This is a genomic window from Nocardia sp. NPDC049935 (assembly GCF_055586645.1).
This window is the reverse complement of sequence record NZ_JBVJHV010000002.1, coordinates 572,415-627,965: the sequence shown is the minus strand read 5'-3', so window position 1 is coordinate 627,965 and position 55,551 is coordinate 572,415. Positions and strand designations below refer to the sequence as shown.

Sequence of the window (55,551 nt, the reverse complement as noted above, 5' to 3'; positions counted from 1 at the left end):
ATGGCCTTGCGCCCGAAATGACCCATATCGGCATACAGCGCCTCGGCGCCGGTGACGGCCAGCACGATGGCGGCGAGAGCGAAGAACGCGATATGGAAATGACCGGTCAGGAAATTCAGCGCATGGATCGGCGAGAGGGCCTTCAGGATCTGCGGATGGCGCACGATCTCCACCGCGCCCAGTGCGCCGATGACGAGGAACCACACGATCATCACCGGCCCGAACCAGCGGCCCACCGCCGCGGTACCGAGGCGCTGCACGGAGAACAGGCAGCCGATGATCACCACCGTGATCGGGATGACCAGATCCTTCAAATCGGGCTCGACGATTTCCAGCCCCTCGACCGCGGAGAGCACCGAGATGGCGGGGGTGATCATGCTGTCGCCGAAGAACAGCGCCGCGCCGAAGATCCCCACCCCGGCCAGCGCCGCGGCGAGACGCCCGCCCCGGTCGCCGAGCCGTCGCAGCAGCGTTATCAGGGCCATGATCCCGCCCTCGCCCTCGTTGTCGGCGCGCATCACGAGGGTGATGTAAGTGAGCGTGACGATGGTCATCACCGACCAGAACAGCAGCGACACCACCCCGTACACATTGCCGGTGCTGATCGGCACCGGATGCGGATCGGTCGGGTCGAACACCGTCTGGATCGTGTAGATCGGGCTGGTGCCGATATCGCCGAACACCACCCCCAGCGCCCCCACCACCAGCGCGGCCCGCGCCGGCGGCACGCTCACATCTCGTTCGGCCGCCAGGCCGACACCGCCCAGATCACCACGATGTTCAACGCGATGACGACGATCGACCACCACGGGTAGTACGGAATCCACAGGAAGTTCCCGATGATGGACAACCCCGCGAGGAACACCGCCACGATGCGGGCCCACAGCGCGCCGGTCATCAGCGCGATGGCCGCGATCGCCAGCAGAATGCCGAGCACGATATGCACCCAGCCCCACGTCGTCGCGGAGAACTGCAGGATGTAGTCGGGCCCGGTGACGTAGAGCTCATCATCGGCCACGGCCGAGATACCGGCCAGAATCGACAGCACCGCCACCGTCAGCAGCAGAACCGCCGCCGCGATGGAGGTCACCGCGGCGACGCCCTGGCGCACCGGGGAGTGCTGGGGTCGTGTTCGGTAGGTCGTCATAGTCGGCCCTCCTGGAGTAGTGGGCCCATAACAACCGGGCGCGGGACGCGCCGCCTCACCCGCAGCGGATGAATTCGCCCGACCGGCCGTTCCGGAGCGGGACTCCTACCCGGCCGGAGGGCCGGTCACCCGTTACCCCGGGCGGCCGGCCACCGCCGCGGCGAGGGTCAGCTGTTCCATTCGCTCCACACCGGAGGCGGGCCCACGATGAACACGCCGTAGTCCTCCAGCACGCCGACGTGCTCGTCGTCGTGGCGTTCTTCGGCGGCTCCGACACCCGTGAAATACCCCTCCAGCGCACCGGGCGTGTTCCCGATGAGGACTTCCGCGGTTTCGGTGATCGTCTGGAAGGTGTGCACGACATTGCGGGGGCCGAAGACGAAAGCACCCGGTTCGGCCTCCTGCACGGCGCAGGTCTCGAGGGTGGCGCCGCCCAGCCAGAACCGCACCCGGCCCGACACCACCGTCCAGAACTCGTCCTCACGGGTGTGGAAATGCAGGGGTGGCGCGGACTCCTTGTTGAGGGTCATCCGCATCATGGTCAGCTGACCGGCGGTGTCCTGCTCGGCGAGCGTCTGCTCGAAACGGGTGTTGTAGTAACCGTAGTCCGGCTGGGTCCAGGGGTTGCGGACGCCGCCGCGGCCGATCGCGGTCATCATCAGGCCTCTTTCACGTTGTGACACCGGCGCTTTCGTGACATCCACAAGGTTAGTCGGGAACACCACTTCACGACGGGTGAACGTGTGTGATAGGTGCCGGGGGCGTTTCGTGCGCTCCGGGCTCAGGCGCCGGCGAGTTCCTCGCGCCAGACCGGGCTGTCGACGTAATGGTTGTCGTAGCGTTGCGAGTTCGCGCGGATCTCCTCGACGCTCGCCTCGCCGCGATGGACCCGCTCGAGCAGCCGGTAATAGTCGAACCGGTGCAGGCCCGGAGTGAAGACCACGAGCAGTTCGGCCTCGGCCTCGGCGGCCGGGGCGAACGCATGGGGCACCGTGGGCGGCACGGTCAGGAAGTCGCCCTGTTCGAGACGGAAGATCTCCTCGCCCACCAGGATCCGCGCGGAACCCGCCAGCACCAGGAACATTTCGGTCGCGGCGGTGTGGAAATGCGCCGGCGCACCGGGGGAACCCTTGCGCAGGGTCGCCTTGTTGGCGGTCAGTGCGCCCCCGGTCTGTCCGGCGTCGGCGAGCAGGGTGATCAGGCTCAGCGCGCCGTCCTGGAGGGTCTCGGCCTGATCGGCGCGAACGAGAACGGGGGCGGGCTGTGTGGCGGCGGTCATCGGAACTCCGGAGGTCTCGGCGGGTGCGGCACCCGTTGGCGTGTGCTGCAGAGTCGACGGAGTAGACCCGCCGACTGTGACATCGCGGTCGAACTATGTCCCGGCCGCCGTCCGGCCGGTGCCGGGAGAGCCCCGCTCTACCCTGAGACGTATGCCCATCATCGAGGTGACGTGCTCCGGCCGTGTCGATCCCGAGGCCAGGCGGGCGCTCGCCGAACGGCTCCCACACCTCGTATCCGTAGCCGTCGAATGCGAGGCGGAGCCATATGACGGGAACCTGCGGCCGGGCGATGTGATACTCCGCTTCCATGAGACCGGCCCCTGGGACAGCCGGGATCCGGACGTGCTCATCGAGGTGAAGTCGAAGTGGTTCGAGGACCGCGCCCGGAACCGGCAGGAGCGCGCCGACGCGATCCTCGACGGGATCCGTGATATCGCCGACGGCGGTCTTCTCGTCGGTGTCTATCTCACCCTGCCCGTGGCGGCCTGGGCCCAGAGCGACGAAACGGATAGGGCCCAACGGTGAAGTATGCGATTCCGTCGCCACCGCCCGTCGCGGACTCTTCCCACCACCAGGGAGGCCCTTCGAAGCGCCTAGCATTCGGCGAGTGGACGAGCTGGATCTGGGGAACGGCAGTAGCCTGCCGCTCTATCTCGACCCGGATTCGTTCGATTCGGCGGTATCAGGAGTGGTGTCGACCTACGACAGCCTGACGAAACAGCTGAGCAGTTCGAGGAACGCCACCACCGACGACTCCGGCCTCGGTGACAGCGCGGTGGCGTCGGCGTGCGAGAACTTCCGCCTCGCCTGGGTGACCGAAACCGAGCTGACCGCTCGAGCCGTCGGGATCATCGTGGAGTTGCTGCCGCGGGCCAAAGGTGAGTATCAGGAAACCGACCGCGCCGGCGGCACCGGTATCGAGGCCATAGAAGGTCAGGTGCCCTCGCTGGTACCGCCGGTCACCGAACCTTCGCGGCGCGCACCGGGCGAATGACCGGCGACCGACGCCACAACGCCGGGCCGCGCACCCCGGACGTCACATCCGCGGTAACCGCGGCGATGTCGATGTCGACCGACGATCAGACCACTGCGCTCGCCGACGCGGCGATAGCCGCCGCGGTGCAATTGGAGAGCGTCCGGGTGGGACCGAATCCGGTCGCCTTCCTCGCGGGTTGCGTGCGTGCCATGGGGCTGCCCGATGCCCGGCGGCTGCCCGAACCACTGGCCGGCGCCCAACCGTCGGCGCTGGTCCGCGCCTGGATGACGGCGGCATGCCCCGGCGCCGAACCCGATGTCGCCCGGGACGAGATATTCGCACGGTGGTTGGAGACCGTAGCCACCGTGCTGCGGGCGCGGCGCACCCGAGTTCGCGGCGTCAAGACGCCGTGGAGCCCCCCGTGATCAGCGATACCTGGCAACGGGTCGGCGCCGGGTTGCTCGGCGGGGCCATCTCCCTGGCCCCCGTTCCCGGCGCCGCACTCATCGGGGGCGCGGTCGGCGGCGTTCTCAACGGGATGATCGACGGACAGTCGGGTACCGACCTCTTGGTCTCCGCCGGTTTGGGTGCAGTGGGCGGGCAATTGGGCAAGGGCCTGCGCGGGACACCCGGCCTGCTGCGCCACCTCGGGAGCAAGTTGCCCGGAGTCGGCAAATATGTCCCGGGACTCGCGGCCCGACTACCCGCAAGCGTCGGATCGGTGGCGGGCAAGCTGGCTCAGGTGGGGGGCGTGGGCTTCAACAGTGCGGCCTTCGAGTACATATACGACAAGATCTCCCAGATCCCACCGGATCTCACGGTGCCCGGGAAAAGTGACCGGCTGAAGGCACTGGAATCGGCGTTGGAGTCGATGCAGCTGGGCCTCAACCGAAGTCATCTGCGGGAAGCCATCGACATCGCGCTCCGGGTACCGGCGTTACCCGGCTCCCCGACAGCCGTCGACGCCCAGGCCGAAGGTTTCGCCGGCACCGCTTCGGTGTACAAGCAGATGGACACCGATCTCGAGCATGTCGCGAAAAGCAAGCTGCCGCAATCGTGGCGCGGCGGCGCCGGCCAGACGGCAGCCGACGCGGTATCGAGCTTCCGCGGCGCTGCCCAGCATGCGCATGGTGCGTTCAGCTCGGCCGACGACGCGCTGCGCAGCTGGTCGGACGCCATGACCGAGACGCAACGGCAGGACAGCGCCGGAGTGAGCGGTCTCGACGACGCGCGCGCTCAGCTCGGCCGCAAGACCGACGGAGAGGTCCGCGTACATGCCATGAACAGCTGCCGAGATCGGATCAGCGCGACCAAGGCGTACGAAACAGCGGCGGCAACGTGCGCGTCGTCGGTCCGCGCGGCCACCCAGGCGGCACGGGGCCGCAACGTCAAGGCGCCCGGTATGGACCCGATCGATGCCCAAACCCTCGCCTACACCGGTCAGGCCGGCGGAGCGCCTTCCCCCTCTGACGACATCCTCACTCCGACGGCGTTGGCCCGCGCCTCCCAACGGCTCTCGGCGATGTCGTCCAGTGATCGGTCCGCGTTCGAAAAGCTGGTAGGCGACGCGAAGTCGCCGCAGGAGGCGGCCTACCTCTGGGAGGCGTTGGCGGCGGGATACTCGCTGCCCGATATCACCGCGTTCGGCGAACAAATACACGAACACGGCGACGACCGCTATTGGCTGTGGAAACATCTGCACGTCAACGATGTCGCCGACACCCGAACCGTGAAGGACGGGAGGCGAGAACTCGGCTACACCCCGGATGAGGTGGCCGCGGCCATCTCCTACGCCCAGGACAGGGGAAACTGCACCTCGGCTTCCACGGTGATTGCCCGGCTGGACGCCGATCCGGTGCTTATGCTGGGCGTCACCACAGGCACCGGCCCGGCGGCGGTGAGCGGCCCGGCGGCGGGCACCGACACCCCGAAAGCGTTCCGAGAACGGCTCGTTCGAGTATTCAACGACGACTTCGATCCCGATATCACCCCCGAGGCGCGCGGCAACCAGAAGATGGTGAACGCCCTGCTGAACCCCGTCACCGGCAGCAATTACCACATGGTCTCGGTGGACAACGAGGAGATGCGGCAAGCGGCCCTGCCGCAGATCGAGGACGCGGTGGCCGCGGGCAAGCCCGTACCGATAGGGCTCTCCCCGGAAGGAGAGGGAGAGGGTCATCAGGTGGTCGTGGTCGCCACCCGGCCGGGCGAACTGCAGATCTACAACCCGTGGGGCTTCACTCAATGGGTGACGACAGAGCAGTTCGTCAAGTCCGAGATGCCCGATATCGAGCGCCCGAGGACCGTCATCATCCCCAGTTAGATGTCTGGGTGCGGCGGTGGCCGCCCGTAGCCGAGAAACGAGTTCCGATATGCTCGACCGTGCCTTCGCAGATACCCGCCGATCTCATGCGGTATATGGCCACGCGGCTCCAGGACGCCGTCGGCACCTGGGCACGCACAGACTCCGGCAGTGTGAGGACCTCCGGCCGGCAAGGGCTCACGGGCGCGAATCGGATGACCGCGGCCGATAATCGACTCGGCATCGAGCTCGACTCCGCCACAGCGGGCGCTTTCCGGCCTGCGATCGGAAGTGGCGAACGTCCGGATACCGAGCTGAGCAGGCGAGAGATCCTCGCGCTCGAGAGCTACACCGGCACCGGATCTCCGGAGATCAACAGAGCCCTTCGTGAAGGACGGGGCTCTGATTTCGAGAATGATATCGCCGACCTACGGTCCGCCCTTCGGAAGCTACCGGACCAGCCGGGCACGGTATTTCGTCACCTCGACCTCCCGGAAGCGATTCTTTCCGGGTATCGAAGAGGATTCGTCGTCACCGAGCCGGGATTCATGAGCACTTCCACTCGGCCGTATGCGCTGAAGAAGGGGAACGTGCATCTGGCCATCGCCTCGTACACCGGTAAATCCGTGAAACCCTGGTCTCCCGACCCCGGCGAAGAAGAGGTCTTGTTCTCCGACGGCTCGTCGTACGAGATCGTCGAACGGATCGATCGGACCGAACAAGACCGTCTGCACAGCTATATCGCCGCTATCCAGATCAGAGGGGAACCCACCACATGACCTCCGGTGCGTTCTTCCAGCGGAATCGAACTTGTCACCGGGTAGGGACCGAACACCCCGTGCCCGAATGGTCGTCCGGCCGGCCGTGGGTCAGGATGCGGAGCGCGTCGGCCGACGCCGGATCGGAGGCGGTGTAGATCTCGAGCCGGTGATCGGGGCTGTCCGGCTGGAGCCACACCTGATACGCGATATCCAGTGCGCCGACGGTGGGATGCCGCAGGCGCATATCCCCGACCGTGCAGTCCGCGACCTCGCCTGTCGCCCACAGGGTCGCGAATTCGTCACTGCGCATCGTGAGCTCGCCGATCAATGCCGCCAGCCGCGCGTCCGCCGGGAAGCGCCCGGCGGTGAGGCGCAGGTAGGCGACGTGGATACGCGCGAGATCGGCCCAGTTGCGGTACAGGTCGCGGGTGAGGGGGTCGAGGAAGAACATCCGTGGAACCGACGGCCGGCGATCCGGAGAATCGGGAGCGTCGAAGGGCAGGTGTTCGGCGGTGAGCGCGTGCCCGGCCCGGCTCCAGGCCAGCACATCGCCGCGGCGGCCCAGCACCACCGCGGGCGTCGCCTCGCCGAGCGATGCCAGCAGCGCGATCACCCGGGGGTGCGGTGTTTCCGCGGGCGGCTCGCGCAGCCCGGTCTCGGGGGTGGCGCGCGCGAGATTGTGCAGATGCGTCACCTCCACCGCGTCGAGCCGCAGTACCCGCGCCAGGGCGTCGAGGACCTGCGCCGAGGCGGTGCCCGCCTGTTCCTGCTCCAACCGCGTGTAGTAACCCGCGCTGACCCCCGCGAGCTGGGCCAGCTCCTCCCGCCGCAATCCCGGAACCCGGCGCGCGGTGCCATAGGTGCGCAGGCCGATATCGGCGGGCGTTATCCGATCGCGCCGGCTTTTCAGGAACGCTCCGAGACTCTCCACCGCATCGAGCCTAGAGCGCCCGGACCTGCTGTGGGTGCACCTGTCAGGTGTACCCACAGCAGGGGGATGGTTGCCGCACGCACCACGCCGGAAGGTCGACGGCATGTCGCTACCGCACACGAAAGACTCCCCCGGGCTCCGCTCCTGGCTCGGTCTCCTGATCGTTCTCGGTCCCGTTCTGCTGGTATCCATGGACGGGTCGATCCTGTTCCTGGCGATGCCCCGGATCAGCCGGGCACTGACGCCGTCCGCGGATCAGGCGCTGTGGATCCTGGACGTCTACGGCTTCGCCGTCGGGTCGCTGCTCATCGCGTTCGGCAATATCGGCGACCGCTACGGCCGCCTGCGCCTGCTCATGATCGGGACGGCGCTGTTCGGGCTGGCGTCGGCGGCCGCGGCCTTCGCCCCCGGACCGGAACTGCTCATCGCGGCCCGGGCGCTCATGGGTATCGCGGGGGCCACCCTGCTGCCCTCGGCGCTGGCGGTGCTCCGCGAACTGTTCCCCGACGACCGGCGCCGGGCCCAGGCCATCGGCATCTTCGCCGCCGCGTTCGCCGCCGGGTTCGCGATCGGCCCGGTGGTCGGCGGCGTACTACTCGAGCGGTTCTGGTAGGGATCGGTGTTCTTGGTGAACCTCCCCGTGATCGCCGCCTTCCTGATCCTGGCGCCGAGCCTGCTGGGTGAAGTCCGGCCGGCCGGAACGGGCAGGGTGGATATCGTCGGCGTCGCGACCTCGGCGGGCGGCCTGCTGCTCACCATCTACGGCCTCAAACACATAGCGGCCGAGGGCTTTTCGGTCGCGTCCGTTGTCGCCGGGGCGGGCGGAGTCGCGTTGCTGTCCTGGTTCGCGCTGCGACAGCGGAAGTTGCCGCATCCACTGCTCGATTTCACCCTGTTCCGCGACCGGCTGTTCACGATCGCGATCATCACCGGCCTGCTCCCGCTGGCGGCCTGGTCGGCGACGGCCTACCTGGCCGGAATCTACCTGCAATCCGTGCTCGACCTCCCGATTCTGCGGGCCGCGCTCCTGGCGTTGCCCGGCGCGGTGGTACTCACCGCCACTGCCGTCGTGACGCCGATGGTGGTCGGGCGCGTCGGTGAACGCACCGCGCTGATCGCCGCGCACCTCTCGATCGCGGCCGGTCTGCTGCTCCTGCTTCCGGCGACGACCGCCGGTGGCATCGGCTGGTACGTGGCCTCCACGGCCATCGCCGGTATCGGCTACGGCATCTCCTTCGCCATCGTCGCCGATATCGCCGTGGGTGCTGTCCCGGCCGAACGCGCCGGTGCGGCGGGTGCGATCGCCGAGACCAGCAACGAGATCGGCAACGCTCTGGGGATCGCGCTGCTCGGCTCGCTCGCCGCGGTGATCTTCCGGGTCCACGGTCCCGAACTGGCGCCGACTCTCGATGCGACGCTGCGGCTTCCGAACCTGCTGCCCACGGCGGCGGAACAGGCTCGGCGGGCATTCGTCACCGGGTTGCATGTGGTGGCGATCGTGGCCGCGGTCCTGCACGCGGCGCTCGGCGGGTTCAGCGTTCGCCTGCTGCCGCGCCCGAGCCGGACGGCCGACGGCGCCGGGGAACTACAGCCCACAGCGTGACCCCGGCCGGTTGACCGGCCTGAGGGCCACCCGAGGTTCTCGATCCCGCGACTGATGACCGGCCGCGGGACCCTCATACATCCGGCACGACCTCCCCGGGCATCACAGTCGCACGACTCCGAGGCCCAAGTGGGCCCCGATCCCGCCGGGAACGCCGGTGTAGTGGAGAGTGCGCAGGCCGAGATCGGCCGCGGCGTGGCAGTTGTCGGCACGGTCGTCGATGAACAGGACACGGCCGGGGTCGCTCACGCCGGTGGCGGCCAGCGCGCTCCGGTAGGTGTCGAGGTGAGGTTTGTTCATACCGAGCCGGGCGGAGTACAGCGCGTCGGTCATCAGTGGGCGCCAGTCGGAATCGTCGAGCGCATCGCTGACCGGATGAGGTGCGTTGGAGAGCAACACCATCGGAAGCCCCAGCTGCCTGACCCGGCGCAGCAGGGCGACGACCCGATCGTCGGTCCGGGTCCACAGCGCCGTATCGGTGATACGTAATCGGGTGAGCAGCTCCGGTTCCGGACAGTGGCCGAGTACCGCGGTCCAGAACGCGGAATCGTCCGAATCACCGGAATCGTAGGGCTCGCGGGCATTCCAGAAGGCGTCCTGGAACGGCCCGTCGCGGTCCGCGTCCCAACCGGCGAGTGCGGCGAGTCCGTCCCAGCCCGCAGCGGTGGGTTGCAGGCCGATGACGCCGTTGTAGTCGAAGATGACCGCGTCCGGGAGGGTGGGCCGGTCGGTGAGTTCGATTGTCATTTGTTCTCCAGGGCTCGAGGGGACAGTCCGGCCACACCCGCGGCGAGCAGGGCGGGCAGTACGAGGGCGTAGGGCAGGGAGGTGACGGTGGCCAGGGCGCCGATGAGCGCCGGTCCCGCGAGGAGTCCGAGGTATCCGGTGACGGTCACCGCGGCGATTCCGCGTGGACCACCGGCCCCGGCCGCGCTGATCAGGGAGGGAATCGTGACGGACAGGCCGAGTCCGAAAACGGCCCAGCCCGCCAGCGCGAACGGCACGTCGGCCACGATCACGCCGGTGAGCAGGCCGATCGATGCCGCGACCGCGCCCGCCCGGACCACCGCCGCCGCGCCGAAGCGCGCGATCAACCGGTCGCCGACGAGGCGGCCGGCGGCCATCGCCGCGCTGTATCCGGCATAGGCCGCGGCGGCGACGGCCGCGGAGCCGTGCAGCTCGGTGAGGTGAACCGCCGCCCAATCCGCGGCGGTGCCCTCCCCCAGCAGACACCCGGCAGCCAGCAGGCCCAGCAGCCAGAGCCGCGCCCGCGACAGCCCGGGCCGCTGCGTTGCCGCGGATTCCACCGGATCCGGTGCGGCGTCCGGTGATCCGATATGGCGGGTGGCCGGCGCCACCGCGACCGCGGCCACGATGACCACCGCAGCGGTGACGCCGAAGACATAGGTATGCGAATAGTGCGCGCAGACGGCGGCGAATACCGCCCCACCCAGCGCCCCGAGGCTGTAGGCCGCGTGCAGGCCCGACATGATCGGGCGACCGAAGGCCTGCTGGCACCGGACGGCCGCGACATTCGCCGCGACATCCAGCACACCGTGCGCGGCGCCGAAAAGCAGTGCGGCAGCGACGAGTGCGGCCACCGGCCGGCACGCACCGAGCAGCGCCAGGCTCGCGGCGAGACAGATTCCGCCGCCGGTGAGCAGTCGCGGGAGCCGGGCGGGCTCGGCGATCCGGCCGCCCACGCGCAGACCGGCGACCATACCGACCGCGGCGGCGAGCAGAATCGCCGCCAGCCCCGCGGTGTCCAGCCCCGCGGCCTCCTGAACCGCCGGAATCCGGGTCCCCCAGACGGCCATCACCACGCCGAGGCCGGCGAAGTATCCGATCAACAGGCCGCGGCTGCGCACGACGGCCTCGGATAACTCTCGTGCGCGTTCCGATACCGGTGGCACGCTGATATGTGTCATGAAATCTCCATGAAGTGCCGTCGCCGAATAAACGTTCACCGGGTGAACGCAGAAAGGCCGCGGGAATCAGTAATTCAAGCCTTTTCCACGACGAAACAGGCTTGATGAACGATGAATCGGAAGAAATGTTCCGTGAGGAGGGAGTCGAATGTGATGCGACGTTGCACGAACTAGCCGAAAGATATCAACGGGTGTGGCGCCCCACCACCTGGAACGAGCCACAGTGCGCCGCTTCACAAAGCGTCGCCGGTAGGTCTCACCGGGATCGGGCGGGGGCCTCTCCGATTTCCCGGGAATGGGAATAATAAAAGCGCAATTTGTCCGAGATGGACGATTATGCGCGATCCGCGGGTCTCGTACGCATCGGACCCGGCGCACGATGAAAACCACGGGCCAGGAGACCATCCACGTCATAGCCTTCGAGATATGCCGCCGCTCCCCTTGCCCGACCCGCCCCTCACCGATGGCGTGGTGCTGCTGCGCCGTTGGCGCGAGAGTGACCATCCGCAGCGGTTGGCCGGCTTCGCCGATCCACTGTGCCGGCGATTCTCATGGCCACTGGTGGAGCCCTACACCGAACAGCATCTCCGAGAACGGTTCGCGGACGAGGAACCCGCCCGCCTGCGGGGCGAGGAAGTCGGGTTCGCGGTGGTGGACGCGGCCGAGCCGGTCGATGTTCTGGGAGCGGCGTCGCTCTACGACACGGGCCGGGCCGAGGGCCGGATGGGGGTCGGATACTGGCTCGCATCACACGCTCGCGGACGCGGGTACGCCACCCGAACCGTGCGCCTGCTGGCGCGCTGGGCATTCGATGTGCTCGCCGTGCAACGCCTCGAACTCACCTGCGGCCCCGATAACATCGCGTCGCAGCACGTCGCGCTGCGATGTGGTTTCGTGCGTGAGGGACTGCTGCGGTCGCATATCCCGTACCAGGGCGGTCGCCGGGATACCGTGATGTTCAGCCTGCTTCCGGGCGCCCGCGCCGACGGGCTTCCCGGTGACGCGCGCTGACGCGCCGCGGCAGGGTGTCGACGGCCACCCGTCCGGAAAGCCTCACGAGAGCGGTGCCGAACAGCGGCCGTTCCGGTCCGACGCCGCATCGTCCCGCGCGACCTCGGCGAAGGCGCGGGCCGCGGCGGAGTGATAGGCGGTTCCCCGGCGCAGGAGTTCCACCGTGCGGGTCGGCAGGGATGGTGACAGCGGCACCGGACGCAGGTCGGTGCGGCCGTCCGTGATCGCGTCCGGGAGGACGGTGGCCAGGGAGCCGCGGCGGACGAATTCCAGTAGGGCGCTGATGGAATTCGCCTCGACCGCGATTCGGGGTGTGATCTCGCAGTCGGCGAAGTACCTGTCGATATGACGGCGGGTGGCGAAATCGGCGGTGAGCAGGCCCAGCGGTTCGCCGGTGAGACGGTCCGCCGGTAGCGGCGGCGCGATGCCCGACAGGGGGTGGCCGGAGCCGACGACGAGGACGAGTTCTTCGGTGAACAGCGTGGTGTGCTCGATTCCGGCGCGATGGTTTCCCGCGAAGGCGATTCCGAGATCGATCCGATCGGCCATGAGGTCGGCCTCGATGCGGTCCTGTGTGGATTCCCGGACGGTAAGCGTGACCCCCGGGTACGCGGACCGGAACCGGTGCACGAGCGGTCCGATGAGGTAGCTGGTGAAACTGGGGGTCAGGGCGATCCGGAGATGCCCGCGGGACAGGTCCCGCACATCGTGGACCGCGTGCTCGGCGGCATCGAGATCGCGCAGGGCCAGCCGGGCGTGGTGGGTGTAGGCCTCGCCGGCGTCGGTGAGCCGGACCGTGCGGCCCGACCGGTCCAGCAGCAGCACCCCCAGCGACCGTTCCAGCTGTTTGATCTGCTGCGACAGCGTCGGCTGCGAGATATGCAGGGCCTCGGCCGCCCGGGTGAAGTTGCCGTGGTCGACGACGGCGAGCAGATACCTGAGATGCCGCAACTCCATCCACCAACTATAGGCAGCATCTATCGGAATGATGAGAACTATCTCTTGGACACTATCACCGCTGTTGGGCATCGTGGGGTCGACAGTTCGGCCAGGAGGAAATCCCATGATGCGCACCCTGCGCACCCGCGCGACCCTGTACGCGGTGCTCGCGGCGCTGTCGTCGGGTGCGGTGGCCTGCACGGCAGAGTCGCCGTTTCCCGGCGAGCGGGCGATGGGCGGCAGCATCTCGGTGACGGATACGACCCCGGTGGACGAGAGCACCCGGCCGTCGCCCACGGCCGCGTCGCGGCTCGCCCTCGACACCGAACTACTGAGCGCGGCCGCGGACGACGACGCGGACCGGGTCCGCGAACTCCTCGCGGCCGGGGCCGGCCTCGAAACCCGCGGCGAGCACGGCCGCACGCCGCTGGTCGCGGCGACCAAGAATCGTGCCGCTGCCGCCGCCCGGGTGCTCATCGAGGCCGGGGCCGACGTCGACGCGAAGGACGACCTCCAGGATTCGGCCTATCTCTATGCCGGGGCGGAGGGAATCGACGACATCCTCGAACTGACACTGACCCACGGCGCCGATCTCCGCAGCCTCAACCGCTTCGGCGGTACCGCACTCATCCCGGCCGCCGAACACGGCCATATGACCACGGTGCGGCGGCTCCTCGCCGCCGGCGTCGAGGTGAACCACGTCAACCATTCCGGTTGGACCGCGTTGCACGAAGCCATCGTGTACGGGGACGGATCGTCCCGATACCAGCGGGTGGTCACGGACCTGCTCGCGGCGGGCGCGGACACCTCGATCCCGGACGGTTCCGGCCGCACCGCACTCGACAACGCCCGGCGTCTCGGCCAGTGGGCCGTCGCCGATATCCTCCTCTCCCGATAAGGAACACCGCTGTGAACACTCTCCGCAACCTGCTGATCCTGGTGGCCCGCGTCGGAATCGGCGTCGTCTTCCTCGCCCACGGCTGGCAGAAGCTGGTCACCAACGGACTCGACGCGACCCAGCGGGGATTCGAATCCATGGGCGCCCCGCTACCCGATATCTCCGCACTCGTCGCCGCCGTCGTCGAACTCGCGGGCGGCGCGGGCCTGATCCTCGGTGCGGCCATGCCGATTTGGGCAGTACTGCTGTTCGCGGATATGGCCGGCGCCTACCTGATCGCACATCTGGGCAAGGGCCTGTTCGTGAGCGCCGGCGGTAGCGAACTGGTCCTGGTTCTCGGCGCGGGCGCGCTGCTACTGCTGTGCACCGGTGCGGGTCTGTTCAGCGTGGACGGACTGTTGAAGAACCGGGTCCCGTGGCACCGCGGCGTGACCGGCCGGACCGCCGCGGCATGACGATCCGGGACCAACCACATCGCCCATTTCAGAGATCGAGGCCGGTGGGACCCGACGTGATGACCGAAACGGCCACAGCGAATACCCCCGGCCGACCGCCAACGGCGAACTCCGCACCGCCGCCTACGATATGGCCGTGGTATCGCGGGTCCAATCAGATATATCCGGCAGATCGGGCTGTTCACCGCGGCATGGACAGCTCGCGGGCGCGGCCGAGGAATTCCCGCTCGTCGGCCGAGTCGGGCACGATGGATCTTCCACCCCGCTCCAACACGACGATGGACGGCGCCAGCACCGCCCCTAGCAGCCCTTTCAATACCGAATGACTGCAAGAGAAGTATTCCTCGTACACGACCCGAACGAAGGCGTCGAACAGATCGAGGTCGATTTCCCAGAAATCCGAGGCCATGGCATCGAACCCCGTCGGAACGCCGAGCACGTCTGCTACGTCCCGGGCCATCGCCACATACAATTTGCCGACCCGCAGCGCGGGACTCCAGACCGTCACGTCATCGATATCGAACACATAGCTCATACCCGGCCCCGGTGAAATTCTTGCCCTCGTCCTCAGGTATCTCACCGGCCGAGTACTGGCGACCATCATCCCGATGAGACTTTACGACTCCGACCGAGCTTTCGATCTGTACTTCGAAATTCGTTCCGGAGCGGAGTATCAGTATTGGAGACAACTGCACAACTTCCAGCGGACAGCGACGAGTTGAAATCGCCATTTCTGTACTCGTTACCCGGACCCGCGAGTAGTTCACAGCATCTCCGGCCATCTATCCGGCTCCTCGCAGCATTTTCAACTGATTGAACCCGATTCGGCTGGCATCGGAAAGCTCTCGGCTGACCGGCTCTATCAGCGCCAAGATCTCCACATCGCCGCTCGCATCCAACTCGCAGAGGCGGTTGGCGATGTAGTCCGCATCGGGATCGTCGCGCCGTCGGCCTATCTCATCCAGAACGACGAAGAGGCCGCGTACGCCACCCACTCTCGCCAGCACATCGGCAGCGTCGACCTGCATCGTCACGATATCGTCGTCCAGCATCTCACGCAGACGCGTCGCTGCCCGATCATCCTGTATGAACTCTGCAAGGTCGAATACGGCCGCGTCCCGTGTCATCCCATCCGGGCTCCTGGACCGGGCCAGCACAATCTCCAGAGCGCTACCGCCGATATCGGCACCGGTCACGGAATCTCCTCGAGATATCGAGACACGCATCATGCTGGGATTATCAGCGTTGCGCAAGTATTTTCTGCAGATCGAAGACCAGAATTCCACCGAAGCTACCATCTTTCGTCAATTCGTCGAACAGTTGCTTGGCCGTTAGCATTTCGTTCGACTTGTCGGAATCCAGATTCCTGACCGTAATCATTATTGGGAAGTCAGAAAAGTTGATTCCTAGATCATCTTCATAGTTGTGAGACATCTCTAGGTCCACTACCGAACGGTCGAAGATGAACATCTGCACATCTGGCCCATCAGAAGCACCCCCCCTTTGCGGAGCAGATCCGGTGATCACAGCGAGCGCTTCAGCGACTGCCTGCCCCTTCGCGGATCTGTCCAGAAATATCTGGTGATACGCACCCATCTCGCCTCCTACGGCCAGTTTATCTCCCAGCCATCGCCTATTATCCGAACGGCGTTCATTTTATCGGGATTTGCCCCAAGAAATCTATTCAATCCCAACTGCGCCTCGTCTTGCGAAATTCCACTGCTCTTGGCATTGATAACAACATCGGCGGCCTGGCCTTTTGCAGAGTTGAGAGCGTTCTTGACCGTACTGTTCGAGGCTCCCGCATTCAAGGTCTTGAACTCCGTTGGAACACCGTCGACTTCAGAATCCGGCGTCCTACTCGTGGACTCGGGTATGGCTTTCACATTTTTTCCCTCGCTGGCCAGAATTTCAGCTATCTCCCTTTCCGCCGCATTGAAGGTTTTTTCGGACTCGTCTATTATCCCAGGCTTGGGCTTGGAGCTTGCTTCGACGGAGTCTTCGATGGTTTCGATGAGGTCGTGGATGCGTTCGAGTTTGGCTCGGGTGTCTCCGGTGGAGCGGGTCATGGCGACCACCGTCCTCAGCCCGGCCGCGGCGACTATGCGGCGTAGCGCCTTGACGAGGTCGTTTACGAGATCGACGGCTTTGCCCGCCCGGATGGCCGCGACAGCGCCACCACCGATTCCGAAACTGACCACGGAGGCGGCTACGGCGAGCGCGAGGGTGATGGCGACCTGCTTCTTTAGTTCGTCGGCGAACTCGGCGAGCATGTCACGCAATTGGACTTTCATATTGTCGTGGGCGGCTTTCTGGGCCGCGCACGACGCGGCGATATCGGCGAAGGTCGCCAGCAGGTCTTCGGCCGCGGTCTTGATCTCCCGGAGGTCCTCGTCGATCGATGCCACCTCGGGCGCGGTGACCGTCTGGAACATCGCGGCGGCCCGCTCCAGTTCCACGGGCAGGCCGGTCACCCCCGGCGCATGGGCCAGGCTGTTCCAGATGGTGGCGGCGGTATTGAGCTTGTCGGTGTCACCGTCGGGGACCGGGAGATCGACACCGATCTTCTTCGCGAGTTCGATGCCGTCGTCGATCAGACCGCTACCGGGCCCGCCGGCCGAGGGCGGCGGCAGGGCACAGCTGACGTAGGACAGTTGTGGATCGGGCGGCTTTTCCGGCGCGGGTTTTCCCGACTTGGGGTCGTGATCGGCACTCGCGTAGACGAATCCGGCCTGATTCAGAACGCGCGCGTACTTGTCCAGCGCGAGCATCAATGCGCTGACCAGGTTGTTGGTGCCGCGCACCTCGTTGTCGTAGGAGGTCGCCCATTCTTTTCCTGGGCCTACACTGCCGCCCATGTCGCCGGTGTTCTTCAATGCCTGTAGGTGCTGGTCGTATGCGGTGAAAAAGGCCGAAGCGGCCCGGTTCACGATGGTGGCGGCCTCGTAATAGACGGCCGGGTCGACGTTGATGAAGGACAATTCGGTCTACCGGGGGCCGAACATGCGCTGCACTGTCTGGATGGCCTCGGTGTAGCGGGTGTGGGCGTCGACTGCCGCCTGACGCATGGCGTCGACACCCTCACGAACATCGGTGGCTCCGGCCGACCACTGCCGGAAAGCGTCGGACTGCGCTATCGCGGCGTCACCCGACCACGTTTGGTGCAGGTTGGCCATACGCTGCTCGATACCGGTAAGGCTGTCCTCGAGAAAGCCGATGAAGTTCGCCGCGCGCGCGGTCAGGTTGTCGAGATCGTCGAGATCGACCTGGAAAGCCTCGGACGGCTCGGGCATGATGGTTCCCCCTCGGTGCTTTCAGAGATTGAGCGACGGATAGCTCTGTGAATTGCTGTCGTCCTGTTCCACGAATGTCTGCGTGGTGACCCCCAGCAACTCCGCGATCGTCGACAAGGCCTCCAGAACTTGGATCGCCCCCTGTTTGGTTTCGTCCCAGCCGGCCCGGTACGCGTCGGCGGAGTTGCCCTTCCAGACCTCGAGCACCGAGTCGATATCCACATCGAGATCGCGTAGCGCGTTCACCAGCTGATCGGCGGTGAGCTGCACAAACCTCCCGGCGTCCAGAACATGGTCGGGCACTACTTGGATAACCTGGGCCGGGTCCCCGGAATCGGCCACAACATCCCCCTGGGCTCGAACGAACAAACGCTTTCCCGACACTACCGCCGGCAGGATCTCCCGGCGAAAACCGCGAACTCCCGACCGGGCAACGAGGGTGCCGCGCGACCGACTGTCGCCCGGTGTATGCGTCGGTCAGCGGCGGGCTTCGAGCGCTTCGTGGAGGGTGACCGCCCACTGGTGGACGATCTGTTTGCGGCGGGCGGAATCGTCGGTGAGCACATCGGCCAACCCCAGCCCGCGGGCCAGATCGAGGGTCGCCTGGACCAGGTGGTGGGTGACGGGATCGGTGTCGTCGACGCCGAGGGCCCGGACGGCGCGGCGGTGCGCGCCGCGGCCGAAGCGGGCTTCCAGGGGGACTATGCGTTCGCGGAGAGCGGGGTCGGCGGCGGCGTGGGTCCAGACCTGGAGGGCGGCTTTGAACAGGGGGCTGGTGTAGGAGTCGACCAGGCCCGCCACCACCGCTTCGGTGCGGGCGAGGCCGGGTTCGGCGACCGCGGCCGTGGCGGCCTGGTCGGTGCGGGTGTCGAACATGAAGGTGAGGGCGGCGGTGATCAGGTCTTCCCGGGTGGGGAAATGGTGCTGGGCGGCCCCGCGCGACACCCCGGCCCGCTCGGCCACGACCGATACCGTCGCCGCCGCCCAGCCCTTCTCGGCCAGACAGTCGATGGTCGCCTCGAGGAGCCGCTGCCGGGTGGCCCGGCTGCGGTCCTGTTTGGGTTCGTGGGGGGTGGCCATAGCGGACTATTCTGCCCAGCGGGGCGGGCGGCGCTGCAGGAAGGCGGTCATACCCTCGATCACTTCCTCGGTGCCGAAGAAGCTGCCGGAACGAATCGCCAATTCCTTTGCGGAACGGTCGAATTCGGCGAGAATCGCGGCGGTGGTGAGACGTTTGCTCTCCGCGAGACCCTGCGGGGAGCCCCGGCGCAGCTCGTCCAGTAGTTCGGCGACCCGGGCGTCGGGGTCGCCGGTGGCCAGGGTGATGAGGCCGATCCGTTCGGCGGTATCGGCGTCGAACTTCTCGCCGGTCAGGAAGTAGCGGTCGGCGGCGCGGGGGGCCATCCGGGGCAGCAGGGTCAGCGAGATGACGAACGGCGCCAATCCCAGCCTGGCCTCGGTGAGCGCGAAACTACTGGACAGGCCCGCGACGGCGATATCGCAGGCGGCGAGCAGCCCCATACCGCCGGCCCGGACGTTACCGTCGACCTTGGCGATCACCGGCTTCGGCAGTTCCAGGATCGAGCGCAGTAACCGCACCATCCACTGGGTGCGGATATCGGCGGCGGCGGCCGGATCGGCGTCCACCGCTTCCTTGAGGTCGGCGCCCGCGCAGAAGGTGTTGCCGGTATGGGTGAGGACCACCGCGCGCACCGCCGGATCGGCGGCGGCGCGGTCCAGGCCGTCCTGGAGTTCGGTGACCAGGCGGGAGGAGATGGCGTTGCGATTGTGCGGGGAGTCGAGGGTGAGGACGGCGAATCCGTCCTCGACGGCGTAGCCGACTACGCGGCCGGTGGTTTCGGGCCCGGTCACGGCGGTCCTGCCTTTCTTCGGAGGACGGGCCGGGGCGCGGCGGCCCCGGCCCGGATGCTCAGTAGGACTTCGGCAGGCCCAGCGAGTGCTGGGCGACGAAATTCAGGATCATTTCCCGGCTCACCGGGGCGATCCGGGCGATCCGCGCGGCGCCCAGCATGGCCGACAGGCCGTATTCGGAGGTCAGGCCGGAACCGCCGTGGGTCTGGATGGCCTGGTCGAGGGCCTTGATACTGGCTTCGGCGGCGGCGTATTTGGCCATGTTCGCGGCTTCCGCGGCACCCATCTCGTCACCGGCGTCGTAGAGGGTGGCGGCCTTGAGCATCATCAGCCGGGCCAGTTCCAGTTCGATCTTGACCTGCGCGAGCGGATGCGCGATGCCCTGGTGCGCGCCGATCGGGGCTTTCCAGACCGTGCGCTCCTTGGCGTAGTCCACCGCGCGGTCGAGGGCGTAGCGGCCGATACCGACGGCCATAGCGGCGCCCATGATGCGTTCCGGGTTGAGGCCCGCGAACAGCTGCATGAGGGCGGCGTCCTCCTTGCCGACCAGGGCGGTGGACGGGAGCCGGACATCGTCGAGGAACAGGGTGAACTGATGGTCCGGTTCGATGATGTCCATCTCCTGCGGGGTCTTCTCGAACCCGGGAGCGTCGGTGGGGACGATGAACAGGGCGGGCTTGAGTTTGCCGGTCTTGTGGTCCTCGGTACGGGCCACGATGAGCACGGCCTCGGCCTGGTCCACGCCGGAGATGAAGATCTTGCGACCGGTGAGCAGCCAGTCGTCACCGTCACGGCGGGCGGTGGTGGTGATCTGGTGCGAATTGGACCCGGCGTCGGGTTCGGTGATACCGAAGACCATCTTGGCCGAACCGTCGGACAGCTTCGGCAGCCATTCCGATTTCTGCGCGTCGGTACCGTATTTGGTGATGATGGTGCCGCAGATGGCGGGCGAGACCACCATGAGCAGCAGACCCGCGCCCTGGGCGGACAGCTCTTCCATCACCAGCGCGAGTTCGTACATACCGGCGCCGCCGCCCCCGTATTCCTCGGGCAGGTTGACGCCCAGGAATCCGAGTTTGCCCGCCTCGGACCACAGTTCGTCGAGCGGCTCGCTCTTCCGCGCCCGGGGCAGCACATAGTCGCGGTAGTTGTATTTCGCGGCCAGCGCGGCGACGGCGGCGCGCAGCTCTTTGCGTTCGTCGGATTCGATGAAGCTCATTGCCTTCTCCTGGTTTTCAGCGCTGTTCGGGGGCTTCGGTGGCGGGGTCCACCACGGCGAGCACGGCTCCGACCTCGACCTGCCTGCCGACTTCGACGTTGACGGCACTGAGTACACCGTCGGCGGGCGCGGCGATGGTGTGCTCCATCTTCATGGCCTCCAGCCACAGAATGGGTTGCCCGGCGGTGACGGTGCTGCCGACCTCGGCGCCCAGCCGGATCACGGTGCCCGGCATCGGAGCCAGCAGCGACCCGGTGGCGACCTGGTCGGCGGGGTCGGTGAACCGCGGCAGCCGGGTCAGTGCGACCGCACCGGAAGCGGAGTCCACACAGACGAGGTCGCCGTAGCGGGCGACTGCGAAACCGCGCCGCACCGGACCGTGCGGTCCGGGAACCGCGAGCACCACCCCGTCGGGCGCGGCCGAGATCAGTTCCAGCCCTTCGATACCGGCCACCTCCACGCCGGAGCGGGTGAACCGGTAACCGATCTCGTGGACGCCGCCGGTGCGACTCTCGTAGGACTTGTGCTGGGACTGCGACGGCAGATTGCGCCAGCCGCTCGGCGCGCCCGTGAGCACGGCGGCCCGGGCCCGGTTGGCGGCGGCATCGGCGAGCGCCGCCGCGACGACGGCCAGATCCTCGTCCGGCCCCTCGACCAGCGGCGCGGCGAGCGTATCCAAGCCGTGGGTGGCGAAGAAGGCGGTATCGGTATCGCCGGCCAGGAAGGCCGGATGACGCAATACCCGGACCAGCAGGTCGCGGTTGGTGACCAGACCGTGGATGCGGGCCCGGTGCAGCGCGCCGGCCAGCAGCCGGGCCGCTTCGTCGCGGGTGCGGCCGTAGGAGATGACCTTGGCGAGCATGGGGTCGTAGTGCACGCCCACCACCGAACCGTCGACCACGCCGGAGTCCAGCCGGACGCCGGGCCGTTCGAGCAGATCGAATTCCGTGGCCACCGAGGGGATATCGATATGGTGCACGGTGCCGCTCTGCGGCTGCCATTCCTGAGCGGGATCCTCGGCGTAGAGCCGGACCTCGATCGAATGACCGCGCATCGCGGGCGGTTCGGGATCCAGATGGGCGCCCTGGGCGATATCCAGCTGGAGCGCCACCAGATCCAGACCGGTGGTGCATTCGGTGACCGGATGCTCGACCTGCAATCGGGTGTTCATCTCCAGGAAGAAGAACTCCCCGGTTTCGTCGGCCAGGAATTCCACCGTCCCGGCCCCGGAGTAGCCGATGGCGGTGGCGGCCTGCCGCGCCGCCTCGAACAACCGGTCGCGCATACCGCCGGCGACCACCCGGCCACCCGGATCGGATGCCGCGCCGGGCCGCGGAACTCCGGCGTCGATCCGTTCCACCAGCGGTGAGGGCGCCTCCTCGACGACCTTCTGGTGCCGGCGCTGGATCGAGCATTCCCGTTCGCCGACGGCCCAGATGGTGCCGTGGGTATCGGCCATCACCTGCACTTCGATATGGCGGCCGGTTTCCAGATAGCGCTCACAGAAGACGGTGGGGTCGCCGAAGGCCGATTCGGCCTCCCGCCGCGCGCCCTCGAGTTGCCCGGGCAGTTCGGCCAGGGTGCGGACTACGCGCATCCCGCGACCGCCGCCACCGGCGGATGCCTTGACGAGGACCGGCAACTGGTCCGCGGTGACCTCGCCGGGGTCGAGTTCGGCCAGTACCGGGACCCCGGCGGCGTCCATCATCTTCTTGGCCGCGACCTTGGAACCCATCTCCTCGATCGCGGCGGCGGGCGGACCGATCCACACCAGTCCGGCGGCTTCCACCGCGCGCGCGAACTCGGCGTTCTCGGAGAGGAATCCGTAGCCGGGATGCACCGCGTCGGCACCGGTCGCCCGGGCGGCGGCGATGATCAGGTCGGCGCGGAGGTAGGTCTGCGCGGGGGTGTTACCGGGCAGCCGGACCGCCGTGTCCGCCTCGGCGATATGCGGTGAATCCGCGTCGGCGTCGGAGTAGACGGCGACCGCGCCCAGACCCATCCGGCGGCAGGTCGCGAAGACCCGGCGGGCGATCTCGCCGCGATTGGCGACCAGGACGCTGGTGATGGGTTGCTGTGAATACGTCACGACCGGCCTCACATTCGGAAGACGCCGAAGGATTCGGCGCCCTGGACAGGAGCAGTGTGGATGGCCGAGAGCGCCATTCCGAGCACAGTGCGGGTATCGCGCGGATCGATGACACCGTCGTCGAAGAGCCGGCCGGACATGAACATGGCCAGCGATTCGGCTTCGATCTGCGCTTCCACCATGGCGCGCATCCCGGCGTCGGCCTCCTCGTCGAAGGCCTGCCCGCGCGCTTCGGCGGCGGCCCGGCCGACGATGGAGATCACCCCGGCGAGCTGCGCGCCGCCCATCACCGCGGATTTGGCGCTGGGCCAGGCGAAGACGAACCGTGGATCGTAGGCGCGGCCGCACATACCGTAATGGCCGGCGCCGTAGGAGGAACCCATCAGCACCGAGATATGCGGGACCTTGGAGTTGGATACCGCGTTGATCATCATCGCGCCGTGTTTGATGATGCCCTTCTGCTCGTATTCCTTGCCGACCATGTAGCCGGTGGTGTTGTGCAGGAACAGCAGCGGGGTGTTCGTCTTGTTCGCCAGCTGGATGAACTGGGTGGCCTTCTGCGATTCCTCGGAGAACAGCACCCCGCGGGCATTGGCGAGGATCCCGACCGGATAACCGTGCAGTTCGGCCCAGCCGGTGACCAGGCTCGACCCGTAGAGCGGTTTGAACTCGTCGAAATCGGAGCCGTCGACGATTCGGGCGATCACCTCGCGCGGATCGAACGGGATCTTGAGGTCGGGCGGGACGATACCCAGCAGGTCCTCGGGATCGTGCAGCGGCTCGAGCACGGCGGGGCGCGGCGGCGGACCCTGTTTCTTCCAGTTGAGCCGTTTGACGATCCGGCGGCCGATCCGGATGGCGTCCTGTTCGTCGAGCGCGTAGTAATCGGCCAGCCCCGATACCCGGGCGTGCATATCCGCGCCGCCGAGGGATTCGTCGTCGGATTCCTCGCCGGTGGCCATTTTCACCAGCGGTGGTCCGCCGAGGAACACCTTGGAACGTTCCTTGATCATCACCACGTGATCGGACATCCCGGGGATATAGGCGCCGCCCGCGGTGGAGTTGCCGAAGACCAGGGCGATGGTGGGGATACCGGCCGCCGACGCCTGGGTGAGGTCGCGGAACATCCGGCCGCCCGGGACGAAGACCTCCTTCTGCGTGGGCAGATCGGCGCCGCCGGATTCGACGAGCGAGATCACCGGCAGCCGGTTCTCGCGGATGATGTCGTTGATACGCAACGTTTTGCGCAGCGTCCACGGGTTGGAGGTGCCGCCGCGCACGGTGGGGTCCGGAGCGACGATCATGCATTCGACGCCCTCCACCACGCCGATCCCGGCGACCGTGCTCGCCCCGACCTGGAACTCGCTGCCCCAGGCCGCGAGCGGGCACAGTTCGAGGAACGGGGAGTCCTCGTCGATGAGCAGTTCGATCCGTTCGCGAGCGGTCAGCTTGCCGCGTTTGCGGTGCCGGGCCAGCTTCTCCGGGCCGCCGCCCGCGATGACCTTCTCGAACTCCACCGCGACCTCGGCGAGTTTGGCGGTCATGGCCTCGGCGGCCGCAGTGTACTCGCCGCCGGTGGTGTCGAGGGTGCTGCGCAGTGTGGTCATGATTGATACCCCAGTCGTTTCGCGGCCAGGCCGGTGAGGATTTCGGTGGTGCCGCCGCCGATGCCCAGGATCCGTATATCGCGGTACTGGCGTTCGACCTCGGATTCCCGCATATAGCCGAGTCCGCCGAACAACTGCACCGCCTGATTCGCCACCCACTCACCCGATTCGACGGCGGTGTTCTTGGCGAAGCAGACCTCGGCGATCAGATCGGTTTCCCCGGCGGCGGCGCGGGCTGCCACCTCGCGGGTGTAGACGCGGGCGATATCCACCCGGCGCGCCATTTCGGTGACCGTGTTCTGCACGGCCTGCCGGGAGATGAGCGGGCGGCCGAATGTCTCTCGTGCGCGCACCCAGTCCAGGGTGAGGTCCAGGCAGCGCTGCGCGCTCGAATACGCCTGCACCGCCAGCCCGACGCGCTCGCTGACGAACGCGGCCGCGATCTGCAGGAAGCCGGAGTTCTCCGGGCCCACGAGGTTGGTCACCGGCACCCGCACATCGACGTAGGAGAGTTCGGCGGTATCGGAGGCCCGCCAGCCCATCTTGTCGAGTTTGCGGCTTACCGTGAAACCCGGGGTGTCCTTCTCCACCAGCAGCAGCGAGACCCCCGACGAGCCGGGACCGCCGGTGCGCACGGCGGTGACCACGAAATCGGCGCGGCAGCCGGAGGTGATGTAGGTTTTCGCGCCGTTGACCAGGTAGTGGTCGCCGTCGCGGCGCGCGGTGGTGGTCAGGTGGCCGACATCGGAACCGCCGCCGGGTTCGGTGATCGCCAGGGAACCGATCTTGTCGCCGGCCAGAGTCGGCGCCGCCCAGCGGGCGATCTGCTCGGGGTCACCGGCCGCGATCAGATGCGGAACCGCGATCCCGCAGGTGAACAGGGACGCGAACACGCCACCGGAGACACCGGCGTAGTGCAGTTCCTCGCAGACGATCGCGCCGTCGATCCCGTCGCCACCCGAACCGCCCGACGATTCCGGGAATTGCACCCCGAGCAGGCCGAGTTCTCCGGCTTTCTTGTGCAATTCCCGGGGAATCTCCCCGTCCCGTTCCCAATCGTCCTGGTAGGGCAGGATCTCGCGGTCGGCGAAAGCGCGTACGGTGGCGCGCAATTCACGGCGTTCCGCGGTATTCCAGACAGTCGTCACGACAGCAGCTCCAACGGTATGTCGAGATGGCGGGACCGCAGCCATTCGCCGAGTCCCTTGGCCTGGGGGTCGAAACGGGCCTGATAGGCCACGCCCTCGCCGAGCAGACCGGAGATCAGGAAGTTCAGCGCGCGCAGATTCGGCAGCACGTGCCGGGTGATATCGAGCGCGGCGGTCTCGGGCAGCAGTTCGCGCACCCGGTCGACGGTGAGGGTGTGTGCCAGCCAGCGCCACTGCTCGTCGGTGCGCACCCAGACACCGATATTCGCGTCGCCGCCCTTGTCGCCGCTGCGGGCCAGGGCCACCGACCCGAGCGGCCCGCGGCGGGCGGGTCCGGGGGAAAGCGGTTCGGGCAGGGCCGGTTCGGGCACGGCTTCCAGCACCTGGGTCTTCGCCGGTGCGCCCACCAGCACCCGGCAGCCCGCCGGGCGCACCGCGGTATGCGCGACCTCCGAGGCGTCGACATAGCCCGGACGGTAGACGCCGTAGGGGGCGCCGTTTCCGGGCGGCGCGGTGAAGCTGCAGCCGGGGTAGCTGGCCAGCGCCAGCTCGACCGCGACACCGGAGAACGCGCGGCCCACCTTCTTCGGGTCGGGATCGCGGACGACGCAGCGCAGCAGTGCGCTCGCCTGCTCCTCGGTCTCGGCGTCGGGGCGGTCCAGCCGGGCCAGGGTCCAGTCGAGTTCGGCCGGGCGTTCGGGCAGCCAGGATTCCAGCTGCCGGCGCGCGAGTTCGGCTTTCGCTTCGATATCGAGGCCGGTCAGGATGAATTCCATCTCGTTGCGGAATCCGCCCAGGGTGTTCAGCGAGACCTTGAGCTGCGGGGGCGGCGGTTCGCCGGCCGCGCCGCGGATGGCCACCCGGTCCGGGCCGTCGGCGGTGAGCGCCACGGTGTCGAGGCGGGTGGTGACATCGGGACCGGCGTAGCGCGCGCCCTGGATCTCGTACATCAGCTGGGCCGACACCGTATCGACGGTGACCGCGCCGCCGGTTCCGGCGTGTTTGGTGATCACACTGCTGCCGTCGGCGCGGATCTCGGCGAGGGGGAATCCGGGGCGGCCGAGATCGGCGAGTTCGGTGAAGAAGGCGTAGTTGCCGCCGGTGGCCTGGGTCCCGCATTCGATCACATGCCCGGCGACCACGGCGCCGGCCAGCGCGTCGTAATCGGTTCGGGCCCAGCCGAAATGCGCCGCCGCCGGGGCCACCACCACCGAGGCGTCGGTGACCCGGCCCGTGACGACGATATCGGCGCCCGCGTCGAGGCATTCGACGATGCCCCAGGCGCCCAGATAGGCGTTGGCGGTGAGTGGGGACCCGAGGCCGAGTTCGGCGGCGCGACCGGTGAGATCGTCGCCCTCCACGTAGCCGACCGTGGCGTCGAGCCCGAGGCGGGCGGCCAGTTCACGCACCTTCTCCGCCAGCCCGGCCGGATTCACCCCGCCGGCATTGGTGACGATCTGGACGTTGCGTTCCAGTGCCAGGCCGAGGCAGTCCTCGAGCTGGCGCAGGAAGGTCTTCGCGTAGCCGAGGCCGGAGTCCTTCATCCGGTCGCGGCCCAGGATCAGCATGGTGAGTTCGGCGAGATAGTCGCCGGTGAGCACATCGAGGTGCCCGCCCTCGAGCATTTCGCGCATGGCGCCGAACCGGTCGCCGTAGAACCCGGAGCAGTTGCCGATGCGGATCACATCCGGATCGGCGGCCAGAGCACTCATCAGCGGTTGTGCCTCCTACCGTGGCGGCGGGCGGGGACGGTGCGTGCCCGCGGCGGATGAGTTCAGCATCACAGGCGCCCCAGAAAAAAGCAAGCACGCGTGCTTGTTAACCGCCGAGACCCCTCCCCGAACCCCGGCCACCGGGTACGACCAGGCAAAATGTCCTGACGTGTCCACCGATGTCGCTGTCGTACTGCTGTTCACCCTCGCCGGTTTCCTGATCGGCGGCGCCTACACCACCTGGAAGACCACTCGCCCGCTCGCCATCGCCCTGGGCGTTGCCGCCGCCCTCGCCGCGGCGGCCGCGGTGCTCTGGCTGCTGTAGCCGCCCACCCGGGCGGCAGTATCCCGTAACCTTTTTCACAGTCCGGATTTCCCTGCGAGGTTTCCCGCGCGTGCGGGCGGGGCACTATGCCTGCGGTGGGTTACCGGACCGGGCCGGACACCACCCGGCACGCTCGACCCCGGATCGATTCGCGCTCCGGGCGCGCGTAGGAGGACACGTAGTGCGTTCTATCAAGGCGGGTCTCGTGGCGACGGCCCTGGCCGCTGCCGCCGTTGCGGGCGCCGCGCCCGCCCAGGCCGAACCCGCGCCGGCGCCGCCGACGGAGATCCTCTCCATCGATATCAACCTGCTGGGTTGCTCGATCGGCGCCGGATTGGGACTCGACCTGCTGCTCTCGCTGGGAAGCGGCAGCAGCAGTGGATCCAACATCGGGGTATCCCAGGGTCTGGCGACCCGGCTGAAAATGGCCGGCTGCCTGCCCTGGACCTGATGTAGACGCGCCGGCCCTGCCCATCTGCGCCGGGCAGGGCCGGCGCACCCCCCTAGCTCCCGGACGAACCCCCCAGCATGAGATCGAGCAGGTGGTCCACGAGCCGCACCGCCGATTCCGCGGTGTAGTGCCCGGGCAGCATCCCCTGGGCGATTCCCCCGACGGCGGCGAGGATGATCTCGGCGTTCGGATCGGCCGAATCCGCTGACCCGCCGCGCCTGAGCTGTTCGGCGACAACGCTCACCAACGCCCGGGGCGCGGCCAGGGTCTCCTCGGCCGTGATACCCCGGCCCGCGATGGCGGCGGTATTGAAGGCCCCCAGAACGATCGCCTCCTCGCGGCGCGGATCGTCGAGCGGGAGCAATTCGGTGAGAACAGCGCGGATGGATTCGCGCGATCCGGCTCCCGGCGGCAGCTCCGCCATTCGTTTCGCGAAACGCGCCCCGGCGTCCTGCATCACCGACCGGTGGGTGGCCAGCAGGAATTCTCGTTTGGTGCCGAAGTAGTACTGCACCAGCCGTATCGACAACCCGGCTTCGGCCGCGACCGTCTGGAAGGTCACCGACTCCAGACCGCCCGCGACGATCACCCGCCGGGTGGCGTCCGTGATCACCCGGCGCCGCACCTCGTGATCGACCAACCGTGGCACGAGTTCGGCCACCTTCCTTCCGCATCCGGCCCCTACGGCTGGATGGTATACCCATACCATTTATATGGTATGTTCATATCACCAACGGCGAGAGGGAGACCATGCCGAAAACGGGGAGATTCACCAGCGACGACGCGAAGGCCGCCCACCGGCGCGCCTACGACGCCCTGGCCGCGCGCTGGCCGGTACCGTCCACGACCTCGGATGTGGAAACGTCCTTCGGGACCACATATGTGCGCAGGTCCGGGGCGGGCGAGGGCGCACCGATCCTGCTGCTGCCCGGTATCGCGGGAAACGGGACGGTCTGGCACCGGTTCATCGCGGATCTCGCCCGTGACCACGTGGTCTACACCCCGGATGTCATCGGATGGCCGGGTCGCTGCGTACAGACCGCGCCGCTGCGCGACGGCGCCGATATCGCGCGATGGGTGGTGGAGACGCTCGACGGGCTCGGAGTGGAGCGGGTGCATCTGGCCGGGAATTCACTCGGCACCTGGCTGGCGGGGATGGTCGGGGTGTACCACAGTGAGCGCCTGGCGAGTCTCACCATGTTCGAACCCGGTGGCGCCACCTTCACCAAACCGAGTCCGAGCCTGCTGTTCAAATTCCTGCTCGTCGGCATGCGGCCGACCCCGGAGCGTATGCGGAAGTTCAACCAGTGGCTCACCCCGCGTGCCGAACTGGACGCCGAGGAACTGGCGATGGCCGCCGCGGCGGCGAAATTCCGGCCCGGGATGCCGTGGGACCGCATGCTCACCGATGAGCAGATGACCGCGCTGACCGCACCGCTGCTGGTGCTCTACGGCGCCGAGACGGTGGTCAGCGATCCCGCGGCCGGAGCCGCGCGCATCCGGAAGTTCATTCCCACCGCGGAAGTAGAGACCTATCCGGGGGTGGGACACGATCTGCTCTGGGCCGACCCGGAACAGGTGATCCCGCGCTTCCTCGACTTCATCGACAGCCACGACCAGGTGCGCGCCTGAGCGATCCGCCCCACGGGTCCGCCGCGGTCCACGCACCGTCGCGGCGCCCGGGCGTCAGAGCCAGCCCATTCTCTCCGCGGCCCGCACCGCCTCCGCACGGGTCCGGGTCGAGGTCTTGCCGATCGCGGCGGACAGGTGGTTGCGGACGGTGCCCTCCGACAGGTGCAGCCGGCCGGCGATCACCGCCGCCGTCGACCCGTCCGCGGCCGCGGCCAGGACTTCGCGTTCCCGGGCGGTCAGCGGAGAGGTTCCCGCGGTCAGGGTTTCGGTGGCCAGCGCCGGATCCACCACCCGCAACCCCATATGCACCCGCCGTACCGCGTCGGCCAGTTCCCGCGCCGGGGTGTCCTTGACCACGAAACCACTCGCGCCCGCGTCGATCGCCCGGCGCAGATAACCGGGTCGGCCGAACGTCGTCACCACGAGCACGCGAACACCGGGATGCGTCGCGCGCAGTTGTGCCGCGACCTCGATACCGTCCGGGCCGGGCATCTCCACATCGAGCAGCACCACATCCGGGCCGGTGCGCGCGACCGCGTCGAGCACCTCGTCGCCCCGGCCGACCTCGGCGACCACCTCGAGGTCGGATTCCAGCCCGAGCAGGGCGGCGAGCGCGCCCCGGACCAGTGCCTGATCATCGGCCAGCAGCAGGCGGATCAACTCGGGCCCCTTTCTCGCGACGCGACCGTGACGACAACGCGCACTCCTCCTCCGGCCGGTTCCGAGACCGTCAGGGTCGCGCCCGCGGCGCGGGCCCGCTCCCGGAGGGCGGCCGGCCCCGCCCCGGCCGGGGTGGCGCCCAGCCCGCGGCCGTCGTCGGTCACCTCGATTCGCGTCGGCGATACGGTCACCGTGCAGTGGCGGGCAGCACTGTGGCGGACCACGTTGGTGACCGCCTCGCGCAGAACCCAGCCGAACAGTTCGTGCTCGCCCGGCGGGAGCCGCGACGGGTCGGGTAGATCGGCCACGATATCCGCGGCCGCCAGGGCACTGCGGGCGTTGGCCAGTTCGCCGCGCAAGGTCACCTCGCGCAGGCCCCCGACGGTATCGCGGACACCGGCCAGCGCCTCGCGGGCGAGCTCCTCGATATCGGCGAGCTCGGCCCGGGCCCGGTCGATATCGAGATCGACGAGGCGGCGGGCGAGCTCGGTTTTCACGGTGATGACGGTGAGCGAATGGCCGAGGATATCGTGCACGTCGCGGGCGACCCGGTCGCGCTCGGCGGCAAGCGCCAGTTCGGCCCGCTGCCGGCGGGCCAGTTCGGTGAGCCGCGCACCCCGCACCCCGATCTGCCGGAGCACCCAGATCAGCGCCGGAACGAAGGCCACCGACCACGGCACCTCCGCCAGTCGCGCAACGAACAGCGGCGGCAGCAGAATCGCCAGTGAGACGGCCAGGCAGATCCAGCCGGACTCGCGCGGGGTCAGCCGGAATACCGCGACGACCGCGAGATAGAGAACGGTGGGCACGGCGGCGGCTCCGAGCAACGCCACCAGCGCGCCGACGCAGACAACCATCCCCGCGAGCACCGCCCCGGTGAGCGCCGGAGGGACGCGGCGGTGCGCGGCCCACGACCCCTCGGCAGCGGTGCCCGACCCCGAAGGCCCGGTGAACGCCGCGACGATCAGCACCGCGTAACCGAGCAGAACCACCGATTCGAGTGCCGCCGCGGGCTGATCACCTTCCCGCCAGTCCTGCAGGATCCGCGGAATCAGGTACCCGAGCCAGATCACCGCCAGGATCGCCCCGAACCGGCCGCGGCGGGTACCGTCCGCGGCGAAAGCGCTGTGACCGGCCACCCGGTCCAGGAAGCCGGACAACCGCCCGCCCGGCAGCGTATCCGCGGGCGCGCTCACGACCGGCTCCGGAATGCGCGGAAACCGCCCGCCCCGCCGGGGAGCGGACGGCCCCTACGGTGGTCGATCACGAGAACCGACCGTACCGACACCGGGGTGGCCGCCGGTTCAGCGGGCGGTATCACGGCGGAACATCATCGCCGCGCCACCGGCGAAGAGCGTGGTCCATACGACGAGGTTCACGACGGCCAGGGCGATCGCGCCACCCCCGGTCTCACCGAACGGCATCCGGACCAGTGTCGCGACACCGTGTGTGGGTACCAGCGTCGAGAGGGTCCCGAGCCACCCGTGCAGAGGTACGAACAGCCCACCGCCGAACGACAGCGCGGCCAGCACCGGACCCAGGATCTGCAGGACGTTCTCCGACGGCAGCAGGTACCCCACGAACAGCCCGAAGGCCGCGAACACGAGTGAACATGCCCAGGCCAGCACAAAGCAGGAGACCCAGGCGAGGGCCGTGAGCCGGGCACCCGACAGCGCGCCGACGGCGAACACGACGCTCACCGAGACGAACGCGAGCACCATGGCGACCGCGACCTTGGTGGCGATATAGGCCGCCGGGCGCAGCGGGGTCAGCCGCAACTGGCGGCTCCAGCCCTGTGCCCGTTCGATCGCCACCATGGCGCCGGCTCCGGTGGTCGCGACCATCGCGCCGTACACGGCCATCGACACCATCACATAGCCGGTGACATTGCCCGACCCGAACGATTCGGCGCGGAAGTCCGATTGCAGACCGAACAGCGCGAACAACAGCGGCGGCATGAGCAGGGTGATCAGCAGGGTGCGCCGGTTACGCAGCAGGCGGCGTACTTCCATCCGCAGGAAGGCGGGCCGGAATCCGAGGGGCAGGCGGTCGCCGGTCGGCAGGAGTTCGGCGGTGGTCATCTCAGTTGTCTCCGGTGGTGAGGGTGAGGAACGCGGATTCGAGGTTGTGCGAGGAGATCTCCAGATCCGTCGCGGCGGTGGCGGTGAGCAGGTAGCGGGCCACGGTGTCGGAATCGCCGGTGTGGATCACGACCCGGTCGCCGGCCAGTTCGACCTCGTCCACGCCGGATACGGCGAGCAATCCGGCCGGGTCGGCGCCGGGCAGGGTCGCGCGGACGGTGCGTCCGGCGGCGAGATTCTTGATCTGGGCGGGGGTACCGTCGGCGATCACCTTTCCGGCCCGCACCAGCACGATGCGGTCGGCGTAGGTATCGGCCTCGTCGAGGTAGTGCGTCGCGAAGACGACGGTGCGGCCGCGACGGGAATCGGCGCGCAGGGCGTTCCAGAAGGCGCGCCGACCCTCGACGTCCATACCGGTGGTCGGCTCGTCCAGCACCATGAGATCGGGATCGGGCAGCAGCGCGAGCGCGAACCGCAACCGCTGCTGCTGCCCGCCGGAGCATTTACCGACCCGGCGCCGGGCGATATCGAGGATTCCGGCGCGTTCGAGCACCTCGGTCACCGGACGCGGCCGCGGATGCAGCGCCGCCACCAGTTCGACGGTCTCGGTCACGGTGAGATCGGGTAGCAACCCGCCGGTCTGCAGTACCGCGGCGACCCGGCCCGCGGCGATCGCCCGCGCCGGCGGCTGCCCGAAGATCCGGGTCGCGCCGGAGTCCGGCGCTGTCAGGCCGAGCACCATATCGAGGGTCGTGGTCTTACCCGCGCCGTTCGGACCGAGGAAGGCCACGATCTCCCCGGGCGCGATCACCAGGTCCAGCCCGTCGACGGCCCGGATCTCCGAACCGTCCGGAGCGCGGAAGCTCTTGCGCAACTCGCGGAGTTCGATCGCCGCGGGCCCGTTCCCGGCGGGCGCCGGGGCGACCGGCGCTGTCGTCACTGTCGATGTCATGACTCCACCGTCGCTCGAAAGCCCGGCGGATCCTTCGCACGAGTGTCATCGATCGACCATGACGAACGTCATGGTCGATCGGCGTGCTCCGCCCGGACCCGGCCCGGTGGTCAGGCCTGCAGCAGTGCGGCCTTGAGGTCGCGGGCGGCCGCTTCGGGGTCGGCGGCGGCGGTGATCGCGCGCACGACCACGATGCGTTCGGCGCCCGCGTCCACCACCTCCGGCAGGGTCGCGCCGTCGATCCCGCCGATGGCGAACCAGGGCATGACCGGCTGCGCGGCGGCGGTGCCGCGGACCAGTTCCAGACCGGCGGGGTCGCGGCCGGGTTTGGTGGGGGTCGCCCAGACCGGACCGGTGCAGAAGTAGTCGATATGTTCGTCGGCGGCGGCCAGCCGGGCCTGCTCCGCGTCGTGGGTGGACTGGCCGATCACCACCTCGGCGCCGAGGATGCGCCGCGCGTACCACGGGGGCAGATCCTGCTGTCCCAGGTGCAGTACGTCGGCATTGGCGGCCAGCGCGATATCGGCGCGATCGTTGACCGCCAGCAACGCGCCGTGACGGCGGGTCGCGGCCTTCAGTTCGGCGAGTGCGGCGAGTTCACCCTTGGCCTCGAGCGGGCCGAACCGCTGCTCGCCCGGCGAGCCCTTGTCGCGGAGCTGAATGATGTCGACACCGCCGGCCAGCGCGGCGTCCGCGAACTCCGCGAGGTCGCCTTTCTCACGGCGGGCGTCGGTGCACAGGTAGAGCCTGGCAGTCGCGAGTCGGTCGCGCGGTGGCAGCGTTCGGCGAGCGGAGGACTGTTGCACAACTGCCACGGTAGCCGCGCTAACGTGGAGGCGTTGCACGAGGTAGGAGGTGACGTGGTGGCCGTGCGCGAACCCTCCGTCGCCGTCGTGGGCGGTGGTGTCATCGGACTGGCCGTGGCCTGGCGGGCCGCGGAGTCCGGACCGGCGGTGACCCTGTTCGATCCGGCTGTGGGCTCGGGCGCGTCGTGGGTGGCCGGCGGCATGCTGGCACCGCTGTCCGAGGGCTGGCCCGGCGAGGACGCCGTCCTCGCCTTCGGCGCGGCCGCGCTCGCGAGCTGGCCCGGATTCGCCCGGCGGCTCGAGGCCGCCACCGGCGTGGATGTCTTCGTGGCCGCCGAAACCCTGACCGTCGCCCAGGACGCCGCCGATGCCGCGGATCTGCGCACGGTCGCCGACTGGGTCGGCGAACGCGGGCACGACCTGCGACTCCTGGACCGGGCCGGGGTGCGGGCGCTGGAACCCGGGCTGGCCCGTGGTGTCCGGGCCGGGCTGCTGGCCGCCGCCGAACCGGCCGTCGACAACCGGCGGCTGGTCACCGCCCTGCGCAAGGCCGTCGCGGAGGCCGGGGTCGTGGTGGACCCCACCCCCGTCCGCGACCTGGGCCACCTCGATCACGACCGGATCGTGCTGGCCGCGGGCGCGGCCTCGGCGCAGCTGTGGCCGGGCCTGGCGGTACGCCCGCTCAAGGGCGAGATCCTGCGATTACGGCACCGGCCGGGCGCCCAGCCGCCGCCGGCCCGGGTGGTCCGCGGGCGCGTCCACGGACGGCCGATCTACTTCGTCCCCCGCGACGACGGCGTCGTGCTCGGGGCGACCCAGTACGAGGCCGGTTTCGATACCACCGTCACCGTGGCCGGGGTCCGTGATCTGATCGCCGACGCCGAGGCCCTGCTGCCCGGAATCGGCGAATACGAACTGGCCGAGGCGAGCGCCGGATCGCGGCCCGCGACACCGGACAACCTGCCGCTGCTCGGCCCCCTGTCCGATCGCGTGATCGCCGCCACCGGTCACGGCCGCAATGGCATGCTGACCTGTGCGCTCACCGCCGAGGCGGTACTCGCCGAACTCGGCGGGCAGCCGCTGGCCGAGGCCGCGGCGGCGGATCCGCACCGGTTCGCGGCATCCACACCCTCAGGAGGAAGTCGATGACACTGTCATCCGCATCCGGATCATCCGTGCCCATCGGGGTCACGGTGAACGGCACCGAACACGAGTTCGGCGACCCGCTCAGCGTGCGTGAGCTGCTGGAACGGCTGGAACTGCCGTGCCGGGGCGTGGCGCTGGCGGTCAACGGCGCGGTATTCCCGAAATCCCGCTGGGACGAGCCGGTGGGGCGCGGCTGGGAGATCGATGTGCTCACGGCGGTCCAAGGTGGCTGACGACACGCTCGCTATCGCCGACCGCACCTTCGGTTCCCGGCTCATCATGGGGACCGGCGGCGCGGAGAACCTGACGGTGCTGGAGGAAGCGCTGCTGGCCTCCGGAACCGAACTCACCACGGTCGCCATGCGCCGGGTCGACGCCGCCGGCGGCACCGGTGTCCTCGATCTGCTGAAACGCCTCGATATCGCGCCGCTGCCCAATACCGCGGGCTGCCGGACCGCCGCCGAGGCGGTGCTCACGGCACAGCTGGCGGCCGAGGCGCTGGACACCACCTGGGTCAAACTCGAGGTCGTCGCCGACGAGCGCACCCTGCTGCCCGACCCGATCGAACTCGTGGACGCCGCGGAACAGCTGGTCGACGCCGGTTTCACCGTTCTGCCGTATACCAATGACGATCCGGCCCTGGCCCGGCGGCTCGAGGACATCGGCTGCGCGGCGGTGATGCCGCTGGGCGCGCCGATCGGCACCGGCCTGGGTATCGGGAACCCGCACAATATCGAGATGATCGTGAGCCGCGCGCAGGTGCCGGTGATCCTGGACGCCGGTATCGGCACCGCCAGCGACGCCGCGCTGGCCATGGAGCTCGGCTGTTCGGCCGTCCTGCTGGCCACCGCGGTCACCCGGGCCAAACAGCCCGCACTCATGGCGGCCGCCATGGCCGACGCGGTGCGGGCCGGGCATCGCGCCCGGGAGGCGGGGCGGATCCCCAAACGGTTCTGGGCCCAGGCGTCCTCCCCCGGTCTGTAGGCCGGCCGGACGGGGGTGAACCCCGACGCCCCGGGGTGGTCACCGGGGGCGGGGTCATCCTCCAGGATGACGGCGGGTCACGACCAACGGGCGACGCGCGTGGGCCCGTCATAGGGCATGCTGGTCGGCATGATCGAAGTCCGGGGCTTGACCAAGCACTACGGGCAGACCGTCGCCGTCCAGGATCTGACCTTCACCGTGCGACCCGGCCAGGTCACCGGGTTCCTGGGACCCAACGGCGCCGGTAAGTCCACCACCATGCGCATGATTCTCGGCCTGGACCGGCCGACCGCGGGCACCGCCCTGATCAACGGGCAGCCCTACGGCCGGTTACGCCAGCCGTTGCGTGAGGTCGGCGCGCTGCTCGACGCCAAATGGGTCCATCCCAACCGCTCGGCCCGCGCCCACCTGGAGTGGATGGCGGCCTCCAACAACCTGCCCAAATCGCGGGTCGAGGAGGTCCTGCGCCTGGTCGGCCTGTCCGAGGTCGCCGGGAAATCGGCCGGCGGGTTCTCCCTCGGTATGTCGCAGCGGCTGGGCCTGGCGGGCGCGCTGCTGGGGGACCCGAAGGTGCTGCTGTTCGACGAACCGGTCAACGGCCTGGACCCCGAGGGCATTCTGTGGATCCGCCGGTTCATGCAGCGGCTCGCCGCCGAGGGCCGCACGGTGCTGGTGTCGAGCCATCTGCTCTCGGAGATGTCGCAGACCGCCGACCACCTCGTGGTGATCGGCCGGGGCCGGCTCATCTCCGATTCCACCACCTCCGAATTCATCGAACGCGCCTCCGAATCGTCGGTGCGGGTCCGCAGCCCCCAGCTCGACGAACTGCGCAGCCTGCTCACCTCGAACGGGATGACGGTCAAACAGAACGACGGCAACGCCGACGGTGCGGCCCTGGTGGTCAGCGGTGTCACCAGCGACGCGGTCGGCGCCCTGGCCGGCGAGCACAACATCACCCTCTTCGAACTCGCCCCCCAGCGGGGCTCGCTGGAGGAGGCGTTCATGCGCATGACCGGCGGCGATGTCCAATATCACGGGGAAGTCGGCCCCGAGGGGGATGTGGCCGCGCTCGTCGCCGAGGCCGCCGCGACCCCCACGCCGCAGAGTCCGGCACAGACCGTCGGAGGTACCAAGTAATGGGCGTGATCGCCGCCGAACGAATCAAACTCACCTCGACCCGGTCGCCCTGGTGGTGCTCGGTGATCGTGGTGGCGCTGGCTGTCGGCTTCGCCGCACTGTTCGGGTTCATCGGGCGGATCGCCGCCGATGATCCACAGGCCTCGGGAGCGCCCGCGCTCACGGTCGACACCGCGTTCCTCGGAATAACCGGTTTCGGTGTCATGGTGCTGGCCATCATGGCCACCCTGACCGTGACCAGCGAATACCGATTCGGCATCATCCGCACGACCTTCCAGGCCGTGCCGAACCGCACGAAGGTGATCGGCGCCAAGGCCGGCCTGGTCGGTATCTACGCGGCGGTGCTGACCACCGTGCTGGCGTTCGCCGCCTACGCGGTCGCCAAAGCCGTTGCCGGCGATGCCGGATCGACGCTTCTGCTCGACGGCAACTGGCGCGCGCTCTACGCGATCCCGGTACTGGCCTTCCTCAATGTGGTGCTCGCCATCGCGGTGGGAGTGCTGGTGCGGCAGTCGGCCGCGGCGATATCACTGATCGTGCTCTGGCAGCTGATCATCGAACCGCTGGTCGGAGCGCTGGGTAAGGTGGGACGTGAGATCGGTGCGTTCCTGCCGTTCCAGAACGCGAGCCGCTTCGCGACCATGGACGACTCGATGACCTCGGCGAACTGGCACTGGGGTGCGTGGGGCAGCCTCGTCTACTTCATCGCCTTCGTCGCGGTCGTCGCCGGTATCGCGGTCGTGGTGCTCAACCGGCGCGACGCCTGACCCCGAAACGACCCGAGCCGCTTCCCTCGCCGCTCGGGTAGTGGGTAGCGCGACCTTGTCGGGAGGATCGCGCGCCCCGCGCCTCGGAGGCCACTGCCCGGCCCCGGGGTGCTCGCACCACCGGCCCGGCGCCGACACGCCGGGCCGGTGGTCGTAATCACAAAACTGGTCATTTGTCCTGCTGATCGATGTCGTGGCTGTGACACCGGATCGGGAACGCGATTTGCCCGTAACCGCCAGTTCACCTCCCACAGTGCGACCGTCGCTACGATCGGTTCAGGCACCACACGTTTTCCATCGGCGGACCCAACGGCGTGCCGCACTCCTCCGATAGAGAGGTGACAGGTGACGATTCTCAGCATTCCCCCCGCGTCCGAACCCCTGAGATACCCTCGGGGCGTGAACGAAAACCCCTCCGGCAGCGCCGTACCGGAGCCGGAGGTCGACAGCGCCGCCGCGGAAGGCGCCGGCCGTACACAAACCCCGCGCCAACGGCGCACCAAGATCGAACTGGCCCCCGTCCACGAGGACGGCGAGGGCCCCTCGAGTGCCGTTCCGCGGCCCCTCGCCGGCCCGCTCTCCGCGTTCGTCAACGCCGCGAACCAGCGCCCGGACGTCATCGAGGTCCTGCGCCGCGCCCGCCACCAGCTTCCCGGCGATCCGGCGTTCGGCGATCCGCTCTCGGTGAGCGGTCCGGGTGGCGCGCGCGCCGTGGCCCGCGCCGCCGACCGGCTGGTCGGCGACAACCCCAGCGCCGCCCGCGAAATAGGTTTCGGTGCGCTGCAGGTCTGGCAGGCGATGCTCGAACGCCTCGGCCGCGGTAAAGGCACCGAGGAGATGACGGTGATGTTCACCGATCTGGTGTCCTTCTCGTCGTGGTCGCTCACCGCCGGCGACGAGGCCACCCTCGACCTGCTGCGCAAGGTCGCCCGGGCCATCGAACCCCCCATCGCCGAACGCGGCGGTCACGTGGTCAAACGGATGGGCGACGGCGTGATGGCGGTATTCCCCTCCGCCGATCGCGCCGTCCAGGCCGCCATCGCCGCGCGCCGCAATCTCGCGGAGATCGCCGTGGGCAGTTACCGGCCGCGCATGCGGATCGGCCTGCACACCGGTTCACCGCGCGAGATCGGCGGCGACTGGCTGGGCGTGGACGTCACCATCGCCGCCCGGGTGATGGAGGCGGCCGGCAACGGTCGCATGATGATCTCCGAATCCACCCTCGCCGCGCTGGCCCCGGAAACCCTCGACGAACTCGGCCACACCGCCCGCCCCTATCGGCGCAGTTTCTTCGCCGCACCGCTGAGCGGGGTGCCGGAGGATCTGCGGATCTACCGGGTCAGTTCCTCCTGAGCGCCGCTCAGGAGACGAACAGGGCCCGGTCGGGGGCCGGGATCCAGCAGCCCCGAGCGGCGTCCCGGTTGTAGCCGTCGCGGAAATGGGCGATCAGCGCGGCCAGCCCGGGATGCGGGTCGGTCCGGTCCCACAGCAGCGCGTGCGGATAGGCCGGTGCCGGATCGACCACGCGGACCCGGCGGATATGCGGATGCCAGGGCAGTTCGAAACCGTCGCCGTTGAACGTCGACAGGGTGCCGGACCCGGCGATATGGTCCAGCAGCGCCTCGATCGGCGCGGGCCCCCGGTCGGCATCGGGGAACAGCTCCGCGCGCGGCGTACGGTCGACGATCACACCGCTGAACCGGCTCAGGCTGTCGTAGAAGTCCGCCCACTCCGACGGGACCGCCGCCCCGGGCACCCAGACGGTCTCCCCCGCGAGTTCGGCCAGGGAGACGGCCTCGCGGCCCGCCAGCGGGTGGTCCCGCCCGACCAGCAGGTGCAGTACATCGAGGTACGCGGGGATCGCGGCGATATGAGCGGGTAGCGGCCGCGGGCCGCCGTGCGCGCGGGCGAACGCGACATCCGCGCGCCCGCCCAGCAGGGCGTCGCGGGAGGTCACATAGGCGTTGGAGAGCACCAGCTCGATATCGGCGCCGGGATCGCGGGCCAGGTAGAAGCGCATCGCCCGCATCTCGGCGGCGCGTTCCCCGAGTACCGCGACCCGCAGCGGTCCGGGATGCGCGCTCGCGGTGGCGACCGCCTCGTCCGCCAGGGCCAGTAGCGCCCGCGCGTGGGCATGGAATCGCCGCGCGGCGGCGGTCGGCTCCGCCCCGGTGGGAACCCGGTCGAACAGCGCGGTGCCGAGCTGCCCCTCCAATCGCGCGATCCGCTTGGACACCGCCTGCTGGCTGATACCGAGCACCCCGGCGGCCAGCCCGAACTGGCCCTCGTCGGCCACCGCGAGAAAGGCCCGCACGGTCGCCAGATCGAGATCGGTCACACTGCCTCCGCCTACATCCATCGGTTGTCGGACAACACGTGTCGATTGTTCGACCACCCGCTGCTGTCCTGGTCATATGTAGCCCGAACGACCATATAGGCCGCCCGGATCCGACAACCGGACGGTATCCGGATCGAGGGCACGGGGTATCGATGGCGAACGCGTCTTTCGTGCATCTGCACAACCACACCGAGTACTCGATGCTCGACGGTATGGCCAAAGTGGACCCGCTGTTCGCCGAGGCCGAACGGCTGGGTATGCCGGCGGTGGGAATGACCGATCACGGCAATATGTACGGGGCGGCGGAGTTCTTCCGGCGATCCCGGCAGTCCCCGGTGACGCCGATCATCGGTATCGAGGCGTATATCGCACCGGAATCCCGGTTCTCGGGTAGGCGGGTGTTCTGGGGCGATCCGGCGCAGAAGTCCGACGATATCTCCGGCTCCGGCGCCTATCTGCATATGACGCTGTTCGCCCGCAACGCCACGGGTCTGCGCAATCTGTTCCGGCTGTCGTCGCGGGCGTCGTTCGAAGGGCAGCTCGGGAAATGGCCGCGAATGGACGCCGAGCTGATCGCCGAACACTCCGCGGGCCTGTTCGCCACGACGGGATGCCCGTCCGGTGAGGTCCAGACACGCCTGCGGCTGGGGCAGTTCGACGCCGCCTACGCGGCGGCCGGACGGTGGCGCGATATCTTCGGCCCGGAGAACTTCCTGCTCGAGGTGATGGACCACGGTCTTTCGATCGAGCGCCGGGTCCGCGCGGATCTGCTCGCCGTGGGCGCGAAGGCCGGACTTGCGCCGGTGGCCACCAACGACTGTCACTATGTGCTGCGGCAGCAGGCCGCGGCGCACGAGGCGATGCTGTGCGTCCAGACCGGCCGGACGCTGTCGGACCCCACCCGGTTCCGCTTCGACGGCGACGGCTACTACCTGAAATCCGCGGCCGAGATGCGGGCACTGTGGGACGACGAGGTGCCCGGCGCCTGCGACACCACGCTCGCCGTCGCCGAACGCATCGAACCCTACGACGAGGTCTGGGAATTCCGTGACCGGATGCCGGTGTTCCCGGTGCCCGAGGGCCATTCCGAGGACAGCTGGCTGCGGCACGAGGTGGCCGCCGGACTGCGCTGGCGCTTCCCCGGGGGCGTCCCCGGCGGCTACCACGCCCGCGCCGATTTCGAACTGGACATCATCCGCGACAAGGGTTTTCCCGCGTATTTCCTGGTGGTGGGTGATCTGGTGGCGCACGCGCGGCGAGTGGGCATCCGGGTCGGCCCCGGCCGGGGATCGGCGGCGGGTTCGCTGGTCGCCTACGCGCTGGCGATCACCAATATCGACCCCATCGAACACGGATTGCTGTTCGAACGCTTCCTCAATCCGGAGCGGCCGTCGGCGCCCGATATCGATATCGACTTCGACGACCGCCGCCGCGGCGAGATGATCCGCTACGCCACCGAACGCTGGGGCGCGGACAAGGTCGCCCAGGTGATCACCTTCGGCACCATCAAGACCAAGGCCGCCCTCAAGGACGCCGCGCGCGTGCAGTTCGGCCAGCCGGGGTTCGCGCTCGCCGACCGGATCACCCGGGCGCTGCCGCCGCCCGTGGCCGCCAAGGACATCTCGGTCGCCGGGATCACCGACCCCGGCCACGAACGCTACGGCGAGGCGGCGGAGGTGCGGGCGCTCATCGACGCCGACCCCGATATGCGCCGGATCTACGACACCGCCGCCGGACTCGAGGGGATGGTGCGCGGCGCCGGCGTGCACGCGTGCGCGGTGATCCTGTCCAGCGAACCGCTACTCGATGTGGTGCCGCTGTGGAAGCGCCCGCAGGACGGGGCCGTCATCACGGGTTGGGACTATCCGTCGTGTGAGGCGATCGGCCTGCTCAAAATGGATTTCCTGGGCCTGCGCACGCTCACCGTGATCGGCGACTGTCTCGCCGATATCCGAGACAACCGCGGTATCGAGATCGACCTCGACACCCTCGCGCTCGACGATGCCGCCACCTACGCCATGCTCGCGCGCGGGGACAACCTCGGTGTGTTCCAGATGGATTCGGCGGGGATGCGCGAACTGCTGCTGCGGATGGCGCCCACCGAGTTCAACGATCTGGTGGCCTCCAACGCCCTGTACCGGCCGGGCCCGATGGGGGTCGGCGCGCACTGGGCCTACGCCGACCGCAAGAACGGCCGGGAGGCCGTGCGCCCGATCCACCCCGACCTCGACGCACCGCTGCGCGAGATCCTCGCCGAAACCTACGCGCTGATCGTCTATCAGGAACAGATCATGCAGATCGCGCAACAGGTCGCCGGGTATTCGCTCGGCCAGGCCGATCTGCTGCGCCGTGCCATGGGCAAGAAGAAACCGGAGGTCTTGGCCCAGGAGTTCGAGAACTTCCGCGACGGAATGCGTGCCAACGGCTACCGCGACGAGGCCGTCACCGCGCTGTGGGAGGCGGTGCTGCCGTTCGCCGGGTACGCCTACAACAAATCCCATGCCGCCGGATACAGCCTGGTGATGTACTGGACGGCCTATCTCAAGGCCAACCATCCCGCCGAATTCATGGCCGCCCTGCTCACCTCGGTGGGCGACGACAAGGACAAATCGGCGGTATATCTGGCCGACTGCCGTAAACGCGGGATCCGCGTACTCCCACCGGATGTCAACGAGTCGGCGGCCACCTTCACCAGCGTCGGCGGCGATATCCGGTTCGGCCTCGGCGCCGTGCGCAATGTCGGGGAACCGGTGGTGGCGGCCGTGGAACGCGCGCGGGCGCGGGCGGGCGCGTTCCGCGGGTTCTCCGACTACCTGGCCCGGGTCGACGCCGCCGCCTGCGCGAAGAAGGTGGTCGAATCGCTGATCAAGGCCGGCGCGTTCGATTCGCTGGGGCATTCGCGCAAGGGGCTGCACCTGATCCACGCCGAGGCCGTCGACGCGGTGATGAGCACCAAGAGGGCGGCGGCCCGCGGGCAGTTCGACCTGTTCTCCGGCGACACCGGAGATCCGGATATCGCGGCGGACGTCTTCGAGGTCCCGGTCCCGCAGCAGGAATGGGAGACCGGGCAGCGGCTCGGTTTCGAGCGGGAGATGCTGGGACTCTATGTTTCCGGCCATCCGCTGGACGGTCTGGCCGGTGTCCTGGCCGCGGCCGGTGATACGCCCATCGCCGCCCTGCGCGACGGCGCGGTACCGCACGGCCGCCGGATCGCCGCCGCCGGGATCATCGCGGGTATCGACCGGCGGGTCACCAAGAAGGGTGAACCGTGGGCGATCGTCCGGCTCGAGGATCTCGAGGCCGCGGCCGAGTTCCTGTTCTTCCCCGGCTCCTACGACCGAACCGCCGGGCTACTGGCCGAAGACGCCGTGGTACGGATCGAAGCGCAGGTCAGCGTGCGCGACGGCCGCCGTTCCCTGCTCGGCGAAGGGGTCACGGTCCCCGATCCGCGGGCCGCGGGGGCGGGCCCGCCGCTGACCCTCGCCGTCACCAGCGCCGCCTGCACACCCGCTACGGTGCGCGCGCTGCGGGAGACACTGCAGCGCCACCCGGGCGGCACCGAGGTCCGCATCGAGCTGATGTGCGCCGACGGGCCCCGGCTGCTCGGCCTCGACCCGAGATTCCGGGTCGCGGCCGCACCGGCCCTCATGGGAGAACTGAAAGCCCTGTTCGGGCCGGGATGCCTGCGGTGACGTGATCAGCCGGCGGCCGCCCCACCGCGCAGCGACTTCCCGACGGTGTTCAGATGCCCCACCGACCGGGTGTAGGAGGCGAGGAAACCGGTCTCGCAGTAGGGGACGCCGATCTCGGCGCAATAGTGCGCCACCATCGGCTGGGCCCGGCGCAGATTGGGCCGGGGCATGGACGGGAAGAGATGGTGCTCGATCTGGTAGTTCAGCCCGCCGAAGGCCGTATCGATCACCGGCCCGCCCCGCACGTTGCGCGAGCTGAGTACCTGGCGGCGCAGGTAGTCGGTGTTGTCGCCCGCCGGGAACACCGTCATCCCCTTGTGGTTCGGAGCGAAGGTGACACCCATGTAGAGCCCGAACAGCCCCTGCTGGAGCAGGACGAACACGATCGCCTTGCCGGGTGAGAGCACCGTGAACACCACGGCGAGGTATCCGGCGGCGTGGGCGAACAGCGTCGCCGCCTCCACCCAGCGGTTCCCGATATCGCGGCGGACGATGGCCTTGACGCTCGCGCCGTGCAGGCTCCAGCCCTCGAGCAGCAACATCGGGAAGAACAGCCAGCCCTGATACCGGAAGATGAACCGGCGGATACCGCGGCCCGCGCGGGCCCGGGCGCTGGAATGCGCCAGCACACCCATGATGTCCGGATCGGCGTCCTCGGTATTGGGGTGGGCGTGGTGGCGGTTGTGATTACTCGTCCACCAGCCGATGCTCACCCCGATCGCCAGGTTGCCGAAGAACAGTCCGAGCAGGTGGTCGCGGCGGCGGTCGCCGGTGATCTGCCGGTGTCCGGCATCGTGGCCGAGAAAGGCGAACTGGGGGAACACGGCGGCGAGGAAGACCGCGGCGGCCAAGGTCCACCACGAGTCGCCGATGGAGATGACGGCCACCCAGCCGGCCAGCAGCGCGAGGGTGGCGGCGGCGCCCTTCCAGACGTAATACCCCGGCCGCCGTTCCAGCAGGCCGGCATCGCGCACCCGGTTCAGCAGCACCGAATAATCGCTGCGCCGCGCGGTGCGCACGGCCCGGCCCGTGGGTGGGAGCTGCGGTGCGGGTTCGACGGTAGGGGGACGTTCGGCGGCACGGGCCGTCATATTCTTCACCGATCTCTGCAGAGATTTCACTGCGCCGGGAGGTCACGGCGGCGCACGTCCTCGTCGACTGTTGCCTGCAGACTACCGGGAACCGGTGAACTCTCCGGACCACCCGTCCCCCGCGGATCCCGCGCTCGGCGCGACACCCGCGATCGGTGTCATGATCGATGGCGTAGCAACGGATTCGAGTAACGCCGTCGAGCAGAGATCGGAGAGCGAGTGGGTATCGGCATCCCCGGCGTACAGGTCGGCCACTGGACGGACCCCGAGGGGGAGACGGGCTGCACCGTCCTGGTGCTGCCGGAGGGCACCGTGGCCTCCTGCGAGGTTCGCGGCGGCGCACCGGCCAGCCGCGAACTCGACGCCCTGTCCCCCGATAAGGCGGTGGTCTCGGTCGACGCCGTCGTGCTGACCGGCGGTTCCGCCTTCGGCCTCGCGGCCGCCGACGGTGTGCTGCGCTATCTGGAACAACAGGACCGCGGCGTACCGACTCCGGCCGGGAAGGTGCCGATCGTCCCCACGCTGGCCCTGTTCGACCTCGGCGCGGGCGACCCCACCGCCCGGCCGACCGCGGAATCGGGCTATCTGGCCGCCGGGGCGAGCACCGGACCGCAGATCCTGCGCGGCCGGCTCGGCGCGGGGACCGGCGCCTACACCGCGCACTGGCGGGGCCCGGAGCAGCGGCGCCCGGGTGGGCTCGGCTACGCCGAACGCCGCCTCGGAGATCTGGTGGTCGGCGCGTTGTGCGCGGTGAACGCCTTCGGCGATATCGACCTCGGCGGGGCCGATATCGCGCTGCACGCCGTGGCCCGTCTCGAGGGCGGGTTCGATTTCGACCACGCCCGCGCCCACACCACCATCGGCGCGGTCGTCACCAACGCCCGGCTGGACAAACCGAGCTGCCGCATCGTCGCCCAGGGCGCGCACGACGGCCTCTCCCGCGCGCTGACCCCGCCCCACACCCGGTTCGACGGTGACGGCTTCGTCGCCGCGGCCACCGGCCGGGTCGACGCGCATGTCGACACCGTCCGGCTGATGGCGCTGGCCGCCGTGGTCGATGCGATCCGATCCGTGGCGACCACCGAAAGCTGACCGTCACCGCAGGTGAGAGCGGTGTGGCCGATCCGGACGGCCGACGGCTCCGAAGACAGGTTGCGCGACTCATAGCAATTTTCGATCAGTCTTCGGAGAGGAGCACGAGTTGTTTCGTCGTGTGATGTGCGCGGTTCTGCTGGCTGCCGGAACCACCGCGGCCGCCGGGGCCGGAGGTCCGGCGCACGCCGAGCCCGACTGCGGCACCAGCCTGCGGTCCTACAGCGGCGGTCTCCCGCTGAGCCTCGGATACCCCGGAGACGACCACGATTTCCCGGCGCCGGAAGCCATCCGTCTCCTCCCGAACCGCAAGGCGGCGTTCCCCGTCGTCGCGACCGCGCCCGGCATCCGGGCCCAGGGGTACCGGGGCACCTGGAATATCGATGCCGGCACCGCCGAGCTGACGGTCAAGATGACCGTGGACGCCGACAGCCGGATGCTCGCCAATACCGCCACACTCACGGTGCGACCCACCCGGTGCGGCGGCCGGCTGGTGGAGGAGCTGGGCGGCACCGTCACCTGGGGCAGCGGCCGCAGCGTCGCCGTCACCGTGCTCAACCCGCCCTCCCCGGAATCCTTCTTCTGATCGGACCCGGGCCGACGAGGTTCGCCGGCCCGGTCAGGACAGGTCGAGGTGACGGTTCATCGCCATGGCGGCCTCGGCCAGATCCGGCAGCTCCACCACCCGGACCCCGTGCGCCTCCAATTTCTCGACGCCCACACAGTTCTCGACGAACGTCGACGGCTCCCGCCAGGCGATCACCACCGTCGGGATCCCGGCGGCGACAACGCGGTCGGTACAGGGCAACCGGCTCTTGGTCGCCCGCTCCGAACAGGGCTCGAGCGTGCTGTAGAGAGTGGCGCGCCGCAGCCGCGGGTCGTCGGGGTCGAGTTCGGCCAGCGCGGCCTCCTCGGCATGTTCCTTGGGATCGGATTTCCGGGAATAGCCCGAGGCGATCTCCGCGCCGTCGGCGACGATCACCGCCCCCACCGAGAACGCTCCGGGCGCCACGGGACTCTCGCGCGCCAGTTCGATCGCCCGCCGCATCCAGTGACGATGGTCGGGTTCGGGCATCGGACCTCCTGTGTTCATCGGGATAGGGGTCGGCCGGACTTGCGCGGCCGATACCGCAGGACCGCCACATCCCCGGCCCGGGATACCTCGAGCAGATCCATCCGGTGGGTGGAACCGCCCGGGAACCGGGCGGGATGCAGGAACCGCGGCGCGTCCGGGTCGCCGACCAGGGTGGGTCCCACGGCGAGGCTCAACTCGTCGGCCAGGCCGCCGGCCAGGAAGGCCGTGTGGATCCGGCCGCCACCCTCGACCATCAGCCGTCCGATTCCGCGGGCGCCGAGATCGTCGAGCAGGGCGCCGAATCCGACCTCGGCGCCGAGCGCGACGATCTCGGCGGGTTCGGTGAGCCGCTCGGTGAGCCGGCGCGCCCCCGCCTCGGTCGTGTAGACCAGCGGCGGATGCTCCGCCGTCCCGGCGGCCCAGAACCGGGCGCCCGGATCCAGCTCGCCGCTCGCGGTCACGGTGACCTTGCGCGGATACGCCGGTCGTCCCGCGGCCAGACGCTTCCCGCGCCGGTGCTCGTCTTTCACGATCAGCCGTGGGTTGTCGCGGCGGATGGTCTCGGCGCCGACCAATATCGCGTCCGACCAGGCACGCAGTTCGTCGACGCGATCGAAATCGGCGTCGTTGGACAGCAGCAGGCGTTCGGGCGACGTATCGTCCAGATACCCGTCGACGCTCACCGCGACCGATAGCAGCACGGACGGCCGCCGCCCGGTGCCGGAATCCATATCAGGCCTCCGGACCCAGTACCCGGTCGCGCGGGATACCCAGCACCCGCGCCTGCCCGGTGGCCGTCGCGCCGACACCGGCGGACGGATCCCCGCCCGCGTTCACGGCGACCGCCGATTCCTCCGATCCGCCCGCATCGGCCGTTTCGGGCGGATACGGCGGATCGAGCAGTACCGCCCGCGCACCGGGCCCACCAGGGTCGGTATGCAGCCAGACGAACTCCACGCCCAGATCGATCGTGCGCGGCAGGCCCGCGACCAGGCCGGCGGCATCGGCCTGCTCGCATTCGGCGGGGTCGAGACGGGCGAAGGTGGCCCGCAACGCCGGCCAGGCGTCGGCGAAACCGGCGTGCAACGGGCGTTGATCCACCTCGTCCTCGGGGACCCAGGCCAGTTCCACACTCTCCATATTCGGCCGGACGGGCAGCGGTTTACCGGCATCGGCGATCACGGTGGTGTAGGTCCAGCCGCTGGGCGCGGTGGCGGTGACCCGTTGCGCGCGGACCGCGATATCGGCGGCCTTGATCCCGGCCTCCTCATCGGCTTCCCGGACCGCCGCGTGCACCGCCGTCTCATCGCTGTCGCGGGCGCCCCCGGGCAGGGCCCAGGTCCCGCCCTCATGGCTCCACAACGCCCGGTGCTGCAGTAATACGGCCGCGCCGCCGGTGCCCAGCGGTGCCCGCAACAGCAACCCGGCCGCCCCGAAACGGCCCCAGTGGCGCACACCGCCGGGGCTCACAGCCCACCCGTCTCCATCACCGCGCATCTCACACCGCCCTCGTCGACCGTCCCTCTACCATCCTGCCGTACCCGCATACGGGAATGATCGGTATGGGCGTCGTAGCGCGGACGTGGACAATACCTAATACGCTCATGGCTGCGGTGTGAACGAGGACCCGTGCGCGCCGCCGAGTGATACAGCGCATCCGGCGCCCAGAGTTGGAGGGTGGACATGACGCGGTTGGCGGTGGAGCCGGTGGTTTCCGAACCCGGCCCGGCCCACCCGGAACCGGCGCCCGCGACCGGGCCGGCGAACAGTTTTCGTCCCCGGGTGCGATGGGCCTGGAAACGGTTGAATCCGGCCCGTTTACGGCTGTTCGCGCAATCGTCGCCGGGGCGGCTGATCGGTATCGGCCTGCTGGTGGTGCTGCTGTGCCTGGGTTCGGGGGCGCTCACCGCCGCGACGGTGCACGACCGGCAGCGCGACCTCGACATCCTGCTCGCCGGCACCGAACCGGACGCGCATGCCGCACACCGGCTCTACACCTCCCTCTCCGTCGCGGACGCCGCGGCGGCGACCGCGTTCATCTCCGGCGGACTGGAACCGCAGCAGGTGCGTGACCGCTACAGCCAGGCCCTCGGCGAGGCGGGCGCCGAACTGGTGACCCTGTCCGGCGACGGGACGCTGGACGACGAGCAGCGGGTCGGCGTCGGCTCCGGCCTGCCGGTGTACTCGGGGCTGGTGGAGACCGCGCGAGCGAACAACCGGGCCGGTCACCCGGTGGGCGCGGCCTATATGAGCGAGGCCTCGTATCAGATGCAGACGGTACTGCTGCCGATCGCCGAACAGCTCTATGTGCGGCGCGCGGACGCCGTCGACTCCGCGCAGGACCGTCATGTCCGGCCGCCGTGGCCGGCGATCGTGCTGCTGGTGATCGCGCTGATCGCGCTGGTCTGGGGGCAGCGGCTGCTGGCGCGGGGCTGGCACCGCACCCTCAACCCCGGCATGCTGCTGGCCTCCGGCGCGGTGCTGATCCTGCTGCTGTGGACCGTGATCGCCGGGTCGGTCTCGGCGATGTCGATGTCCAGCGGCAGATCCGACGGGACGGTGCCCGCCGCCCGGCTCACCGAAAGCCGGATCCTCGCCCAGCAGGCGCGCTCGGCGGAAACCCTGAAACTGGTGCGCCGCGATACCACCGGCGATTACGACCACGCGTTCGACGCCAACATCACCCGGCTCAACGAACTGCTGTCCGGGCATTCGGATCCGGCCACCAGTCAGGCCCGCGCCGCGCTGCTGCACTGGCTGGCCGCGCATCAGCGGATGAACGACGCGCTCAACCGCGGCGAATTCGCCCGCGCCGCCACCATCGCCACCGGTCCGGGCGCCGAGAACGCCACCGTCCATGTGGACGCGCTGGACAGTGCCCTCGGCGCCGGAATCTCCGATACCCGGGACACGCTGCGTGACAATATTTTCCACAGCGCGCGGGTACTCGACTATCTGGCGCCCGGTGCGGTCATACTCGGTATCGCGGCCGCGGCGTACACAGCGTTCGGTATCTGGCCCAGACTGCGGGAGTATCGATGAGATCTGCGCGAAGGGCGCTCCGCCACTCCTGGCCGGCGCGCGCCGGGATGATCTGCACCGCGCTGCTGCTCGCCGGCTGCGCGGCCGGTCCGGGACCACGCAGCGCGACTCCGCACGGCGACTACGCCCGGCCCCCGCTACCGGCCCAGGCGACCGTGATCCCCTCCGACACCACGGTCCGCGTCCCCGAAGACCCCCCGTGCGGTGATCCCACCGCCAGCCTGCGCCCCACCGGTCCGGGGGCGACCGGGCCGGTCCTGGATCGCATCCGCGCCCGCGGGCGGCTGGTGGTCGGGCTGGACACCGGGAGCAACCTGTTCAGCTTCCGGGACCCCAACAGCGGTGTCATCGTCGGTTTCGACGCCGATATCGCGCGCGAGGTCGCCCGCGATCTGTTCGGCGACCCGGACCGGATCGAATACCGCAGCCTGGGTTCGGAGGAGCGGGAGGCGGCGCTGGTGGACCGGCGCGTCGATATGGTCGTCAAAACCATGACCGTGAACTGCGCGCGGCTGCAACGCGTGGCCTTCTCCACCGTCTACCTGCAGGCGCACCAGCGGGTACTGGCGGTCCGGGATTCCGGGATCAAGAGCCTGAAAGACCTCGCGCACAAACGGGTGTGCACGATCCGCGGTACCACCTCGCTGGAACATATCAACCGGATCCAGCCGGAGGCCTCCGTGCTCACCGTGCCCACCTGGGCCGACTGCCTGGTGGTTCTGCAACAGCGGCAGGTGGACGCGGTCAGCACCGACGACGCGATCCTGGCCGGGCTGGCCGCCCAGGACCCGCATACGGAACTGGTGGGCCCGAGTATCAGCGAGGAGCCCTACGGGATCGGTTTCCCCAAGGGCGACGAGGATCTGGTGCGCTTCGTCAACGGCACCCTCGACCGGATCCGCGCCGACGGCACCTGGAACCGGCTCTACAACCAATGGCTCGCGGTCCTCGGACCCTCACCCGGACCCCCGCCGGCCGCCTATCGGGACTGATCCGGCGTGGTGACCGACGAGCCCGGTATCCCGGCCGGCTCCGGAGACGTTCCGGAGCCGCCGCCGACCCGTGCCGTCGGCACCGCCCGCGGCGCCCCCGATACCGATACTCCGCAGGACGACGCCGCCACCGAAGCCGCCCTGGTCGGAACCTCGATAACCCCCGGCACCGCCGCCGTCACCGGGACCGCCGCCGTCGGCGGCACGGGCGCGCACTGGGATTCGGCCGCCGGATCGGGGCGGGGCAGCGGTTCGCAGATGCGCACCGGCCGCAGCAGTCGCACCGTCCGGTCCCGGCCGACCGTACGCACCCTGGTCGCCGGGCTGGTGGAGATCCCGCCGGTGGCTCCCGCCGACCCGGCCGCCGCAGTGCTGGCCGATCCGGTGGTGGCGGAGGCGAAGCGGTTCTGCTGGCGCTGCGGTAAACCGGTGGGCCGGGCGTCGGCGACCGGCCCGGCCACCACTCGCGGCACCTGCCCCGGTTGCGCGGCGTCCTACGATTTCCGGCCCAGCCTGGAACCGGGAGATATGGTCGCCGGGCAGTACGAGGTCCAGGGCTGTCTGGCGCACGGCGGGCTCGGCTGGATCTACCTGGCCGTCGACCGCAATGTCAGCGACCGGTGGGTGGTGCTCAAGGGACTACTGCACGCCGACGATATCGAGGCCCAGGCGGTGGCCGTCGCCGAACGCGAATTCCTCGCCGAGGTGGCCCATCCCGGCATCGTGAAGATCCACAACTTCGTCGAGCACCGCCCGCATCGAGGCGAGCCGATCGGGTTCATCGTCATGGAATACGTGGGCGGTCGCTCGCTGCGCGGAATGCTCGACGACCGCCCGCGGCCCGAGCGGATCCCGGTGGCCCAGGCCATCGCCTATATCCTCGAAGTGCTGCCCGCCCTGGACTATCTGCACGCCACCGGGCTCACCTACAACGACCTCAAACCCGACAACATCATGATCACCGAGGATCAGGTGAAACTGCTCGACCTGGGTGCCGTCGCCCCGATCGAGGCCTACGGGAATCTGTACGGGACCAGGGGTTTCCAGGCGCCGGAAATCGCCCGCACCGGCCCGACGGTGGCCTCCGACATCTATACCGTCGGGCGCACACTGGCCGTGCTCACCCTGAACATGCCCACCGAGCACGGGGCCTATCGCGACGGTCTGCCGGTACCGGAGCAGGAACCGATCCTGGCCCGCTACGAATCGTTCCACCGGCTGCTGCTGTGCGCCACCGACGCCGATCCCGACCGCCGCTTCGCCTCGGCCGGGGCGATGGCCGATCAGCTGTCCGGGGTACTGCGCGAGATTCTCGCGCTGGATACCGGGACCGAGCATCCGCACCGGTCCGCGGTGTTCGGTAAACAGCGCTCGGCGTTCGGCACCGAGGAATGGATCGGCCAGACCGACGCGTACACCGACGGTCTCGCCCGCGACACCCGCCTGTCGGCCGCCGCGATCGCGGCCGCGCTGCCCCTCCCGGCACTGCCTCCGGCCGACCCCGCCGCGGCCCGGGTGACCCCGACCATGCAAGCCGATCCGGAACGCGCCCTGGCGGCCCTGCACGAGGTGCGCGAACAGCTCGCCGAGGACCCCGCGGCCGCGCCGGAGAACATGGAATTCGAACTGCGGCTGGCGGAGGCCCGCATCCTGCTGGATCTCGACCGGGCCGGCGAGGCGAACGATCTGCTCGAGGCGATACCCCGCACCGACCGCCGGGACTGGCGGCTGGACTGGTACACCGGCGTCGCGGGCCTGCGCGAGAAGGATTACGAGAAGGCGTATTCGGCGTTCGACGCGGTACTGCGCATTCTGCCCGGGGAGCCCGCCCCGAAACTCGCGCTCGCCGCGACCGCCGAACTCGTCCTCCAGCACTGGGATCCGGACGAGACCAGAGCCTGGCGCGATTTCGCGGAGAATTTCTACGCCACCGCCTGGCGCACCGATCACGGACTGGTGAGCGCGGCCTTCGGCCTGGCCCGCCTGCTCACCGCGACCGGCCGGTACGCCGAGGCCGTCACCGCGCTCGACGAGGTGCCCGCGTCCTCACGCTATTTCACCACCGCCCGGCTGACCGCCGTCCTGGCATTGCTCACCAGCGCGCCGGTGGCCGACCTCCCGGAGGACGCGCTGCGCAGGGCCGCCGTCCGGGTGGAGGAACTACCCGCGGGCGAACGCCGGGCGCCGCAGTTACGGGTGATGGTCCTGGGCAGCGCCCTGGCCTGGCTGCGCGCGGGCAACACCCCGGCCCGGCCCAGTCCCCCGCTCCTGGGAGTCGCGTTCACCGAGCACGCGCTGCGCGACGGCACCGAGAAGGGGCTACGCGCGCTGGCCCGGTCGGCCCCGGACCGGCGGCACCGGTACGCGCTGATCGACCTGGCCAACTACATGCGGCCCACGACCTGGTTCTGATCGCGGCCGGGCGGAAGCCGGGGGGCCGGTCCGGTTACCGGACCGGTCCCCCGGAACCGATCAGTCGGCCCAGATGGTGTCGATCGGGGTCGCCGCGGTCGGCGGCGGGGCCGGGGTGACCGGCGGGGTGCGGGAGAAGCGCGGGGCCGGGGCGTGCTGGGTGACGTTCTCCAGCTCGATCAGCGATTCCCGGGCGGCGATATGTTCGTTCTCGCTCGCTTCCTCGAAGGTGAGCACCGGGGTGACACAGGCGTCGGTGCCGGCGAAGACCTCGGTCCATTCGTCGCGGGTCCGGCTGCGGAACTTCTCCGTGAAGAGCTTCTTCAGCGTGTCCTGCCCGGCGGGGTCGATCTGCATCGGCAGATCCGCGGGGTCGAGTTCGAGCCCGGCCAGCAGCTGGGCGTAGAACTGCGGCTCGATCGCGCCGACGGCCATGTACTTGCCGTCGGATGTCTCGTAGGTGTCGTAGAACGCCATACCGGTGTCGAGCAGGTTCGTACCGCGTTCCGAACTCCACGAGCCCATACCGCGGAACGCCCAGATCATCTGCGACAGGGCCAGCGTGCCGTCGATCATGGCGGAGTCGATGACCTGGCCTTTTCCGGAACTCTGCCGTTCCACCAGGGCGGCGAGCACGCCGAAGACCAGGAACATCGAACCGCCGCCGAAATCCCCGACCATGTTCAGCGGCGGGACCGGCCGCTCACCCTTGCGCCCGATGGCGTGCAGCACGCCGGTGAGACTGATGTAGTTGATGTCGTGGCCGGCCCGGTCCGACAGCGGCCCGTACTGACCCCAGCCCGTCATCCGGCCGTAGACCAGGCGCGGATTGCGTTCCAGGGCGATATCGGGACCCAGGCCCATCCGTTCGGTGACCCCCGGCCGGAATCCTTCCAGCAGCACATCGGCCTTCTCGACCAGGCCGAGTACCCGCTCGATATCGGCCGGATCCTTCAGGTTCGCCTCGACGACCCGGCGGCCGCGCAGCGTCGGCCGGTCGGCGCCGCCCGGCAACTGACCCGCCCGCTGGATCCGCACCACATCGGCGCCGAGGTCGGCGAGCAGCAATGCGGCATGCGGCCCCGGGCCGATCCCGGCCAGTTCGATCACGCGAATGCCCGCGAGCGGGCCCTGCTTGGCGGTGGATGGTGTGGTCACGTCCTACCTCGGTTCGTCGTCGATCCAATGTCCACCCGCGGCCGCCCGCGGGACGTATTGACAGTATGACAACAGGTGCCTCACGTCACGGGTCCGGTACGCCCGATCCGCCCGTACGGGATGTCGGTGGGCCGGGGCACACTGTCGGTATGCCCGACAGCGCGGTCGCTCACCTGCACGCGACGGATTTCGATACCGCCATCGGACGCTGCGCGATCGGGTGGCGAGCAGACACCGTCGTCCGTTTCGCGCTACCTGGATACGACCCCGGCACCGCCGTGACCGTCCTCGGCGACGCCCGCCGGATCCCGCCGCCCGCCCACGGCCCGCGCGCCGAGGCGATCGCCCTGATCCGCGCCCATCTCGACGGTGACCTCGACGATCTGCGCCGGATCCCCCTGGACCTCACCGGCGTGCCCCGCTTCCATCTCGAGGTCTACGCCGTCACCCGGGCCATCGACCCCGGCCGTACGCTCAGCTACGGCGAGGTCGCCGAACGCGCCGGCGCCCCGGGCGGCGCCCAGGCCACCGGCCAGGCACTCGGCCG

General features: G+C 69.1%; 59 protein-coding genes (2 of these 59 running past the window's edge). 26 read left to right on the top strand and 33 right to left on the bottom strand.

Going from position 1 to position 55,551, the window contains the following annotated elements; all coding sequences use genetic code 11:
- From ACZ6SF_RS11180 to ACZ6SF_RS11165, 4 genes are all read right to left on the bottom strand, one after another.
- Positions 1–734 carry the 5' end (the start) of a potassium transporter Kup gene (locus ACZ6SF_RS11180; protein WP_466061912.1) on the bottom strand. It extends 1,162 nt beyond the left edge of the window, so 734 of the gene's 1,896 nt are visible here — the first part of the coding sequence; it begins with the start codon at positions 732–734; its stop codon lies beyond the left edge, outside the window.
- Positions 731–1,147, bottom strand: a complete 417-nt coding sequence (locus ACZ6SF_RS11175; protein ID WP_466061911.1) for a DUF7144 family membrane protein — start codon at positions 1,145–1,147, stop codon at positions 731–733. Before ACZ6SF_RS11175 ends, ACZ6SF_RS11180 begins: the two co-directional genes overlap by 4 nt.
- A gap of 167 nt (positions 1,148–1,314) precedes the next feature.
- On the bottom strand, positions 1,315–1,806 hold the full coding sequence (locus ACZ6SF_RS11170) for a cupin domain-containing protein (protein ID WP_466061910.1): 492 nt from the start codon (positions 1,804–1,806) through the stop codon (positions 1,315–1,317).
- A gap of 122 nt (positions 1,807–1,928) precedes the next feature.
- The gene (locus tag ACZ6SF_RS11165; protein ID WP_466061909.1) at positions 1,929–2,426 is read right to left on the bottom strand and encodes a cupin domain-containing protein; all 498 of its coding nucleotides are present in this window, start codon (positions 2,424–2,426) and stop codon (positions 1,929–1,931) included.
- 151 nt (positions 2,427–2,577) lie between these two features.
- Here ACZ6SF_RS11165 and ACZ6SF_RS11160 point away from each other — a divergent pair, with 151 nt between their 5' ends.
- The 5 genes from ACZ6SF_RS11160 (at position 2,578) to ACZ6SF_RS11140 (ending at position 6,484) form a co-directional block, all read left to right on the top strand.
- Positions 2,578–2,952 carry a hypothetical protein gene (locus tag ACZ6SF_RS11160; RefSeq protein ID WP_466061908.1) on the top strand — a complete coding sequence of 125 codons (375 nt, stop codon included), beginning with the start codon at positions 2,578–2,580 and terminating at the stop codon, positions 2,950–2,952.
- Positions 2,953–3,034: 82 nt separating this feature from the next.
- Positions 3,035–3,421 carry a hypothetical protein gene (locus tag ACZ6SF_RS11155; RefSeq protein WP_466061907.1) on the top strand — a complete coding sequence of 129 codons (387 nt, stop codon included), beginning with the start codon at positions 3,035–3,037 and terminating at the stop codon, positions 3,419–3,421.
- A 71-nt stretch (positions 3,422–3,492) separates the two neighbouring features.
- Positions 3,493–3,828 (top strand): hypothetical protein, encoded by a 336-nt coding sequence (locus ACZ6SF_RS11150; RefSeq protein WP_466061906.1) that lies wholly within the window; start codon positions 3,493–3,495, stop codon positions 3,826–3,828.
- A gap of 113 nt (positions 3,829–3,941) precedes the next feature.
- Positions 3,942–5,726, top strand: coding sequence for a WXG100 family type VII secretion target (locus ACZ6SF_RS11145; RefSeq protein WP_466061905.1), 1,785 nt, complete (start codon positions 3,942–3,944; stop codon positions 5,724–5,726).
- A 95-nt stretch (positions 5,727–5,821) separates the two neighbouring features.
- Positions 5,822–6,484 (top strand): ADP-ribosyltransferase, encoded by a 663-nt coding sequence (locus ACZ6SF_RS11140; RefSeq protein WP_466061903.1) that lies wholly within the window; start codon positions 5,822–5,824, stop codon positions 6,482–6,484.
- 34 nt (positions 6,485–6,518) lie between these two features.
- On the opposite strand, the gene ACZ6SF_RS11135 is transcribed toward ACZ6SF_RS11140, so the two are convergent.
- Complete coding sequence (locus tag ACZ6SF_RS11135; RefSeq protein ID WP_466061901.1) at positions 6,519–7,397, bottom strand: helix-turn-helix domain-containing protein; 879 nt, start codon at positions 7,395–7,397, stop codon at positions 6,519–6,521.
- A gap of 103 nt (positions 7,398–7,500) precedes the next feature.
- Between ACZ6SF_RS11135 and ACZ6SF_RS11130 the strand changes: the two genes are divergently transcribed.
- Together ACZ6SF_RS11130 and ACZ6SF_RS11125 are read left to right on the top strand one after the other, a co-directional pair.
- Positions 7,501–8,010, top strand: coding sequence for an MFS transporter (locus ACZ6SF_RS11130; RefSeq protein ID WP_466061900.1), 510 nt, complete (start codon positions 7,501–7,503; stop codon positions 8,008–8,010).
- A 15-nt stretch (positions 8,011–8,025) separates the two neighbouring features.
- Complete coding sequence (locus tag ACZ6SF_RS11125) at positions 8,026–9,000, top strand: MFS transporter (protein WP_466062257.1); 975 nt, start codon at positions 8,026–8,028, stop codon at positions 8,998–9,000.
- Positions 9,001–9,102: 102 nt separating this feature from the next.
- Here ACZ6SF_RS11125 and ACZ6SF_RS11120 read toward each other — a convergent pair whose 3' ends face one another.
- Together ACZ6SF_RS11120 and ACZ6SF_RS11115 are read right to left on the bottom strand one after the other, a co-directional pair.
- Positions 9,103–9,747: an HAD-IA family hydrolase gene (locus ACZ6SF_RS11120; RefSeq protein WP_466061899.1), complete on the bottom strand. Its 645-nt coding sequence runs from the start codon at positions 9,745–9,747 to the stop codon at positions 9,103–9,105.
- On the bottom strand, positions 9,744–10,928 hold the full coding sequence (locus ACZ6SF_RS11115; RefSeq protein WP_466061898.1) for an MFS transporter: 1,185 nt from the start codon (positions 10,926–10,928) through the stop codon (positions 9,744–9,746). The genes ACZ6SF_RS11120 and ACZ6SF_RS11115 overlap by 4 nt, the downstream gene beginning before the upstream one ends.
- Before the next feature lie 426 nt (positions 10,929–11,354).
- Here ACZ6SF_RS11115 and ACZ6SF_RS11110 point away from each other — a divergent pair, with 426 nt between their 5' ends.
- Complete coding sequence (locus tag ACZ6SF_RS11110) at positions 11,355–11,939, top strand: GNAT family N-acetyltransferase (protein WP_466061897.1); 585 nt, start codon at positions 11,355–11,357, stop codon at positions 11,937–11,939.
- Positions 11,940–11,981: 42 nt separating this feature from the next.
- Here ACZ6SF_RS11110 and cynR read toward each other — a convergent pair whose 3' ends face one another.
- Positions 11,982–12,896, bottom strand: a complete 915-nt coding sequence (gene cynR / locus ACZ6SF_RS11105; RefSeq protein ID WP_466061896.1) for a transcriptional regulator CynR — start codon at positions 12,894–12,896, stop codon at positions 11,982–11,984.
- 106 nt (positions 12,897–13,002) lie between these two features.
- On the opposite strand from cynR, the gene ACZ6SF_RS11100 reads away from it, so the two are divergent.
- A complete protein-coding gene (locus ACZ6SF_RS11100; RefSeq protein WP_466061895.1) occupies positions 13,003–13,776 on the top strand; it encodes an ankyrin repeat domain-containing protein in 774 nt (257 codons plus the stop codon).
- Positions 13,773–14,231: a DoxX family protein gene (locus tag ACZ6SF_RS11095; RefSeq protein WP_466062256.1), complete on the top strand. Its 459-nt coding sequence runs from the start codon at positions 13,773–13,775 to the stop codon at positions 14,229–14,231. The genes ACZ6SF_RS11100 and ACZ6SF_RS11095 overlap by 4 nt, the downstream gene beginning before the upstream one ends.
- Before the next feature lie 181 nt (positions 14,232–14,412).
- On the opposite strand, the gene ACZ6SF_RS11090 is transcribed toward ACZ6SF_RS11095, so the two are convergent.
- The 13 genes from ACZ6SF_RS11090 to ACZ6SF_RS11030 form a co-directional block, all read right to left on the bottom strand.
- Positions 14,413–14,766, bottom strand: a complete 354-nt coding sequence (locus ACZ6SF_RS11090) for a DUF6086 family protein (RefSeq protein WP_466061894.1) — start codon at positions 14,764–14,766, stop codon at positions 14,413–14,415.
- 247 nt (positions 14,767–15,013) lie between these two features.
- Complete coding sequence (locus tag ACZ6SF_RS11085) at positions 15,014–15,427, bottom strand: hypothetical protein (protein WP_466061893.1); 414 nt, start codon at positions 15,425–15,427, stop codon at positions 15,014–15,016.
- A 43-nt stretch (positions 15,428–15,470) separates the two neighbouring features.
- On the bottom strand, positions 15,471–15,827 hold the full coding sequence (locus tag ACZ6SF_RS11080; RefSeq protein ID WP_466061892.1) for a hypothetical protein: 357 nt from the start codon (positions 15,825–15,827) through the stop codon (positions 15,471–15,473).
- A gap of 8 nt (positions 15,828–15,835) precedes the next feature.
- Complete coding sequence (locus tag ACZ6SF_RS11075; protein WP_466061891.1) at positions 15,836–17,212, bottom strand: CdiA C-terminal domain-containing protein; 1,377 nt, start codon at positions 17,210–17,212, stop codon at positions 15,836–15,838.
- A gap of 6 nt (positions 17,213–17,218) precedes the next feature.
- Positions 17,219–17,524, bottom strand: a complete 306-nt coding sequence (locus ACZ6SF_RS11070) for a WXG100 family type VII secretion target (RefSeq protein ID WP_466061890.1) — start codon at positions 17,522–17,524, stop codon at positions 17,219–17,221.
- A gap of 21 nt (positions 17,525–17,545) precedes the next feature.
- The gene (locus ACZ6SF_RS11065) at positions 17,546–17,827 is read right to left on the bottom strand and encodes a WXG100 family type VII secretion target (protein WP_466061889.1); all 282 of its coding nucleotides are present in this window, start codon (positions 17,825–17,827) and stop codon (positions 17,546–17,548) included.
- A 174-nt stretch (positions 17,828–18,001) separates the two neighbouring features.
- Positions 18,002–18,604 carry a TetR/AcrR family transcriptional regulator gene (locus tag ACZ6SF_RS11060; protein WP_466061888.1) on the bottom strand — a complete coding sequence of 201 codons (603 nt, stop codon included), beginning with the start codon at positions 18,602–18,604 and terminating at the stop codon, positions 18,002–18,004.
- Between the two features lie 6 nt (positions 18,605–18,610).
- Positions 18,611–19,396: an enoyl-CoA hydratase family protein gene (locus ACZ6SF_RS11055; protein ID WP_466061887.1), complete on the bottom strand. Its 786-nt coding sequence runs from the start codon at positions 19,394–19,396 to the stop codon at positions 18,611–18,613.
- A 58-nt stretch (positions 19,397–19,454) separates the two neighbouring features.
- On the bottom strand, positions 19,455–20,615 hold the full coding sequence (locus ACZ6SF_RS11050; RefSeq protein ID WP_466061886.1) for an acyl-CoA dehydrogenase family protein: 1,161 nt from the start codon (positions 20,613–20,615) through the stop codon (positions 19,455–19,457).
- Positions 20,616–20,631: 16 nt separating this feature from the next.
- A complete protein-coding gene (locus ACZ6SF_RS11045; RefSeq protein WP_466061885.1) occupies positions 20,632–22,704 on the bottom strand; it encodes an acetyl/propionyl/methylcrotonyl-CoA carboxylase subunit alpha in 2,073 nt (690 codons plus the stop codon).
- 8 nt (positions 22,705–22,712) lie between these two features.
- On the bottom strand, positions 22,713–24,311 hold the full coding sequence (locus ACZ6SF_RS11040; protein WP_466061884.1) for an acyl-CoA carboxylase subunit beta: 1,599 nt from the start codon (positions 24,309–24,311) through the stop codon (positions 22,713–22,715).
- Positions 24,308–25,504 (bottom strand): acyl-CoA dehydrogenase family protein, encoded by a 1,197-nt coding sequence (locus tag ACZ6SF_RS11035; protein WP_466061882.1) that lies wholly within the window; start codon positions 25,502–25,504, stop codon positions 24,308–24,310. The genes ACZ6SF_RS11040 and ACZ6SF_RS11035 overlap by 4 nt, the downstream gene beginning before the upstream one ends.
- On the bottom strand, positions 25,456–27,171 hold the full coding sequence (locus tag ACZ6SF_RS11030; RefSeq protein ID WP_466061881.1) for an acyclic terpene utilization AtuA family protein: 1,716 nt from the start codon (positions 27,169–27,171) through the stop codon (positions 25,456–25,458). Before ACZ6SF_RS11030 ends, ACZ6SF_RS11035 begins: the two co-directional genes overlap by 49 nt.
- A 169-nt stretch (positions 27,172–27,340) precedes the next feature.
- Here ACZ6SF_RS11030 and ACZ6SF_RS11025 point away from each other — a divergent pair, with 169 nt between their 5' ends.
- On the top strand, positions 27,341–27,496 hold the full coding sequence (locus ACZ6SF_RS11025; protein ID WP_450000924.1) for a hypothetical protein: 156 nt from the start codon (positions 27,341–27,343) through the stop codon (positions 27,494–27,496).
- Between the two features lie 181 nt (positions 27,497–27,677).
- Positions 27,678–27,947, top strand: a complete 270-nt coding sequence (locus ACZ6SF_RS11020; RefSeq protein WP_466061880.1) for a hypothetical protein — start codon at positions 27,678–27,680, stop codon at positions 27,945–27,947.
- Between the two features lie 52 nt (positions 27,948–27,999).
- On the opposite strand, the gene ACZ6SF_RS11015 is transcribed toward ACZ6SF_RS11020, so the two are convergent.
- A complete protein-coding gene (locus tag ACZ6SF_RS11015) occupies positions 28,000–28,596 on the bottom strand; it encodes a TetR/AcrR family transcriptional regulator (protein ID WP_466061879.1) in 597 nt (198 codons plus the stop codon).
- Positions 28,597–28,697: 101 nt separating this feature from the next.
- On the opposite strand from ACZ6SF_RS11015, the gene ACZ6SF_RS11010 reads away from it, so the two are divergent.
- Positions 28,698–29,579: an alpha/beta fold hydrolase gene (locus tag ACZ6SF_RS11010; RefSeq protein WP_466061878.1), complete on the top strand. Its 882-nt coding sequence runs from the start codon at positions 28,698–28,700 to the stop codon at positions 29,577–29,579.
- Positions 29,580–29,633: 54 nt separating this feature from the next.
- Here ACZ6SF_RS11010 and ACZ6SF_RS11005 read toward each other — a convergent pair whose 3' ends face one another.
- The 5 genes from ACZ6SF_RS11005 to thiE form a co-directional block, all read right to left on the bottom strand.
- Entirely contained in the window at positions 29,634–30,239 is a 606-nt protein-coding gene (locus tag ACZ6SF_RS11005) for a response regulator (RefSeq protein ID WP_466061877.1), read from the bottom strand.
- Complete coding sequence (locus ACZ6SF_RS11000) at positions 30,236–31,435, bottom strand: sensor histidine kinase (protein WP_466061876.1); 1,200 nt, start codon at positions 31,433–31,435, stop codon at positions 30,236–30,238. The genes ACZ6SF_RS11005 and ACZ6SF_RS11000 overlap by 4 nt, the downstream gene beginning before the upstream one ends.
- 108 nt (positions 31,436–31,543) lie before the next feature.
- Positions 31,544–32,320, bottom strand: coding sequence for an ABC transporter permease (locus ACZ6SF_RS10995; RefSeq protein ID WP_466061875.1), 777 nt, complete (start codon positions 32,318–32,320; stop codon positions 31,544–31,546).
- Between the two features lies 1 nt (position 32,321).
- On the bottom strand, positions 32,322–33,272 hold the full coding sequence (locus ACZ6SF_RS10990) for an ABC transporter ATP-binding protein (protein WP_466061874.1): 951 nt from the start codon (positions 33,270–33,272) through the stop codon (positions 32,322–32,324).
- A 110-nt stretch (positions 33,273–33,382) separates the two neighbouring features.
- Complete coding sequence (thiE, locus tag ACZ6SF_RS10985; protein ID WP_466061873.1) at positions 33,383–34,078, bottom strand: thiamine phosphate synthase; 696 nt, start codon at positions 34,076–34,078, stop codon at positions 33,383–33,385.
- A 33-nt stretch (positions 34,079–34,111) separates the two neighbouring features.
- On the opposite strand from thiE, the gene thiO reads away from it, so the two are divergent.
- From thiO to ACZ6SF_RS10955, 6 genes are all read left to right on the top strand, one after another.
- Positions 34,112–35,227 (top strand): glycine oxidase ThiO, encoded by a 1,116-nt coding sequence (gene thiO / locus ACZ6SF_RS10980; RefSeq protein ID WP_466061872.1) that lies wholly within the window; start codon positions 34,112–34,114, stop codon positions 35,225–35,227.
- Positions 35,224–35,457 carry a sulfur carrier protein ThiS gene (thiS, locus tag ACZ6SF_RS10975; RefSeq protein WP_466061871.1) on the top strand — a complete coding sequence of 78 codons (234 nt, stop codon included), beginning with the start codon at positions 35,224–35,226 and terminating at the stop codon, positions 35,455–35,457. Before thiO ends, thiS begins: the two co-directional genes overlap by 4 nt.
- Positions 35,429–36,208 carry a thiazole synthase gene (gene thiG / locus ACZ6SF_RS10970; protein ID WP_466061870.1) on the top strand — a complete coding sequence of 260 codons (780 nt, stop codon included), beginning with the start codon at positions 35,429–35,431 and terminating at the stop codon, positions 36,206–36,208. The genes thiS and thiG overlap by 29 nt, the downstream gene beginning before the upstream one ends.
- Before the next feature lie 129 nt (positions 36,209–36,337).
- Positions 36,338–37,345 (top strand): ABC transporter ATP-binding protein, encoded by a 1,008-nt coding sequence (locus ACZ6SF_RS10965; protein WP_466061869.1) that lies wholly within the window; start codon positions 36,338–36,340, stop codon positions 37,343–37,345.
- Positions 37,345–38,112 carry an ABC transporter permease gene (locus tag ACZ6SF_RS10960; RefSeq protein ID WP_466061868.1) on the top strand — a complete coding sequence of 256 codons (768 nt, stop codon included), beginning with the start codon at positions 37,345–37,347 and terminating at the stop codon, positions 38,110–38,112. Before ACZ6SF_RS10965 ends, ACZ6SF_RS10960 begins: the two co-directional genes overlap by 1 nt.
- Before the next feature lie 399 nt (positions 38,113–38,511).
- Positions 38,512–39,465, top strand: a complete 954-nt coding sequence (locus ACZ6SF_RS10955) for an adenylate/guanylate cyclase domain-containing protein (protein ID WP_466061867.1) — start codon at positions 38,512–38,514, stop codon at positions 39,463–39,465.
- A 7-nt stretch (positions 39,466–39,472) separates the two neighbouring features.
- Here ACZ6SF_RS10955 and ACZ6SF_RS10950 read toward each other — a convergent pair whose 3' ends face one another.
- A complete protein-coding gene (locus tag ACZ6SF_RS10950; protein WP_466061866.1) occupies positions 39,473–40,450 on the bottom strand; it encodes a LysR family transcriptional regulator in 978 nt (325 codons plus the stop codon).
- A gap of 152 nt (positions 40,451–40,602) precedes the next feature.
- Here ACZ6SF_RS10950 and dnaE point away from each other — a divergent pair, with 152 nt between their 5' ends.
- A complete protein-coding gene (gene dnaE / locus ACZ6SF_RS10945; protein ID WP_466061865.1) occupies positions 40,603–44,142 on the top strand; it encodes a DNA polymerase III subunit alpha in 3,540 nt (1,179 codons plus the stop codon).
- A gap of 5 nt (positions 44,143–44,147) precedes the next feature.
- On the opposite strand, the gene ACZ6SF_RS10940 is transcribed toward dnaE, so the two are convergent.
- Positions 44,148–45,233, bottom strand: a complete 1,086-nt coding sequence (locus tag ACZ6SF_RS10940; protein WP_466061864.1) for a fatty acid desaturase family protein — start codon at positions 45,231–45,233, stop codon at positions 44,148–44,150.
- Between the two features lie 219 nt (positions 45,234–45,452).
- Here ACZ6SF_RS10940 and ACZ6SF_RS10935 point away from each other — a divergent pair, with 219 nt between their 5' ends.
- On the top strand, positions 45,453–46,325 hold the full coding sequence (locus tag ACZ6SF_RS10935; RefSeq protein WP_466061863.1) for a P1 family peptidase: 873 nt from the start codon (positions 45,453–45,455) through the stop codon (positions 46,323–46,325).
- Positions 46,326–46,434: 109 nt separating this feature from the next.
- Complete coding sequence (locus ACZ6SF_RS10930; protein WP_466061862.1) at positions 46,435–46,911, top strand: hypothetical protein; 477 nt, start codon at positions 46,435–46,437, stop codon at positions 46,909–46,911.
- A gap of 33 nt (positions 46,912–46,944) precedes the next feature.
- On the opposite strand, the gene ACZ6SF_RS10925 is transcribed toward ACZ6SF_RS10930, so the two are convergent.
- Genes ACZ6SF_RS10925 through ACZ6SF_RS10915 form a run of 3 tightly spaced genes read right to left on the bottom strand, consistent with a single transcriptional unit; the run spans position 46,945 to position 48,897 of the window.
- Positions 46,945–47,400 carry a deaminase gene (locus ACZ6SF_RS10925; protein WP_466061861.1) on the bottom strand — a complete coding sequence of 152 codons (456 nt, stop codon included), beginning with the start codon at positions 47,398–47,400 and terminating at the stop codon, positions 46,945–46,947.
- Between the two features lie 14 nt (positions 47,401–47,414).
- Positions 47,415–48,131 carry a RibD family protein gene (locus tag ACZ6SF_RS10920; protein ID WP_466061860.1) on the bottom strand — a complete coding sequence of 239 codons (717 nt, stop codon included), beginning with the start codon at positions 48,129–48,131 and terminating at the stop codon, positions 47,415–47,417.
- Position 48,132: 1 nt separating this feature from the next.
- Positions 48,133–48,897, bottom strand: a complete 765-nt coding sequence (locus ACZ6SF_RS10915; protein ID WP_466061859.1) for an NUDIX hydrolase — start codon at positions 48,895–48,897, stop codon at positions 48,133–48,135.
- Positions 48,898–49,083: 186 nt separating this feature from the next.
- Between ACZ6SF_RS10915 and ACZ6SF_RS10910 the strand changes: the two genes are divergently transcribed.
- Genes ACZ6SF_RS10910 through ACZ6SF_RS10900 form a run of 3 tightly spaced genes read left to right on the top strand, consistent with a single transcriptional unit; the run spans position 49,084 to position 53,846 of the window.
- Positions 49,084–50,442, top strand: a complete 1,359-nt coding sequence (locus ACZ6SF_RS10910; protein WP_466061858.1) for a hypothetical protein — start codon at positions 49,084–49,086, stop codon at positions 50,440–50,442.
- Positions 50,439–51,434, top strand: a complete 996-nt coding sequence (locus tag ACZ6SF_RS10905) for a glutamate ABC transporter substrate-binding protein (protein WP_466061857.1) — start codon at positions 50,439–50,441, stop codon at positions 51,432–51,434. Before ACZ6SF_RS10910 ends, ACZ6SF_RS10905 begins: the two co-directional genes overlap by 4 nt.
- Before the next feature lie 9 nt (positions 51,435–51,443).
- Positions 51,444–53,846, top strand: a complete 2,403-nt coding sequence (locus ACZ6SF_RS10900) for a serine/threonine-protein kinase (protein ID WP_466061855.1) — start codon at positions 51,444–51,446, stop codon at positions 53,844–53,846.
- A gap of 60 nt (positions 53,847–53,906) precedes the next feature.
- Here the strand turns inward: ACZ6SF_RS10900 and ACZ6SF_RS10895 are convergent, their stop codons facing one another.
- A complete protein-coding gene (locus tag ACZ6SF_RS10895; RefSeq protein WP_466061854.1) occupies positions 53,907–55,004 on the bottom strand; it encodes a CaiB/BaiF CoA transferase family protein in 1,098 nt (365 codons plus the stop codon).
- Positions 55,005–55,153: 149 nt separating this feature from the next.
- Between ACZ6SF_RS10895 and ACZ6SF_RS10890 the strand changes: the two genes are divergently transcribed.
- Positions 55,154–55,551, top strand: partial view of a methylated-DNA--[protein]-cysteine S-methyltransferase gene (locus ACZ6SF_RS10890; RefSeq protein WP_466061853.1) — the 5' portion only. The gene runs 151 nt beyond the window's last position; 398 of the gene's 549 nt are visible here — the first part of the coding sequence; it begins with the start codon at positions 55,154–55,156; its stop codon lies off the right edge, out of view.

What these genes read in the sequence shown, in the direction of transcription:
- ACZ6SF_RS11175 (WP_466061911.1), bottom strand. Translation starts at nt 1,147, where the DNA reads ATGACGACCTACCGAACACGACCCCAGCACTCCCCGGTGCGCCAGGGC.
- ACZ6SF_RS11170 (WP_466061910.1), bottom strand. Translation starts at nt 1,806, where the DNA reads ATGATGACCGCGATCGGCCGCGGCGGCGTCCGCAACCCCTGGACCCAG.
- ACZ6SF_RS11165 (WP_466061909.1), bottom strand. Translation starts at nt 2,426, where the DNA reads ATGACCGCCGCCACACAGCCCGCCCCCGTTCTCGTTCGCGCCGATCAG.
- ACZ6SF_RS11160 (WP_466061908.1), top strand. Translation starts at nt 2,578, where the DNA reads ATGCCCATCATCGAGGTGACGTGCTCCGGCCGTGTCGATCCCGAGGCC.
- ACZ6SF_RS11150 (WP_466061906.1), top strand. Translation starts at nt 3,493, where the DNA reads ATGTCGACCGACGATCAGACCACTGCGCTCGCCGACGCGGCGATAGCC.
- ACZ6SF_RS11145 (WP_466061905.1), top strand. Translation starts at nt 3,942, where the DNA reads ATGATCGACGGACAGTCGGGTACCGACCTCTTGGTCTCCGCCGGTTTG.
- ACZ6SF_RS11140 (WP_466061903.1), top strand. Translation starts at nt 5,822, where the DNA reads ATGGCCACGCGGCTCCAGGACGCCGTCGGCACCTGGGCACGCACAGAC.
- ACZ6SF_RS11130 (WP_466061900.1), top strand. Translation starts at nt 7,501, where the DNA reads ATGTCGCTACCGCACACGAAAGACTCCCCCGGGCTCCGCTCCTGGCTC.
- ACZ6SF_RS11120 (WP_466061899.1), bottom strand. Translation starts at nt 9,747, where the DNA reads ATGACAATCGAACTCACCGACCGGCCCACCCTCCCGGACGCGGTCATC.
- ACZ6SF_RS11115 (WP_466061898.1), bottom strand. Translation starts at nt 10,928, where the DNA reads ATGACACATATCAGCGTGCCACCGGTATCGGAACGCGCACGAGAGTTA.
- ACZ6SF_RS11110 (WP_466061897.1), top strand. Translation starts at nt 11,355, where the DNA reads ATGCCGCCGCTCCCCTTGCCCGACCCGCCCCTCACCGATGGCGTGGTG.
- cynR (WP_466061896.1), bottom strand. Translation starts at nt 12,896, where the DNA reads ATGGAGTTGCGGCATCTCAGGTATCTGCTCGCCGTCGTCGACCACGGC.
- ACZ6SF_RS11100 (WP_466061895.1), top strand. Translation starts at nt 13,003, where the DNA reads ATGATGCGCACCCTGCGCACCCGCGCGACCCTGTACGCGGTGCTCGCG.
- ACZ6SF_RS11090 (WP_466061894.1), bottom strand. Translation starts at nt 14,766, where the DNA reads ATGAGCTATGTGTTCGATATCGATGACGTGACGGTCTGGAGTCCCGCG.
- ACZ6SF_RS11080 (WP_466061892.1), bottom strand. Translation starts at nt 15,827, where the DNA reads ATGGGTGCGTATCACCAGATATTTCTGGACAGATCCGCGAAGGGGCAG.
- ACZ6SF_RS11070 (WP_466061890.1), bottom strand. Translation starts at nt 17,524, where the DNA reads ATGCCCGAGCCGTCCGAGGCTTTCCAGGTCGATCTCGACGATCTCGAC.
- ACZ6SF_RS11060 (WP_466061888.1), bottom strand. Translation starts at nt 18,604, where the DNA reads ATGGCCACCCCCCACGAACCCAAACAGGACCGCAGCCGGGCCACCCGG.
- ACZ6SF_RS11050 (WP_466061886.1), bottom strand. Translation starts at nt 20,615, where the DNA reads ATGAGCTTCATCGAATCCGACGAACGCAAAGAGCTGCGCGCCGCCGTC.
- ACZ6SF_RS11040 (WP_466061884.1), bottom strand. Translation starts at nt 24,311, where the DNA reads ATGACCACACTGCGCAGCACCCTCGACACCACCGGCGGCGAGTACACT.
- ACZ6SF_RS11035 (WP_466061882.1), bottom strand. Translation starts at nt 25,504, where the DNA reads ATGGCTGCGGTCCCGCCATCTCGACATACCGTTGGAGCTGCTGTCGTG.
- ACZ6SF_RS11030 (WP_466061881.1), bottom strand. Translation starts at nt 27,171, where the DNA reads ATGAGTGCTCTGGCCGCCGATCCGGATGTGATCCGCATCGGCAACTGC.
- ACZ6SF_RS11010 (WP_466061878.1), top strand. Translation starts at nt 28,698, where the DNA reads ATGCCGAAAACGGGGAGATTCACCAGCGACGACGCGAAGGCCGCCCAC.
- ACZ6SF_RS10995 (WP_466061875.1), bottom strand. Translation starts at nt 32,320, where the DNA reads ATGACCACCGCCGAACTCCTGCCGACCGGCGACCGCCTGCCCCTCGGA.
- ACZ6SF_RS10990 (WP_466061874.1), bottom strand. Translation starts at nt 33,272, where the DNA reads ATGACATCGACAGTGACGACAGCGCCGGTCGCCCCGGCGCCCGCCGGG.
- thiS (WP_466061871.1), top strand. Translation starts at nt 35,224, where the DNA reads ATGACACTGTCATCCGCATCCGGATCATCCGTGCCCATCGGGGTCACG.
- thiG (WP_466061870.1), top strand. Translation starts at nt 35,429, where the DNA reads ATGTGCTCACGGCGGTCCAAGGTGGCTGACGACACGCTCGCTATCGCC.
- ACZ6SF_RS10965 (WP_466061869.1), top strand. Translation starts at nt 36,338, where the DNA reads ATGATCGAAGTCCGGGGCTTGACCAAGCACTACGGGCAGACCGTCGCC.
- ACZ6SF_RS10960 (WP_466061868.1), top strand. Translation starts at nt 37,345, where the DNA reads ATGGGCGTGATCGCCGCCGAACGAATCAAACTCACCTCGACCCGGTCG.
- dnaE (WP_466061865.1), top strand. Translation starts at nt 40,603, where the DNA reads ATGGCGAACGCGTCTTTCGTGCATCTGCACAACCACACCGAGTACTCG.
- ACZ6SF_RS10940 (WP_466061864.1), bottom strand. Translation starts at nt 45,233, where the DNA reads ATGACGGCCCGTGCCGCCGAACGTCCCCCTACCGTCGAACCCGCACCG.
- ACZ6SF_RS10925 (WP_466061861.1), bottom strand. Translation starts at nt 47,400, where the DNA reads ATGCCCGAACCCGACCATCGTCACTGGATGCGGCGGGCGATCGAACTG.
- ACZ6SF_RS10920 (WP_466061860.1), bottom strand. Translation starts at nt 48,131, where the DNA reads ATGGATTCCGGCACCGGGCGGCGGCCGTCCGTGCTGCTATCGGTCGCG.
- ACZ6SF_RS10915 (WP_466061859.1), bottom strand. Translation starts at nt 48,897, where the DNA reads ATGCGCGGTGATGGAGACGGGTGGGCTGTGAGCCCCGGCGGTGTGCGC.
- ACZ6SF_RS10910 (WP_466061858.1), top strand. Translation starts at nt 49,084, where the DNA reads ATGACGCGGTTGGCGGTGGAGCCGGTGGTTTCCGAACCCGGCCCGGCC.
- ACZ6SF_RS10905 (WP_466061857.1), top strand. Translation starts at nt 50,439, where the DNA reads ATGAGATCTGCGCGAAGGGCGCTCCGCCACTCCTGGCCGGCGCGCGCC.